This window comes from Sphingopyxis sp. H115 (genome assembly GCF_001468465.1).
Taxonomy (GTDB): Bacteria; Pseudomonadota; Alphaproteobacteria; order Sphingomonadales; family Sphingomonadaceae; genus Sphingopyxis.
Genome location: NZ_LNSA01000007.1, coordinates 57,048 through 114,365 on the forward strand (window position 1 = coordinate 57,048; position 57,318 = coordinate 114,365).

General features: G+C 64.2%; 51 protein-coding genes (2 of these 51 running past the window's edge). 36 read left to right on the forward strand and 15 right to left on the reverse strand.

Annotated elements, in window-relative coordinates:
- Positions 1 to 558: the 5' portion of a 5-aminolevulinate synthase gene (gene hemA / locus ATE71_RS07105; protein WP_058802747.1), read on the reverse strand. Its footprint begins 663 nt before the window's first position; the window shows 558 of its 1,221 coding nt (coding positions 1-558); the start codon lies at positions 556 to 558; its stop codon lies beyond the left edge, outside the window.
- A gap of 233 nt (positions 559 to 791) precedes the next feature.
- On the opposite strand from hemA, the gene ATE71_RS07110 reads away from it, so the two are divergent.
- A complete protein-coding gene (locus ATE71_RS07110; protein WP_058802748.1) occupies positions 792 to 1,313 on the forward strand; it encodes a hypothetical protein in 522 nt (173 codons plus the stop codon).
- 82 nt (positions 1,314 to 1,395) lie between these two features.
- On the opposite strand, the gene murI is transcribed toward ATE71_RS07110, so the two are convergent.
- A complete protein-coding gene (gene murI, locus ATE71_RS07115; protein ID WP_058802749.1) occupies positions 1,396 to 2,202 on the reverse strand; it encodes a glutamate racemase in 807 nt (268 codons plus the stop codon).
- Between the two features lie 137 nt (positions 2,203 to 2,339).
- Between murI and plsY the strand changes: the two genes are divergently transcribed.
- The 6 genes from plsY to topA all read left to right on the forward strand — a co-directional run bounded on the left by plsY (position 2,340) and on the right by topA (position 10,210).
- A complete protein-coding gene (plsY, locus tag ATE71_RS07120) occupies positions 2,340 to 2,942 on the forward strand; it encodes a glycerol-3-phosphate 1-O-acyltransferase PlsY (protein WP_058802750.1) in 603 nt (200 codons plus the stop codon).
- Positions 2,939 to 4,024 carry a DNA-processing protein DprA gene (gene dprA, locus ATE71_RS07125; RefSeq protein ID WP_058802751.1) on the forward strand — a complete coding sequence of 362 codons (1,086 nt, stop codon included), beginning with the start codon at positions 2,939 to 2,941 and terminating at the stop codon, positions 4,022 to 4,024. Before plsY ends, dprA begins: the two co-directional genes overlap by 4 nt.
- 190 nt (positions 4,025 to 4,214) lie before the next feature.
- Positions 4,215 to 5,702 (forward strand): vWA domain-containing protein, encoded by a 1,488-nt coding sequence (locus ATE71_RS07130; protein ID WP_235587942.1) that lies wholly within the window; start codon positions 4,215 to 4,217, stop codon positions 5,700 to 5,702.
- Positions 5,703 to 5,831: 129 nt separating this feature from the next.
- Positions 5,832 to 6,830, forward strand: coding sequence for a hypothetical protein (locus ATE71_RS07135; protein ID WP_058802752.1), 999 nt, complete (start codon positions 5,832 to 5,834; stop codon positions 6,828 to 6,830).
- Positions 6,831 to 6,922: 92 nt separating this feature from the next.
- The gene (locus ATE71_RS07140; RefSeq protein WP_058802753.1) at positions 6,923 to 7,591 is read left to right on the forward strand and encodes a hypothetical protein; all 669 of its coding nucleotides are present in this window, start codon (positions 6,923 to 6,925) and stop codon (positions 7,589 to 7,591) included.
- A 66-nt stretch (positions 7,592 to 7,657) separates the two neighbouring features.
- Positions 7,658 to 10,210, forward strand: a complete 2,553-nt coding sequence (gene topA / locus ATE71_RS07145; protein ID WP_058802754.1) for a type I DNA topoisomerase — start codon at positions 7,658 to 7,660, stop codon at positions 10,208 to 10,210.
- 183 nt (positions 10,211 to 10,393) lie between these two features.
- Here topA and ATE71_RS07150 read toward each other — a convergent pair whose 3' ends face one another.
- A complete protein-coding gene (locus ATE71_RS07150) occupies positions 10,394 to 12,097 on the reverse strand; it encodes an alpha/beta hydrolase family protein (protein ID WP_160328020.1) in 1,704 nt (567 codons plus the stop codon).
- Between the two features lie 553 nt (positions 12,098 to 12,650).
- Between ATE71_RS07150 and ATE71_RS07155 the strand changes: the two genes are divergently transcribed.
- The gene (locus ATE71_RS07155) at positions 12,651 to 13,775 is read left to right on the forward strand and encodes an alpha/beta fold hydrolase (protein WP_058802756.1); all 1,125 of its coding nucleotides are present in this window, start codon (positions 12,651 to 12,653) and stop codon (positions 13,773 to 13,775) included.
- Here the strand turns inward: ATE71_RS07155 and era are convergent.
- Genes era through lepB form a run of 3 tightly spaced genes read right to left on the reverse strand, consistent with a single transcriptional unit; the run spans position 13,772 to position 16,157 of the window.
- Positions 13,772 to 14,665, reverse strand: coding sequence for a GTPase Era (gene era / locus ATE71_RS07160; RefSeq protein ID WP_058802757.1), 894 nt, complete (start codon positions 14,663 to 14,665; stop codon positions 13,772 to 13,774). The genes ATE71_RS07155 and era overlap by 4 nt on opposite strands.
- Positions 14,662 to 15,342, reverse strand: coding sequence for a ribonuclease III (gene rnc, locus ATE71_RS07165; RefSeq protein ID WP_058802758.1), 681 nt, complete (start codon positions 15,340 to 15,342; stop codon positions 14,662 to 14,664). Before rnc ends, era begins: the two co-directional genes overlap by 4 nt.
- Positions 15,339 to 16,157 (reverse strand): signal peptidase I, encoded by an 819-nt coding sequence (gene lepB, locus ATE71_RS07170; RefSeq protein ID WP_058802850.1) that lies wholly within the window; start codon positions 16,155 to 16,157, stop codon positions 15,339 to 15,341. The genes rnc and lepB overlap by 4 nt, the downstream gene beginning before the upstream one ends.
- Before the next feature lie 196 nt (positions 16,158 to 16,353).
- Here lepB and pgi point away from each other — a divergent pair, with 196 nt between their 5' ends.
- From pgi to ATE71_RS07185, 3 genes are all read left to right on the forward strand, one after another.
- Positions 16,354 to 17,859 carry a glucose-6-phosphate isomerase gene (gene pgi, locus ATE71_RS07175; protein WP_058802852.1) on the forward strand — a complete coding sequence of 502 codons (1,506 nt, stop codon included), beginning with the start codon at positions 16,354 to 16,356 and terminating at the stop codon, positions 17,857 to 17,859.
- A 106-nt stretch (positions 17,860 to 17,965) separates the two neighbouring features.
- Positions 17,966 to 19,312, forward strand: coding sequence for a glutathione-disulfide reductase (gene gor, locus ATE71_RS07180; protein WP_058802759.1), 1,347 nt, complete (start codon positions 17,966 to 17,968; stop codon positions 19,310 to 19,312).
- A 107-nt stretch (positions 19,313 to 19,419) separates the two neighbouring features.
- Entirely contained in the window at positions 19,420 to 20,436 is a 1,017-nt protein-coding gene (locus ATE71_RS07185) for an NAD-dependent epimerase/dehydratase family protein (RefSeq protein WP_058802760.1), read from the forward strand.
- 39 nt (positions 20,437 to 20,475) lie between these two features.
- Here the strand turns inward: ATE71_RS07185 and ATE71_RS07190 are convergent, their stop codons facing one another.
- Complete coding sequence (locus ATE71_RS07190) at positions 20,476 to 21,261, reverse strand: SDR family NAD(P)-dependent oxidoreductase (protein WP_058802761.1); 786 nt, start codon at positions 21,259 to 21,261, stop codon at positions 20,476 to 20,478.
- A 114-nt stretch (positions 21,262 to 21,375) separates the two neighbouring features.
- On the opposite strand from ATE71_RS07190, the gene ATE71_RS07195 reads away from it, so the two are divergent.
- Positions 21,376 to 22,269, forward strand: a complete 894-nt coding sequence (locus tag ATE71_RS07195; RefSeq protein ID WP_058802854.1) for a LysR substrate-binding domain-containing protein — start codon at positions 21,376 to 21,378, stop codon at positions 22,267 to 22,269.
- Here ATE71_RS07195 and ATE71_RS07200 read toward each other — a convergent pair.
- Positions 22,266 to 23,675, reverse strand: a complete 1,410-nt coding sequence (locus ATE71_RS07200; RefSeq protein ID WP_058802762.1) for a helix-turn-helix domain-containing protein — start codon at positions 23,673 to 23,675, stop codon at positions 22,266 to 22,268. The genes ATE71_RS07195 and ATE71_RS07200 overlap by 4 nt on opposite strands.
- Positions 23,676 to 23,785: 110 nt before the next feature.
- Between ATE71_RS07200 and ATE71_RS07205 the strand changes: the two genes are divergently transcribed.
- From ATE71_RS07205 to ATE71_RS07250, 10 genes are all read left to right on the forward strand, one after another.
- Positions 23,786 to 25,318, forward strand: coding sequence for an acyl-CoA carboxylase subunit beta (locus ATE71_RS07205; protein WP_058802763.1), 1,533 nt, complete (start codon positions 23,786 to 23,788; stop codon positions 25,316 to 25,318).
- 33 nt (positions 25,319 to 25,351) lie between these two features.
- Positions 25,352 to 25,831 carry a hypothetical protein gene (locus ATE71_RS07210; RefSeq protein ID WP_235587943.1) on the forward strand — a complete coding sequence of 160 codons (480 nt, stop codon included), beginning with the start codon at positions 25,352 to 25,354 and terminating at the stop codon, positions 25,829 to 25,831.
- Positions 25,828 to 26,268 carry a methylmalonyl-CoA epimerase gene (mce, locus tag ATE71_RS07215; RefSeq protein ID WP_058802765.1) on the forward strand — a complete coding sequence of 147 codons (441 nt, stop codon included), beginning with the start codon at positions 25,828 to 25,830 and terminating at the stop codon, positions 26,266 to 26,268. Before ATE71_RS07210 ends, mce begins: the two co-directional genes overlap by 4 nt.
- Before the next feature lie 198 nt (positions 26,269 to 26,466).
- Positions 26,467 to 28,614 (forward strand): methylmalonyl-CoA mutase, encoded by a 2,148-nt coding sequence (gene scpA / locus ATE71_RS07220; protein ID WP_058802766.1) that lies wholly within the window; start codon positions 26,467 to 26,469, stop codon positions 28,612 to 28,614.
- Positions 28,611 to 29,411 (forward strand): energy transducer TonB, encoded by an 801-nt coding sequence (locus ATE71_RS07225; RefSeq protein WP_058802767.1) that lies wholly within the window; start codon positions 28,611 to 28,613, stop codon positions 29,409 to 29,411. Before scpA ends, ATE71_RS07225 begins: the two co-directional genes overlap by 4 nt.
- A complete protein-coding gene (gene bioB / locus ATE71_RS07230; protein WP_058802768.1) occupies positions 29,408 to 30,427 on the forward strand; it encodes a biotin synthase BioB in 1,020 nt (339 codons plus the stop codon). The genes ATE71_RS07225 and bioB overlap by 4 nt, the downstream gene beginning before the upstream one ends.
- Before the next feature lie 11 nt (positions 30,428 to 30,438).
- Positions 30,439 to 30,795, forward strand: a complete 357-nt coding sequence (locus tag ATE71_RS07235; RefSeq protein WP_152998668.1) for a hypothetical protein — start codon at positions 30,439 to 30,441, stop codon at positions 30,793 to 30,795.
- Entirely contained in the window at positions 30,795 to 32,801 is a 2,007-nt protein-coding gene (locus tag ATE71_RS07240) for an acetyl/propionyl/methylcrotonyl-CoA carboxylase subunit alpha (RefSeq protein WP_058802770.1), read from the forward strand. Before ATE71_RS07235 ends, ATE71_RS07240 begins: the two co-directional genes overlap by 1 nt.
- A 4-nt stretch (positions 32,802 to 32,805) precedes the next feature.
- On the forward strand, positions 32,806 to 33,177 hold the full coding sequence (locus ATE71_RS07245) for a tRNA-binding protein (RefSeq protein ID WP_058802771.1): 372 nt from the start codon (positions 32,806 to 32,808) through the stop codon (positions 33,175 to 33,177).
- Between the two features lie 58 nt (positions 33,178 to 33,235).
- Entirely contained in the window at positions 33,236 to 33,643 is a 408-nt protein-coding gene (locus tag ATE71_RS07250; RefSeq protein ID WP_058802772.1) for an MAPEG family protein, read from the forward strand.
- Between the two features lie 23 nt (positions 33,644 to 33,666).
- On the opposite strand, the gene ATE71_RS07255 is transcribed toward ATE71_RS07250, so the two are convergent.
- Entirely contained in the window at positions 33,667 to 34,431 is a 765-nt protein-coding gene (locus ATE71_RS07255) for a cyclase family protein (protein WP_058802856.1), read from the reverse strand.
- 109 nt (positions 34,432 to 34,540) lie between these two features.
- On the opposite strand from ATE71_RS07255, the gene ATE71_RS07260 reads away from it, so the two are divergent.
- Positions 34,541 to 36,163 (forward strand): MFS transporter, encoded by a 1,623-nt coding sequence (locus ATE71_RS07260; RefSeq protein WP_058802773.1) that lies wholly within the window; start codon positions 34,541 to 34,543, stop codon positions 36,161 to 36,163.
- A gap of 46 nt (positions 36,164 to 36,209) precedes the next feature.
- Positions 36,210 to 37,259, forward strand: a complete 1,050-nt coding sequence (alr, locus tag ATE71_RS07265; RefSeq protein ID WP_058802774.1) for an alanine racemase — start codon at positions 36,210 to 36,212, stop codon at positions 37,257 to 37,259.
- A 121-nt stretch (positions 37,260 to 37,380) separates the two neighbouring features.
- Here the strand turns inward: alr and ATE71_RS07270 are convergent, their stop codons facing one another.
- Positions 37,381 to 40,362 carry a TonB-dependent receptor domain-containing protein gene (locus ATE71_RS07270; RefSeq protein ID WP_235587944.1) on the reverse strand — a complete coding sequence of 994 codons (2,982 nt, stop codon included), beginning with the start codon at positions 40,360 to 40,362 and terminating at the stop codon, positions 37,381 to 37,383.
- A 525-nt stretch (positions 40,363 to 40,887) separates the two neighbouring features.
- On the opposite strand from ATE71_RS07270, the gene phaR reads away from it, so the two are divergent.
- The 4 genes from phaR to ATE71_RS07290 are packed head-to-tail and all read left to right on the forward strand — an operon-like array spanning position 40,888 to position 45,935.
- Positions 40,888 to 41,427, forward strand: coding sequence for a polyhydroxyalkanoate synthesis repressor PhaR (gene phaR / locus ATE71_RS07275; protein ID WP_058802859.1), 540 nt, complete (start codon positions 40,888 to 40,890; stop codon positions 41,425 to 41,427).
- Positions 41,428 to 41,464: 37 nt separating this feature from the next.
- Positions 41,465 to 42,991: an aminoacyl--tRNA ligase-related protein gene (locus ATE71_RS07280; protein ID WP_058802775.1), complete on the forward strand. Its 1,527-nt coding sequence runs from the start codon at positions 41,465 to 41,467 to the stop codon at positions 42,989 to 42,991.
- A complete protein-coding gene (locus ATE71_RS07285) occupies positions 42,991 to 43,602 on the forward strand; it encodes a DUF805 domain-containing protein (protein WP_058802776.1) in 612 nt (203 codons plus the stop codon). The genes ATE71_RS07280 and ATE71_RS07285 overlap by 1 nt, the downstream gene beginning before the upstream one ends.
- 2 nt (positions 43,603 to 43,604) lie before the next feature.
- Positions 43,605 to 45,935 carry a ribonuclease R family protein gene (locus tag ATE71_RS07290; protein ID WP_152998669.1) on the forward strand — a complete coding sequence of 777 codons (2,331 nt, stop codon included), beginning with the start codon at positions 43,605 to 43,607 and terminating at the stop codon, positions 45,933 to 45,935.
- A gap of 90 nt (positions 45,936 to 46,025) precedes the next feature.
- On the opposite strand, the gene ATE71_RS07295 is transcribed toward ATE71_RS07290, so the two are convergent.
- Entirely contained in the window at positions 46,026 to 46,808 is a 783-nt protein-coding gene (locus ATE71_RS07295) for a helix-turn-helix domain-containing protein (RefSeq protein WP_058802778.1), read from the reverse strand.
- Between the two features lie 118 nt (positions 46,809 to 46,926).
- On the opposite strand from ATE71_RS07295, the gene ATE71_RS07300 reads away from it, so the two are divergent.
- Positions 46,927 to 47,319, forward strand: a complete 393-nt coding sequence (locus tag ATE71_RS07300; protein ID WP_058802779.1) for a hypothetical protein — start codon at positions 46,927 to 46,929, stop codon at positions 47,317 to 47,319.
- Here the strand turns inward: ATE71_RS07300 and ATE71_RS07305 are convergent.
- The gene (locus ATE71_RS07305; RefSeq protein WP_058802780.1) at positions 47,316 to 47,768 is read right to left on the reverse strand and encodes a universal stress protein; all 453 of its coding nucleotides are present in this window, start codon (positions 47,766 to 47,768) and stop codon (positions 47,316 to 47,318) included. The two genes, ATE71_RS07300 and ATE71_RS07305, sit on opposite strands and share 4 nt — an antisense overlap.
- 159 nt (positions 47,769 to 47,927) lie before the next feature.
- On the opposite strand from ATE71_RS07305, the gene ATE71_RS07310 reads away from it, so the two are divergent.
- The 5 genes from ATE71_RS07310 to ATE71_RS07325 all read left to right on the forward strand — a co-directional run bounded on the left by ATE71_RS07310 (position 47,928) and on the right by ATE71_RS07325 (position 52,994).
- Positions 47,928 to 49,226: a pyruvate dehydrogenase complex dihydrolipoamide acetyltransferase gene (locus tag ATE71_RS07310; protein ID WP_058802781.1), complete on the forward strand. Its 1,299-nt coding sequence runs from the start codon at positions 47,928 to 47,930 to the stop codon at positions 49,224 to 49,226.
- Positions 49,227 to 49,239: 13 nt separating this feature from the next.
- Positions 49,240 to 49,443, forward strand: a complete 204-nt coding sequence (locus ATE71_RS22055) for a hypothetical protein (protein WP_152998670.1) — start codon at positions 49,240 to 49,242, stop codon at positions 49,441 to 49,443.
- A complete protein-coding gene (gene lpdA / locus ATE71_RS07315; protein ID WP_058802782.1) occupies positions 49,436 to 50,833 on the forward strand; it encodes a dihydrolipoyl dehydrogenase in 1,398 nt (465 codons plus the stop codon). Before ATE71_RS22055 ends, lpdA begins: the two co-directional genes overlap by 8 nt.
- A gap of 131 nt (positions 50,834 to 50,964) precedes the next feature.
- Positions 50,965 to 51,585 carry a phosphatase PAP2 family protein gene (locus ATE71_RS07320; protein WP_058802783.1) on the forward strand — a complete coding sequence of 207 codons (621 nt, stop codon included), beginning with the start codon at positions 50,965 to 50,967 and terminating at the stop codon, positions 51,583 to 51,585.
- A gap of 74 nt (positions 51,586 to 51,659) precedes the next feature.
- Complete coding sequence (locus ATE71_RS07325; RefSeq protein WP_058802784.1) at positions 51,660 to 52,994, forward strand: metal-dependent hydrolase family protein; 1,335 nt, start codon at positions 51,660 to 51,662, stop codon at positions 52,992 to 52,994.
- Positions 52,995 to 52,997: 3 nt separating this feature from the next.
- On the opposite strand, the gene ATE71_RS07330 is transcribed toward ATE71_RS07325, so the two are convergent.
- Together ATE71_RS07330 and ATE71_RS07335 are read right to left on the reverse strand one after the other, a co-directional pair.
- Positions 52,998 to 53,777, reverse strand: coding sequence for a tyrosine-protein phosphatase (locus ATE71_RS07330; protein WP_058802785.1), 780 nt, complete (start codon positions 53,775 to 53,777; stop codon positions 52,998 to 53,000).
- A 2-nt stretch (positions 53,778 to 53,779) separates the two neighbouring features.
- On the reverse strand, positions 53,780 to 54,583 hold the full coding sequence (locus ATE71_RS07335) for a crotonase/enoyl-CoA hydratase family protein (RefSeq protein WP_058802786.1): 804 nt from the start codon (positions 54,581 to 54,583) through the stop codon (positions 53,780 to 53,782).
- Between the two features lie 51 nt (positions 54,584 to 54,634).
- Between ATE71_RS07335 and ATE71_RS07340 the strand changes: the two genes are divergently transcribed.
- Positions 54,635 to 55,774 carry an acyl-CoA dehydrogenase family protein gene (locus tag ATE71_RS07340; protein ID WP_058802787.1) on the forward strand — a complete coding sequence of 380 codons (1,140 nt, stop codon included), beginning with the start codon at positions 54,635 to 54,637 and terminating at the stop codon, positions 55,772 to 55,774.
- Positions 55,771 to 56,484: an acyl-CoA dehydrogenase family protein gene (locus ATE71_RS07345; protein ID WP_058802788.1), complete on the forward strand. Its 714-nt coding sequence runs from the start codon at positions 55,771 to 55,773 to the stop codon at positions 56,482 to 56,484. Before ATE71_RS07340 ends, ATE71_RS07345 begins: the two co-directional genes overlap by 4 nt.
- 4 nt (positions 56,485 to 56,488) lie before the next feature.
- On the opposite strand, the gene ATE71_RS07350 is transcribed toward ATE71_RS07345, so the two are convergent.
- Positions 56,489 to 57,318, reverse strand: the 3' portion of a protein-coding gene (locus tag ATE71_RS07350; protein ID WP_058802789.1) for a CaiB/BaiF CoA transferase family protein. It continues 301 nt past the right edge of the window; only the last 830 of its 1,131 coding nucleotides appear in the window; the start codon falls outside the window, past its right edge; the stop codon is at positions 56,489 to 56,491.

The following is a 57,318-nucleotide window of genomic DNA, read 5'->3' on the forward strand; positions in this document are numbered from 1 at the left end:
GCTTTCGAACGCGATCAGCTTCGCGGCCTCGGGATCGTCGGCCGCCAGCAGTTCCTCGAGATGATCGAGATCGTTGTGGCGCCACACGCGCTTTTCGCAGCCCGAATTGCGGATGCCCGCGATCATCGATGCGTGGTTGAGCTCGTCCGAATAGATGATGCAGTTCGGCAGCAGCTTGCCGAGCGTGCCCAGCGTCGCCTCGTTCGAGATGTAGCCCGAGGTGAAGAGCAAAGCGCCGTCCTTGCCGTGCAGATCGGCGAGCTCATGTTCGAGGTCGATGTGATAATGGGTGTTGCCGCCGATGTTGCGCGTGCCGCCCGAACCGGCGCCGACGTCGTGCAGCGCCTCTTCCATCGCGGCGATGACCTTGGGATGCTGGCCCATCGCGAGATAGTCGTTAGAACACCAGACGGTGATCGGCTTTGGCCCGTTATGGCCGGCAAAGCAGCGCGCGTTGGGAAAAGCGCCTTTGTTGCGCAAGATATCGATGAAGACGCGGTAGCGCCCTTCTTCGTGCAGCCGGTCGATCGCGCGTGCGAAGATATCGTTGTAATTCACGTTTCAGCCCCGCAGTCAGGTGCCAGTCAAGCTCTGGGCGCCGCTCCCCAAGCGGCTATTAACATGCGCGCCAATAACGCCGAAAAGCGCCGAAAGCCAGTGCGAACGATTCGCAGCACTGTGGCAAATTGTCCCACCGCCTTGATGCACTGCCATCGCTGTGATCGATCGCACGCCCAATTCGATCCGCAGCGGCTAGTTGCGTTTCCGATGGAAAGAGAAGGAATGTCGTTATGCGTCTTGTCATGATCGCCATTGTGCCGATTGCCGCTAGCCTTTGGGGCGCGAACCCGGCCCCCGCGCGGGCACCGGCGCCTTTCGATGGAAGCTGGATGGGCTGCGAAACCTATCAAGGCACAGAAATCTGCGAATATAAGATGCTTGCGCAGCGGGGCGACCGTTTGTGCGGGGTCCAGCGCTATTTTGCGACCAACGCTTATTATGAACAGCGCTTTGTCGGCAGGGTGAAAGCCAATGTTGCGCATATCGAGAAGATCTGCGGCGACCCGGGTTCGGAGACCGACACCTATTGCAGCGGATCCGCACCTGCGGGGGCGACGAAGGTGGGCTGGCAGGCCACCGACCGGAAGCTCGGCCTGTGCGGCGGACGGCTGGTTGAAGGCGGGCGCGATGCCCGTGCCTGTACGGGCACGAGCGAGCGACTGGGGATGCCCCGCGTGGATGAACTCGGCGAGCAGGGCCCGAGACCCGAAGACCGCGCGTGGCTGGCGGGGTGCGCCGGCGGCATCGAATAGCGGGACATATTCCTTCGCCTTTTCTCCTCGTCCTGAGCAAAATCGCTTCAAACCTCGAGCGCGGAATTAATGGGTCCTGACCCTAGATCGTCTCGATCGCAGCGATGCCATAGGGCGCGAGTGCGGCGAGTGGCGGCGGTGGGTGCTCGGCGGTGCGCGTGAAGACCGCTATGCCGGGCACCGCCTGGGCAGGCCAATGCTGGCCTTCGGTCAAATGGGCGATCCGGCGCGCGATCCCTTCGGCTCCGTCGATCAGCCGGGTGTTGGGGCCGACAGCGGCCTGCAATTCATCGCGCAGCAGGGGGAAATGGGTACATGCGAGTACCACGACATCCATCGCTTCGCCTCCGGGCTGGTCGCGGAGGCCCGACACGGCGCGCGCGATGGCAGCGGGATCGATCCTCTCGCCGCGCAGCTTTGCTTCGGCACCGGTGACGAGCCCGGGGCTGCCGTGGCGCAGAACGGTCTTTCCGTCGGCGAAGCGCGCGCTCAGATCGTCGACATAGGGTTGGCGGACCGTCGCTTCGGTGCCGAGGACACCGATGACTCCGGTCTTCGTCATTTCGGCCGCCGGCTTGATCGCGGGCACGGTGCCGACGATCGGCAGGTCGAGCGCGGCGCGGACGTGGCCGAGAGCGATCGTTGACGCGGTGTTACACGCGATGACGGCGAGCCGCGGCTGATACCGCTCGACGAGGCGGCCGAGCAGCGCTGGGACGCGCGCCGCGAGTTCCTCGTCGCTCTTCTTGCCATAGGGCAGCCCGGCATAGTCGGCGGCGTAGACGATCGGCGCGGTCGGTAGCAGCGCGCGGGTCGGGCCGAGCACGGTGAGCCCGCCAAGGCCGCTGTCGAAGAAAATAATGGGCGCATCGGGAGCGGGGGCGTGCATCGGCGTCGCCTAGCAGGCAGCGGCATCGTCTATCAAATCCATTTTGGCGGGTCCGGCGTGCTAATCGATTGATTGCATCGGCGAACATCGCCACATTGACCTAACCGGCGTGAGGCCGAAACGGAGCGGGGATTTCCATGACGTTGTTTTTGCTGGTCGCGGTCGGCTATCTTCTCGGCTCGATCCCCTTTGGCGTCATCCTGACGCGCCTGTTCGGCGCGGGCGATCTGCGCCGGATCGGGTCGGGCAATATCGGCGCGACCAACGTGCTGCGTACAGGGCGGAAGGGGCTGGCGGCGGCAACGCTGGTCCTGGACGGGGCCAAGGGCGCCGTCGCGGTCCTGCTCGCTCGACACTTCGTCCCCGAACTGGGCGACCACGCCGCGATGATCGCCGGCGCGGCGGCGATGATCGGCCATTGCTACCCCGTCTGGCTGGGCTTTCGCGGCGGCAAGGGGGTTGCAACGCTGCTCGGCCTTGCGTTTGCGCTGGCCTGGCCGATCGGACTGGTCTTCGCGATCGTGTGGATCGGCACAGTATTGCTTGCGCGTATTTCGTCATTGGGCGGGATGCTGGGCGCGGTGTCGGCGCCGGTCGCCGCGCTGGCCTTCGGTTATCCGGTCTATGCGATCGGTCTCGCGGGGCTCGCGGTGATCGTGCTCTGGCGGCACCGCGAAAATATCGCGCGGTTGCGCGCCGGAACCGAGCCGCGGGTCGGCGCCAGCAAGGAGCCTGCGTGACCCACGCCGAGCGGCTCGCACGACTGCGGCTGATCCGCACGCCGCACGTCGGACCCGTAAGCTGGCACCAGCTCATGGCACGCTTCGGATCGGGCGAAGCCGCACTCGATGCCTTGCCCGACCTTGTCCTGCGCGGCGGCGCGGGACGTCCGCGCATCGCGCCGCTCGACATTGCGGAGCGCGAGGTCGAGCGTGTAGCAGCGCTTGGCGCCCGGCATGTCTTCAGCGACGAACTGGATTATTCGCCGCTGCTGCGCGAGATCGAGGGTGCGCCGCCGGTCGTGGCGGTGCGCGGGGACACCGCAATGCTGCGCCAGCCGTGCGTGGCTATCGTCGGTGCACGTAATGCTTCGGCGGTCGCATGCCGCTTCGCCCGGCAACTCGCCGCCGATCTGGCGGCGCGCGACATAACGGTCGTCAGCGGCCTGGCGCGGGGGGTCGACACGGCGGCGCATGTCGGCGCGCTCGGCGGAGCGACGGTCGGCGTGATTGCGAGCGGGATCGACATCGCCTTTCCGCCCGAAAATGCCGCGTTGCAGGAAAAGATCGCAAGCGACCAGCTGCTTATCGCCGAACAACCGCCGGGCGCCGAACCGCTCGCGCGGCATTTCCCGTCGCGCAACCGGATTATCGCGGGGCTGGCGCATGGAACGGTCGTGATCGAGGCCGCGCCGAAATCGGGGTCGCTGATCACCGCACGGCGCGCCGGCGATTATGGCCGCGAGGTGATGGCGGTGCCGGGCTCGCCGCTCGATCCGCGCGCGCAGGGCTGCAACCTGCTAATCCGCGAAGGCGCAACGCTGATCCAGACCGTTGACGATGTGCTGGAAGCGGTCGGCCCGATCGATGCCCGTATGGTTCGTGAGCCGCCGTCGCGATATGCCGGCGTGCCTCCATCGTCCGACGCCGGGGACGGGGAGCGCCGCGCGCTGGTCGATCTGCTCGGCCCGACCCCAGTGGCGATCGACGAGTTGGTTCGGCAGTCGGGACAGGCGGCGTCGACCGTGCAGTTGATCCTGCTCGAACTCGAACTGGCGGGTCGGGTCGAACGCCATGCTGGGGCAAAAATTTCGCTCCTGTGATCGGCTGCATAGCATCGTAACCCGCCGTAAATAAACGTTTCATCGCGGTTCAGCCACGGTTCAGAGGCAGGGGGACAGCTTGATGATATTGTGTCACATCGCGGGGAGATTGATGATGCGTAGCCGTTTCATGACGAGCGTTACCATGGTCGCGGTTCTAGCCGCCGCGCCCTCGCCAATTCCTGCCGCGATGGCATTTAGCTCTGCGACCGGCGACCAAGGCTATTGCCGTAATGCCGGTCCCCTGCCGCAACTCGAGCCCGCGGCGCGGTCGCAACAGCAGTCATCGAGCGGCGGTATCAAGACGAAGGGCAGCAAGCGTACGCGCGCCGAGGCGATGCCGACGATGGCGCCTCCGCCGCCGCCTCCGCCGCCGTCACCGTCGCCGATTTACGAGGAGCCCGCGCGCGACGTCGTGGTGACCGGTTCGCGGGTTGACGGCGAAGCTCGCGAGGCCGCCGCCGAGGCATCCGCACCGCCAGCGGGCTCTTCGTCCGACTTTTCGCGCGTTGCGCCCGGCATCGTGCCGCCGCGTCCCTATCCGCGGCCGCAACCGCAGTCGGGCGTTTTGACCGCGGGCGAGCATGACGACCTACTCAACCCCGAGCTTTATGCCGCCTATGTCGGGCGCTCCGGCGATCTGGGGCAGGAGGTGCGCAGCCTGCCACGCGTCGACACTACGCGCGTCGTGACGGTCAAGGTCAATGATCGCAACGGCCAGCCGGTCCCTTTTGCCGACGTTGTCGTGACATGCAGCGACGGCAACAGCATCACGATGGCGACGCAGGCCGACGGCAGCACCGTCTTTTTCCCTGGCCTCGACCGGCTGAGCGAGCGGATCACCGTTTCGGCGCGCAAGGCCGGGCGGAGCATCGCCGACGCGCGGCCCGTGTTCGTCTCCAACGCCGCGGGAGGGCAACTCGTCGGGCTTACCGCAAACCAGGCGGCGACCAAGGTGACCAAGCTCGACCTGATGCTCGTCGTCGACACGACGGGCAGCATGGGCGACGAGATCAATTACCTTCAGTCCGAACTGCGGTCGATCATCAGCGCGATCACAGCAAAGCACCGCGATCTCGACATTCGCATCGGCTTTGTCTTCTATCGCGACCTGGGCGACGATTATGTTACGCGGACGGTGGCGTTCGATCGCGACATCGGGCGCGTGCAGGGCGCGCTGGCACGGCAGAATGCCAATGGCGGCGGTGATTATCCCGAAGCGATGGACCAGGCGATGATCCGCGCGGTCGGGCAGGACTGGCGCCCCGATGCGGTGAAGTCGCTGCTGCTCGTCGCCGATGCGCCGCCGCACGACGACCGGTTCGGGCGGACATGGGCCGCAGCGGAAGCGGCGCGCGCGAAACGCATCCATATCACCCCCGTCGCGGCCTCGGGCGTCGCCGACAAGGCCGAATATGCGATGCGCGCGATGGCGGCCGCAACCCAGTCGCGCTACCTGTTCCTCACCGACGACAGCGGGGTGGGCAATCCGCACGCGCCGCCGGCGGTCGACTGCTATCTGGTCACTCGCCTTGACGCCCTCGTCCGCCGCTTGATCGACAGCCAGATCAGCGGCCGCCGGATCGAGCCCGAGGATCGGGAGATCATCCGCAGCGTGGGCAAATATGATGCTGGGAAATGCGTTTTGCCTGCCGACTTCAACTGGCAGAACGGCTAACGCGTTGACGTCACGGCCTTGACATGACCCCCGCATCTGGCCGATGCGGGGGCGTGGGTTGCTTCGATAACTCCCTTTTCCGGTCGGATGGGTCGACCGGCGGGGCGGGGAGTCGGAGGGGGAAGACCCATGAGAAAACTGTTAGTGGGCATCGCCGTGGTCGCGATGCTGGCACAGCCCGCCGCCATTGCTGCCAAGGAAAAAGAACCGGTCAAGATTTCCGGGCCGTCGAACGCGAAAGGCGTCACGACGGTTGCGATTGGTGCGTTCAACGTCGGCTTCATCTTCGAATCGACCGACAGCAAGGCCGCCACCGGCGGGTTGATGGGCGCGTTTGGCGGGGCAACCAAGGCGAAGAGCGAACTTGTCGGCGTGACGCCATCGATGATGCAATCGATCGCCGATGCCGCCTATGCCGACTTTGTCGGGCAATTGGCGGCGCAAGGCTTTGCGGTGCAGCCGCCCGACGCCTTGTTCGGCCACACCGCTTTGGCAAAAACAAAATCGCTCGACGTGCCGCTGGAGCTTTCGGTCCAGCTCGAAAAGGGCAGCAAGGGCAAGGCGACCTATTTCAAACCTTCGGCGCTACCTTCGCTATTGATGATCCCAGGTGACCATTCGGGCGGCGGCGGCTTTGGCGGGATCGGCATGAACATGTCGATCGGGCAGGCCAGCATGGCGCTGACCAACTATGCCAGGGATGCGGGCGTTGGCGTGATCGACGTGACCTATCTTATCGACTTTTCGAACCAGAAACGTCCGGGCGCCTTCAGTTTCGGCGGCGGGATCGAGGTCAACAGCGGCCTGTCCGTCACCGCCGACTATTCGCGCGTGACGCTGATTGCCCCGAACGGGAAGCAATCGATCATCACGGTCAAGGCGCCGGTCGCGGTCGAGGGCGAGTTTGTCGAAAAGGCCGACGCCTCAACCGGCACCGAGAAGGCGGTGCAATCGACGGCGAATGTTGTAGGCGGACTTGCGGCCGCCGCCAATATCGGGTTGCCGCGCTTCGGAAAGACGCGCAAATTCCAGTTCACCGCCAAGCCCGAGGCTTATGAAGCCGGCGCGGTGAAGGCCGCGAGTCTGGCAAATACATTGCTGATCGGACAGCTCGGCGCGCTTCGCTGAGGTCTGGTCGGGCGCGGACGCCCTTTGGCCTTGACGGGCCGCAGGGCGTCCGCAAAATCCAACCCGATATCGGGGTATGGGGATCGGGCTACGTGCAGTTCGAGGCGTCATTGCTGGTTCCGACCCTGCGCCGGTCATGGGGCATCGTCTCCGTCATGCCGGTCACCGTGCTGATCGCATGGCTGTTGATGACATTGATCGGCATCCTCTCCGATATCGGGATCGAACGTGCCAACGACAGTGGATCGGTTGTACTCATTTTCTATGGCATCGCCATCACCTTCGTGCAGGTTTGGTTGACGCGCGAAGTATTGGAACGCGCGGGCGTTGTGCCGAGAGTGTCGATCGTCAATTCGCTGACCGTCTATCTTCAGGGCCTTTTCATCGGATTGGGCATTCTCGTCGGCCTGCTTTTGCTTGTTCTACCGGGCCTCTATCTGTTCGCGCGCTGGTATCTCGCCAGCGTTATCCTGATTCGCGATGGGGGCGGGCGCCGGGCGGCGATGGCGCGTAGTTGGGAAATGCTAGAGTCGCATTGGCCCGCTGCGCTCGGCGTCGGCGCGATTCTGTTTGCGATGTCGGCGGCGCCGCTGGCCCTCGACCTCTACCGACCGTCATTCACCAACGGTCATGAGTTCGCTTGGCTGACGATGATCAACCTCCTGTCGAGTGCGGGGCAAGTGGGCAGCTATCTGGCGGCGGTCGCGCTGCTCTTGAATATCGAGCAGCCCGCATCGACCTTGCAGGAAATTTTCAGTTGACGCACAGCACGGCGGCGCCACCCTCGCGCGTACGTACGTAAGAGTTTTCGGGGAACGAATTTTTCAATGCAATTGGTAATTGTGGAATCGCCTGCAAAGGCGAAGACGATCGAGAAATATCTCGGACGCGATTTCAAGGTCCTGGCGAGCTATGGTCATGTCCGCGACCTGCCGCCCAAGGACGGCTCGGTCGATCCCGACGACGGCTTTGCGATGCAGTGGCAGCTTTATCCCGACAAGGCGAAGCGGCTGAAGGAAATTTCGGACGCCGCAAAGGGCGCCGACCGTCTGATCCTCGCGACTGACCCTGACCGCGAGGGCGAGGCGATCAGCTGGCATGTTCAGGAATTGCTGCGAAGCAAGAAGGCGTTGCCGCAGTCGGTCGATCGCGTGACCTTCAACGCGATCACCAAGCAGGCAGTGACCGACGCGATGGCGCATCCGCGCGAGCTCGATACCGACCTGATCGACGCCTATCGCGCGCGCCGCGCGCTGGACTATCTTGTCGGCTTCACCCTGTCGCCGGTGCTGTGGCGCAAGCTGCCCGGCGCCAAATCGGCGGGGCGCGTGCAGTCGGTCGCACTGCGGCTGGTGGTCGAGCGCGAGCGCGAGATCGAAGCCTTTGTCGCGCAGCAATATTGGTCGGTGACCGGCCTGTTCGAGATGGGCGGCACGCCGTTCAAGGCGCGGCTGTCGCGGTGGAAGGGCGACAAGATCGAGCGGTTGTCGATCACGAACGAAGCCGATGCCCGCGCCGCCGAAGCCGATGTGATGGCGGGCCATTTTACCGTCGACACGGTGGAGACCAAGCCGCTGACGCGCAACCCGCCGCCGCCCTTCACCACTTCGACGTTGCAGCAGGAGGCGGCGCGCAAGCTCGGATTCTCGGCGAGCCACACGATGCGGATCGCGCAGGCGCTCTACGAGGATGGCGCGATCACCTATATGCGGACAGACGGGGTCCAGATGGACGGCAGCGCGATCAGTGCGGCGCGCAAGGCGATCGCGACACGCTACGACGGCGGCTATGTTCCCGACCAGCCGCGGCAGTATCAGACCAAGGCAAAGAATGCGCAGGAAGCGCACGAAGCGATCCGCCCGACCGATTTTTCGAAGGATAAGGCGGGAAGCGGCGACCACGCGCGCCTCTACGAACTGATCTGGAAGCGCGCGCTGGCGAGCCAGATGGCGTCGGCGCGGCTCGAACGCACGAGCGTCGATCTTTCGGACGGCACCGGCAAGACGGTGATGCGCGCGACCGGGCAGGTGGTGAAATTCCCCGGCTTCCTTGCGCTCTATGACGAGGGCCGCGACGATAGCGCGGAAGACGACGACGCGCGCCTGCTCCCCGCGATGGCGAAGGGCGATGCGCCGGCGAAGACCGGCGTCGAGGTCGAAAGCCACGAGACGCAGCCGCCGCCGCGCTATTCGGAAGCGAGCCTCGTCAAGAAGATGGAGGAGCTCGGCATCGGGCGCCCGTCGACCTATGCCTCGATCCTGCAGGTACTGAAGGACCGCGCCTATGTGACGGTCGAGAAGAACCGCTTTATTCCCGAAGAAAGCGGACGCTTGCTCACGGCTTTCCTCGAGCGCTTCTTCGAACGCTATGTCGGTTATGATTTCACCGCGGGGCTCGAGGAAGAACTCGACGACGTCTCGGGCGGCCGCGCGCAGTGGCAGGCGGTGCTCGAACGCTTCTGGCGCGATTTCAAGCCGCGTACCGGCGAGGTGATGGAACAAAAGCCGTCGGAGATCACCGCGGCGCTCGACGAATTTCTCGGCCCCTATCTTTTCCCCGACAAGGGCGACGGCAGCGACCCGCGTCTCTGCCCCAATTGCGGCACCGGGCGGCTCGCGCTGCGCGGCGGCAAATTCGGCCCGTTCATCGCGTGCAGCAATTATCCCGACTGCAAATATACGCGCAAATTCGCGCAGCCGGGTGGCGGTGACGGCGCCGATACAGGACCCGAGACACTCGGCAACGATCCCGAAAGCGGTCTGGAAGTCACAAAGCGCAGCGGGCGTTTCGGTCCCTATATCCAGCTCGGCGACGGCAAGGAAGCGAAGCGCTCGTCGATCCCCAAGGATATTCCGGGCGAGGATTTCGATCTCGATTATGCGCTGCGGCTCTTGAGCCTGCCGCGCGAAGTCGGCGTGCATCCCGAAAGTGGCAAGCCGATCATGGCGGGGCTGGGGCGCTACGGTCCTTATCTGCTCCACGACGGCAAATATGCGAAGCTGACGGGCACCGCCGAGATTTTCGACATCGGAATGAATGCCGCGGTCGTCCGCATCGCCGAAGCCGCGGCGGGCGGTGGGCGCGGGCGGACCAAGGCCGAACCGCTCAACACCTTCGGCCCGCACCCGACGAGCGGCGGCGAGATGAAGCTGATGGAAGGGCGCTTCGGTCCCTATGTTACCGACGGCACGACCAACGCGACACTGCCCAAGACCGCCGATCCGGCGACGTTGACGCTGGAAGAGGCGATCGCGCTGATCGACGCGCGCGCCGCCAAAGGCCCGGCAAAGGGCAAGAAGAAGGCCGCGCCGAAAAAGAAGACACCCGCGAAAAAGCCAGCAGCCAAGAAGGCGCCAGCGAAGAAGAAGGCCGCCGAATAGTCAAGTCTGAAGCGGCTCGTCCTCTAAATTCGTCATTCCCGCTTTCCCGAGCGCACCATTGTTATAATTCGCTTGAAATTTCGATTTATGGCGAAAAGATCCCTTGCTTGGCGGGTTCGTTTTATGTGTTGTAAACAAGCCGTAACTCGTCGAACGGTTTTGTGGGTGTTCCCCTGACGCTGGTCAGTCGGGCGGGTTATGCTTGGCGAGGAAGCGTTCGATCGACGTGAGCAATGTCATCCGGTCGGCTTCCCGCGTAAAATAATGGTCGGCAAGCGGGACCGAGACAAATTCGACAGCCTTGCCGGCCTTCGTCATAGCGGAATACATACGTGCCGACTGAGCATGGTCGACCGTCACGTCCTTCTTTCCATGGATCAGCAGCAGCGGAGCTTTGATCCGCGCTATGGCGTTGATCGGGGAAACTGCCGCGAAGTCGGGGGTCATTTTCTGCCACTGCCCGCGATAGAGACGCTTGCGTATCATGCCGCCGAAGTCGTTGACTTCGCGGCGGAGGTTGGCGACGCCGTTGATCGAGACCGCGCAGCGATAGAGGTCTGGGTCCTTCGCGATCCCCCACATCGCAGCGTAGCCGCCATATGAGCCGCCGACGATACAGACGCGTTTGGGATCGGCGATCCCTTCTGCAACAGCCCAGCGCACGCCGTCGGTAATGTCGTCCTGCATCGCGAAGCCCAGCTGTCCCTGGCCGGCCTTTTCGAAGGCAATTCCGTAACCGGTCGATCCCCGGAAATTGGGCTGGAGTACAGCGTAGCCGCGCTCGGCAAGAAATTGGGCCCAATAATCGTAGGTCAGCGTGTCATGCGCCCAAGGCCCGCCATGCGGCATGACGACGAGCGGTAGATTTTTGCTGTTCCGGCCGCGCGGCATCGTCAGCACGCCTTCGATCTCCAGCCCATCGCGTGCCTTGTACTGGATCATCTTTGCCCGCGAGAGACGCTTGCCGTCGAGCGTATCGTTCATCGCTGCCAGCTTGATAAGGTCGCCGGTCACCGCATCGAAATAAAAGAGCAGGCCCGGATTGTCGGGCGTGCTGAACCGGACGAGCAACTTTTTTTGATCGTCGCTGAAGCTTTCAACCCGCACGACCGAATTCGGCGATGCCGCTTCAAGCGTCTTTTGATGAGCGGCCATCGCAGGATCGAGCCAGCGCAGCGGCGTATCCCGATCGCTTGTGCTGACCCCGAGCAGTTTTGATCCGTCGGACGCCATCAAAACGCGTTCGACATCCGCTTCGTCATCGGCATAAACCGTTCGCACATCCTTACCGGTCGGAATGTCGATCTCGACAACTGCTGATCGACCGCTTGCGTTCTCCTTGATTACGAAGCCGCGATTGCTGTCGGGGACGAAGTAAAAGGGAATGGTCAGTTCCTCTTCGTCACCGAGCTTTGCGCTGTCGATGACGCGCAACGCGCGTTCGCCGCTCGATCGGAAGAGCAGGGTCGATTTGGTCGTCGTATCGCGATAGCCGATGCCGAAACGCACGCGGCCGAGATGATCGGCGCCCCAGTCGACGACATCGGCCCGGCCCTTTTCGACTACACGTTTGCGCCCGGTCGCCACGTCAACCCGGTAAACCGCCGGCCAGAAGCCAGGGATGTTGCTGTAGATCGAGCTTTGAGCGGCAACGAGTATCTCCTTGCTGCCATCGGCTGGTATCCACAGAACATCAGAAGCATTCTGCCCGCCAAGGTCCCACAGGAGCTTGGTTATCTTTCCGGTGCTGCGGTCGATGCCGATCAGGCGCGATATATACCAGCGATCGGTCTCGACCGGCAAAAGCGCGGATAGGCCCACGATGACGTTGTCGTTGCCAACCCAGCGAATCCAGGCAACCTGAGTCTGATCCGGAACAGCGATCATGACCCCCTTGGACCTGTCGCCGACGATAGGCATCATCATGATGCGCTGCTCGCCTCCGATCCCAAAGAGCCCCGCCAACTGGGTGCCGTCGGGCGATAGCTCCACATCTTCGACAAAGGGAAGTTCGGCAAAGGCACTCGTCGGCAGGGGAGTAAAGTTACTGGATTCCGTCGGTTTCGTATTGTCTGCGAGCGCTGGCGTGCCGCAGGCGGAAAAGAAAAGCGCGGATAGAATTATCTTGCATCGAGTTCGCGTGGTCGCGTGAAATCGTTGCCCCGTTTTACACCGCATTCATGCCCCCAATTTATTGCTCGCAACAAATTCCCTATCACCAACCACTGGAATGGAAAGACCCGGTGCGTTACTGGCGCACCGAAAATATGATCATTGGATGATCTGGATAGGGGCGGCACTAGCTTGTCGAGCAACCCTCATAGTTATTGTATCGGTGCCCTCAAGTTCGCGGGAATGACGAAGCTTGGGGAGGGATGACTCCCGGCGTTTCAGACTTCCCGAACCCGTGATAAAGGGGTGACATCGGGGAGATACGTCCATGCGCCACCTCTTTGCTGCCGTCCTGCTCGGCATCGTGTCCACGCTAGCCCTGCCCGCCACGGCGCAGCAGACCGGCTATCTGATCTCCGCCCAGCCGATGCCCGACACGCCGCCCGGCACACAGGCGTGGCGCGTGCAATATTGGACGACGAACGGCAACGGCCAGCGCTTTGCGGTCACCGGCATCGTCGCCGCCCCGATGGAGGCGATCCCGGCGCGGCCGCGTCGTGTCATCGCCTGGACGCACGGCGCGTGGGGCGTCATGGAGAAATGCGCGCCGTCGCTCAGCCCCAGTTTCTTCGAATATTCGGCGGGGATGGATGCGGTGCGCAGCGGTTATGTTGTCGTTGCGCCCGACTATATCGGACTCGGCAGCCCGACGATGCACCCGTTTCTCGTCGGCCCGGATACCGCCAATGCGGTGCTCGACGCGGTGCGCGCTGCACGCGAAATTCCCGGTGCGGCTGCGGGCGGCGATTTTGCCGTCTGGGGCGAATCGCAGGGCGGCCATGCGGCGCTGTGGACCGCGATCTCGGCGCGCAGCTACGCGCCGGACCTGACGCTCGTTGGCACCGCGGCGGCGGCGCCGCCGACCGATCTCGGCGCCAATTTGCGCGAAGGCAGCGACAAGAATGCGCGGGCGCTGCTGCTCTCCTTCGCGCTGCACAGCTGGTCGACGCTCTACGGCTTTTCGCTTGATCCGATTGCCAACCGAACGAACCAGGGCGTCATCAACCGGCTGGCGCAAAATAATTGCGTCGAATTTCACAAGAAGCCGAAGCTCCGCACGATCCTCGGCATCCTGACCGTCGCCCGCGCGACAAAGGGCAAGGATATCGAAAAGATCGAGCCGTTTGGCTCGTTCGAACGCGCCAACAGCGTCGATCCGGCGCGGGTGCCGGGGCCGCTGCTGATCGCGCAAAGCAGCAAGGATACGATCGTCGCGCCCGCGGTCACACGCAAGTTCGCGAAGGCCGTGTGCCGGCGCGGAACGCCGACGCGCTGGATCGACATGACCGGCGATCATGGCGCGAGCGCGAAGGACAGCGCGCAGGAAACGATCGGCTGGATCACCGCGCGCTTCGACGGCAATCCGCCGCCGAACGACTGCCGGCGGATTTAGTCGACCCAGTCGAGCCCCATGTCGCGATAGACGCTACGGTCCTCGTCCCAATTTTCCTTGACCTTGACGTGCAGGAACAGGTGAACCTTGCGGCCCATCAACTCGGTCAGCTCGGCCCGCGCGCGCGCGCCGATTTCCTTGATGCGCGCGCCTCCCTTGCCGAGCACGATCGCGCGCTGGTTGTCGCGCGCGACAAAAATCTGCTGGTGGATTTCGGCGCTGCCGTCGGGACGAGTCTTGAACAGCTCGGTCTCGACCGTCGACTGATAGGGCAATTCTTCGTGAAGCTGGCGATAGAGCTGCTCGCGCGTAATTTCGGCCGCCAGCATCCGTTCGGGCGCGTCGCTGACCTCGTCCTCGGGGAAATGCCAAGGCCCCTCGGGCATCAGTTTGGCAAGATGCGCCTTGAGTTCGGGAACGCCGTCGCCGCTGCTGGCCGAAATGAAGAAGGTTTCGTCGAAGGCGACGCGGCCGTTGAGATCGGTCGCGATCGTGAGCAGCTTGTCCTTCTTGGTCAGGTCGACCTTGTTCAGCACCAGATATTTCTTCTCGGGCCGGTTCGCGATACCCTCGATCACGCGCTCGACGCGGCCGGTCAGCTTGGCAGCGGCATCGACCATGACGAGAATCGCCTCGGCTTCTTCGAGACTGCCCCAGGCGGCGGCGACCATCGCACGGTCTAGGCGGCGCGTCGGGGCGAAAATGCCGGGCGTGTCGATCAGGACGATCTGCGCCTCGCCCTCCATCGCGACGCCCATCAGGCGCGTCCGCGTCGTCTGTGCCTTGGGGCTGACGATCGCGACCTTCTGGCCGACGAGCGCGTTGACGATCGTCGACTTGCCCGCATTGGGCGCGCCGACGACGGCGACGAAACCGCAGTGGTGGGTCATGGCTTCATTCCTTCAAGTTCGGCAAGCAGCGCCGCCGCCGCGGCCTTCTCGGCCGCCTGTTTCGACGCGCCCTCGGCTTCGGCGCGGGCGAGCTTGCCGACGCTCACCGCGACGCGAAAACGCGGTGCGTGGTCAGGTCCTTCGCGCGAGACGATCTCATATTCGGGCGGGCGGCGTTTGCGTGCGAGCGCCCATTCCTGCAGCGCCGCCTTGGGATGTTTGGGCGCGGCCAGCTGGCCGTCGATCATCTCGCCCCAGTGCGCGAGGATGAAACGGCGCGCGGCATCGGCGCCCTTGTCGAGCCAGAGCGCGCCGATCAAGGCCTCCATCGCATCGGCGGCGATATTGTCGCTGTAGCGCCCGCCATCGTTGCGGGCCTGCGCGCCGAACCGAATGAGCGCGGTGAGGTCGAGCTTGCGCGCGACCGCGGCGCAGGTCGCGCCCGACGCCAGCACATGCAACCGCGACGACATTTCGCCTTCGCTGGCGGCGGGGAAGCGTGTGTAGAGTTCTGCCGCGATCACGAGCCCGAGCACGCGGTCGCCGAGAAATTCGAGCCGCTGATAATCGGCGCGTCCAGTGCTTCCGTGCGTCAGCGCCAGATCGTAGAGCGCCGGATCGCCCGGAGCGCCGCCGATGATTCCGGCGAGCGCCCCGGTGTCGAGGGGATCGTTCAAAAACCGTCCCCGATGCGGCTCCAGCGGGCGGCGGTGAACCAGCTGATCGGGTTGATCCAGCTGGCCGACCCGTCGGTCGAGAACATGCCGACAAGAGCATGGCCGACCAGATTCTCTTCGGGGACAAGGCCGATGCCCTGATTTTCCATCGCGGGGAAACGGCTGTCGGCGCTGCGGTCGCGGTTGTCGCCCATTAGGAACAAATGGCCAGCGGGAACGGTGACGAGCGGCGTATTGTCCTCGGGAATGTTGGTGATGTCGAGGATCGCATAGCTTTTGCCGCTGGGCAGCGTTTCCCTAAACTGCTTGTAGCGGCACTGGCGCTGGCCGTCGGCGGAGATTTCCTCGAATTCGGGCGAATAACAAGGCAGCGTGCCCGTCGCCCGCGATGCGTCGATCATGTTCTGCGTCACCGGAATGACGAGGTCGGGCATCGCCTCGCGTTTCAGGGGCTTGCCGTTCAGCCAGACGATGCCGTCCTTTACCTGCACGCTGTCGCCGGGCAGGCCGATGACGCGCTTGATATAATCATTGTCGTTGACCGGCGGCGCCTTAAACACGACGACATCGCCGCGTTCGGGCGTGCGCGGGAAAATGCGACCCGGGATCAGCGGAACGCTGAACGGCAGGCTGTATTTCGAATAGCCATAGGCCATCTTGTTCACGAGCAGATAGTCGCCGATCAGCAGGCGCGGCTGCATGGATTCCGACGGGATGTTGAAAGGCGACAGGAAAAAGCTGCGGAAGATCAGGACCGCGATCGCGAGCAGCGCGAGGAAGCGGACGGTGTCGACGGCTTCTTCCTTCGCGGACACCGGCGCCGGGGTCGGGGCGGACGGCGCGGGTTCGGTCGGAGGCGTCACATCGGCGGTAAAGCTGGCGTTGGTCATGCCGCGCATTGGCGATGAATAGGTTGCCACGTCAAGCGAATATCGGCGGACGGCACTGGCGTGCGAGGAAGCGCGGGCTTAGAGAAAGCCGGAAGATTCACTCCTTCGAGGACATATGCGCATGAAGACCGCCGCTCAGGCCTGGCAGGCCCTTTCCGACTGGCAGCCGCAAAGGCTGACCGAGCTGGTCGCCGCCGATCCCCAAAGGCGGTTGCAGGCGCTCGTGCGAAGCGTCGCCGATATCCGCTTCGATTTCGCCAAGACGCATCTCGACGACGCTGCAATCGCGACGCTGTCGGATCTTGCGGCGGCGCAGGATTTCCAGGGGCGCCGCAAGACGCTTTTTGCCGGGGGCATCGCCAATCCGACCGAGGGACGCGCGGCCGAACATAGCGCCGAACGCGGCGACGGGGCGCCGGAATCGGTGCATGTGGCGCAGGCGCTGCACCAGCGAATGCGGATGATGATCGATGCGATCGAAGCGGGGGCGTTCGGTGAGATCCGCCATTTGCTTCATATCGGCATCGGCGGATCGGCGCTCGGCCCCGACCTGCTCGTCGATGCGCTCGGCCGTCATAGCGACCGCTATGACGTCGCGGTGGTGTCGAACGTAGACGGCGCCGCGCTCGACGAAGCCTTTGCAAAGTTCAGCGCCGAACATACGCTGGTTGCCGTCGCCTCCAAGACCTTCACCACCACCGAGACGTTGCTCAACGCCAATTCGGCGCTGCAATGGCTCGACGAGGCGGGGGTCGAGGATCCGCTCGGCCGGTTTGTCGCGCTGACCGCCAAGCCCGAGCGCGCGATGGAGTGGGGGATCGACGAAACGCGCATCCTGCCCTTCAGCGAAACCGTCGGAGGGCGCTATTCGCTCTGGTCGTCGATCGGCTTTCCTGCGGCGCTCGCATTGGGCTGGGACGCCTTCGCCGACTTGCTCGAAGGGGCGGCCGAGATGGACCGCCATTTCCGCCTCGCCGACGGCGCTGACAATATCTGCCTTCTCGCGGCCTTCGCCGATCAGGTTTACACGAACCGGCTTGGTTGCCAGACGCGCGCGGTCTTCGCTTACGATGAACGATTGCGCCTGCTTCCTGACTATCTCCAGCAACTCGAAATGGAATCGAACGGCAAGTCGGTAACTTTCGATGGCCAGCCGCTCGCGCAACAGACCGCGCCGATTACCTGGGGCGGTGTCGGCACCGACGCGCAGCATGCGGTGTTTCAGCTGCTCCATCAGGGGACGCATCTGACCCCGGTCGAATTTGTCATCGCGCGCGAGCCCGACCACCTGCTCGACGATGCGCATCACGAGACGCTCGTTGCCAATTGTATCGCGCAGGGGGCGGCGCTGATGGCGGGGCGTGCAAGCGAGGACGGCGCCCGCAACTACCCGGGCGACCGCCCCTCGACGACGATCCTGCTCAATCAGGTGACACCGCGCAGCCTCGGCGCGCTGATCGCTTTCTACGAGCATCGCGTCTTCGCCAACGCCGTGCTGCTTGGCATCAACCCGTTCGACCAGTTCGGGGTCGAGCTGGGCAAGGAAATGGCGAAAGGACTTGCCGAAGGAACGGTCGAGTTCGACGCCGCGACGCAGGCATTGATGCAGGCGGCGCTCGGCGATTGAGCGCGCATCGCTGACACTGAGCGCAAATTTCGATTGGCAAGCCGCGCCGGTGTAACCACATAGGCGCCGGGCACGAATGCCTGCCTGTCCAATTCAGGGGTTATACATGAGTGATTTCGACTATGATCTCTTCGTTATCGGCGCCGGTTCGGGCGGGGTCCGCGCGTCGCGCATCGCGGCATCGCACGGCGCGCGCGTTGCGGTGGCCGAAGAGTATCGGGTCGGTGGGACCTGCGTGATCCGCGGCTGCGTGCCCAAGAAATTGCTCGTTTACGGCGCTCATTTCGCCGAAGATATCCACGACGCGCGCAAGTTCGGCTGGGATGTCCCCGACTGCAAGTTCGACTGGCCGGTGCTGCGCGACAATGTGCTTGCCGAGGTCGACCGGCTCGAAGGCCTCTACGGCCAGACGCTCGACAATCACAAGGTGACCGTCCTCCGGACGCGCGCGACGGTCGCCGGGCCGCAGAAGGTGCGCCTCGCCGACGGGACCGAGCTTACCGCCGAACGCATCCTGATCGCGACAGGCGGCTGGCCGCACGTCCCCGAATTTCCGGGCAGCCAGCATGCGATCACGTCGAACGAGGTCTTCCATCTCGAAACGCTGCCGAAGCGCATCATCATCGCGGGCGGCGGCTATATCGCCAACGAGTTCGCCGGCATCTTCAACGAATTCGGCAGCAAGGTGACGATCGTCAATCGCGGCGACACGATCCTGCGCGGCTATGACGAACAGATCCGCGACCGGCTGCTCCAGATTTCGATGACCAAGGGGATCGATTTCAAGTTTAACGCACCGTTTCAGTCGATCGAGAAGAATGACGATGGGTCGCTGACGGTGATGCTCGAAGGCTGCGAACCGATGCAGGCCGATGCGGTGCTCGTCGCGGCGGGGCGGGTTCCCAATAGCCGCGGGATCGGGCTGGAAGAGGCCGGCGTCGAGCTCGACGACAAAGGCGCGATCAAGGTCGACGAGCGGAACCAGTCGTCGGTGCCGAGCATCTTCGCGGTCGGCGACGTTACCGACCGGATCCAGCTGACCCCCGTCGCGATCCGCGAAGGACAGGCCTTTGCCGACACCTTTTATGGCGGCAAGCCGACGGTGGTCGATTATCAGAATGTGCCGAGCGCGGTGTTCAGCCACCCCCCGATCGGCGCGGTCGGCATGACCGAGGCGGAGGCGCGCAACAAGCTCGGCTCGGTCCGTGTCTACACCAGCGATTTCCGCGCGATGAAGAATGTCCTCGCCGGCCGCAACGAGCGCGCGCTGTACAAGATGATCGTCAACGCCGCGACCGACCAGGTTGTCGGCCTGCACATGATCGGCCCCGATGCGCCCGAAATATTGCAGGCGGCGGCCGTTGCGGTAAAGGCTGGGCTGACCAAGGCCGATTTCGACAACACCGTCGCGCTGCACCCGAGCATGGCCGAGGAACTGGTGCTGCTGAAATAGCCGCCGTGATCCCCGGCGACAGCCGGGGCCTTGCGCTCGATGGACCCTGGCTTTCGCCGGGGCGCACGCAATGCTAAGCTGACTCCCGAAAATCGCGGGAGGGACGCATGGCGGGAACGGCTTTGGTCACAGGGGGTAGCGGCTATATCGCGGGCTTCCTGATCCGGCAGCTGATCGCGAACGGTTGGACCGTTAAGACGACCGTCCGCAGCCTGAAGCGCGAAGCCGAGGTTCGCGGCTGGCTAACGGTCGACGATGGCAAGCTGGATTTCTTCGCCGCCGATCTGGAAAATGACGCCGGTTGGCAGGAGGCGATGGCGGGGTGCAGCCATGTCGCGCATGTCGCGTCGCCCTTTCCGCTCGACGTTCCGAAACATGCCGACGAACTCGTGATCCCGGCGCGCGAGGGCGCGCTGCGCGCGCTGCGTTTCGCCAAGGGGGCAGGGGTGAGGCGCTTCGTCCTCACCTCGTCGATGGCGGCGATCGCCTATGGGCATGGCACGGGGCGTGATCTTTACAACGAAGCCGACTGGACCAATCTCGATAACCCCGGCGTCATGCCTTACCCGCGATCGAAGACGGTTGCGGAGCAGGCCGCGCGTGACTGGGCGCGCGCCGAGGCGCCCGAAATCGAGTTCGCCTCGGTCAATCCCGCCGCGGTGTTCGGGCCGCTGCTTTCCGACGATCTATCGACATCGATTGAAGTCGTGAAACAGCTGCTCGAAGGCAAGGTACCGATGTGCCCCGATGTCGGCTTCGGCATCATCGACGTGCGCGACGTCGCCGACATGCATTATCGGGCGCTGACCGCCGAGGGGATCAAGGACGAGCGCTTCGTCTGCTCGGGGCCGTTCCTGAAGTTCATCGACGTCGCCAATATCCTGAAGGCCAATCTGGGCGAACAGGCGCGCAAGGTGCCGACGCGGCGGATGCCCGACTGGCTGCTCAAGGCACTGGCAGTCTTCCGCCCCGAACTCAAGCAGGTCGTCGCCGAACTTGGCAATGTCCGCGGCGGCGACAGCCGCCATGCGATGCAGCGGCTCGGCTGGAGGATGCGGCCGCCCGAGGAGGCGATCCTCGCAACGGCGCATGGTCTGATCGAGCGGGGGATTGTGAAGGTCTAGCAATATTTGTGAATCCCGGCTTTCGCCGGGGTTCACAAATTACGCAATCGTCGGCACGATCCCGCCCTCGGCGCGGATCGCGGCGCCGTTGGTGGCGGCGGCAAGCGGGCTGGCGAGATAGGTCACCATTGCGCCGATTTCGTCGGCGTCTATCAGACGGCGGATCAGCGACAGCGGGCGCAGTTCCTTGAAGAACGCCTGTTCGCGTTCGACCTCGGCGGCATCGGGGTTCGAGACGACCGACTTGATGAAGTCGGTGATGCCTTCCGAACGCGTCGGCCCCGGCAGCACGCTGTTGACGGTAACGCCGCTGCCTTTGGTCTGCTCGGCGAGCCCGCGCGCGATGGTGAGCTGCGCGGTCTTGGTCATGCCGTAATGGATCATCTCGGCGGGCGGCAGCAGGCCGCTTTCGCTCGCGATGAAGATCACACGGCCCCAGTTCTTCTCGAGCATTTTCGGGAAATAGTGCCGCGACAGCCGCGCGCCGCTCACGACATTGACCTCGAAGATATGGTGCCAGTCGGCGTCGCTGATCTCGGCAAAGGGTTTGGCCTCGTAAATGCCCAGATTGTTGACGAGGATGTCGGTCGAAGGAACGGCGGCGATCAGCGCTTCGGCGCCTTCGGCGGTCGCCGGATCGGCGAGAACCGCGCGGATCGTGCCCGATTTCGCCAGTTCGGCGGCGGCTTCGTCCAGCTTCGCCTGGTTACGTCCGGTGATGGCGACCTCGACGCCTTCCTCGGCGAGGCGTTTGGCGATCGCGAAGCCGATGCCCGCGGTCGATCCGGTGACGATGGCGGTCTTGCCCTTGAGTTTCAGGTCCATGATGCGTCTCCTTCGGGTGGAAGCAATTTCGATGGGCCGAACATAGCGCCGTAGCCGATTGTTGATTAGAATGCCGCTTATCAATTCAGAAGTGATTCAAATTCAGTAATGGCGATGGACAATCGGTTCGGCGATATCGAGACCTTTCTTGCGGTGGCGAGCGGCGGCAGCTTTGCCGCCGCGGCCAAGGCTCTGCGGCTGACCCCGTCGGCAGTCAGCCGCAGCATCGCGCGGCTGGAGCAGCGGCTGGGCATCATCCTGTTTCGCCGCACGACGCGCTCGCTCGCGCTGACCGCCGAAGGCCTCACCTATCGCGACCGCATGAGCCTGTTGCTCGCCGAGATCGAGACGGTGGAGGCCGGGCTCGGACGGGACAGCCAGGGGCCGCGCGGGCTGCTCCGCGTCAACGCCTCGCCGTCGATCGGGGTGCCTTTGCTGCCGGTGCTGCCGAAATTCACCACGCGCTATCCGGAAATTATCCTCGACCTCGCGCTGTCCGACGCGATCGTCGACCTGGTCGAGGAGCGCGCCGACATCGCGATCCGCATCGGGCCGCTGCGCGACACCAGCCTGCGCGCGAAAAAGCTGGGCCGCAGCCGCATGGCGCTCGTTGCCAGCCCGGCCTATCTTGCGCGGCGCGGCACGCCGCAGACGCCTGACGATCTGGACGCGCACGATTGCCTGCGCTTCAGCTTCCGCCGCTCGATCGACAGCTGGCCGTTCCGTATCGGCGGCCGCGTCGTGCATCGCCCGGTGCACGGCAGCTTCTTCGGCAATTCGGGCGAGCTGGTGCGCCAGATGGCGGTCGCCGGCGGCGGCATTTCGCGCCACGGCCATTTTCATGTCGCGGCAGATCTGGCCGCGGGGCGGCTGGTCGAGGTGCTGACCGATCATCATCCCGGCGATGGTGAGGATATCCATGCGCTCTACGCGCCCGAGGACCGGGCTGCCGCGCGCATTCGGGCGTTCCTCGATTTCCTCGACGAGGAACTGGTGATCGCGCCCTAACCGATCCGGTACGGCACGACGTCGCGCCGGTCGGGATCGACAAGGATCGGGCGGTCGCTCGGCGGGAAGGCGCGTTGGTCGCAGTCGTCGCGCGGACAAATGCGGCACGACAGGCCGATGCGCGTCGCCGCCTGCGGTGCACTCACATCGACCCCGTCGGCATAGACGAAATCGGCGGCATATTGCGCCTCGCACCCGAGCGCGACGGCGTAGCGGCGCGGTGAGCGGGCGTAGCTGCCCGACGGTTTGACCAATCCCTTCGCCATCGACACATAGCGCAGGCCATCGGGCGTCTCGGCGAGCTGGAACAATATCCGGTCGGGGATCGCCGCGGCCTCATGGACGATCCACAGCGGGCAGGCGCCCCCGAAGCGCGCGAATTGCAGCCGCGTCGCGCTGTGCCGCTTGGTGATGTTGCCCGCCATGTCGACGCGGCAGAAGAACATAGGAATCCCGCGCGCGCCGGGGCGCTGGAGGGTCGAGAGGCGGTGGCAGGCTTGTTCGAAACTCACGCCATATTCGAGGCGCAGCCGGTCGATGTCGTGGCGTACCGCGCGCGCACTGGCGCGGAATGGGGCGTAGGGCATGAGGACGGCGCCTGCGGCGTAATTGGCGAGGCCGACGTGGAGCAATTGGCGTGCGGCGGCGGTGCGCAGCGGGCTGGCCTCGACCACCGCCGCAATCTCGCGTGCCAGCGCCAGCGCGGCGAGCTGGTGCGCGAGCTGGAAACGGCGGCTCTCGGCGGGCTGCGATGGGTCGATCACCAGATGGCGCATCGTCGCGTCGAAATCGCGCAGGCTTTGCGTTTGCGTATAAACGATTGAGATGCCGAGCGCGTCGCGCAGCCGCCGCTCGATCGTCTCGATCGCGGGCGAGGGGGCCTTGCCGCGGAGCTGCGCGGCGAGCGCCTCGGCGGCGCGATCGATGCTGTCGACATAATTGCCCGCGTCGTGGAACCAGTCGCGCACCTCTTCCCATGGCAGGCGGCTGCCCTCGGCGGTGCCGCCGGTCAGCGCCTCGTCGATGATCTGCAGCCGCTGTCCCGCACGGCGGTAGGCGGCGTGGAGCGCGACGAACTGGTCGGCGAGTTGCGGCTGCTGGAGCGCGGCGCGTTCGAGCTGCTCGGGGGGCAGGGGGGATGCGGCGAAGAGCGGATCGGCGGCGGCTTCGCGGAGCGCACCCGCGCGGCGGTCGCCCGTTTCCGCGGCGACTTCCTCCCATTCGAGCGGGAACAGCTTTTGCAAGCGGTCGAGCAGCGCGGGGGTCAGCGGGCGATCGTCATGCTCGATCTGGCTGAGATAGGAGGCCGAGATGCAGAGCCGCGCGGCGAAGTCGGCCTGGCGGATCGCGCGGGTTTCCCGAAGTTGGCGAAGTTGCCGCCCAGCGTAGAGTCGGGTTTGCACCATCCGCGCGATGCTACTTTGCAAACTTGCACTTTGCAACTTTGCAAATTCGCATTTGCATCGACTGTGCGAGCAAGGCAGACGGCGCTGTCGCCATTGTTGAAGGGGTTCGCATGTCCGCCAATATCGCCGAAATGGAACGCCGCCGTGCCGCCGCCCGCCTGGGCGGGGGGCAAAAGCGCATCGATGCGCAGCATGCCAAGGGCAAGCTGACCGCGCGCGAGCGGCTCGACGTGCTGCTCGACGAAGGATCGTTCGAGGAACTCGACACCTATGTCGAGCATGACTGCGTCGATTTCGGCATGGAAAAACAGAAGATCCCCGGCGACGGCGTTGTCACCGGATCGGGTACGATCAACGGCCGTCTCGTCTATGTTTTCAGCCAGGATTTCACCGTGTTCGGCGGGTCGCTGTCGAAGCGCCATGCCGAAAAGATCTGCAAGGTGATGGACAAGGCGATGCTCGCGGGCGTGCCGGTCATCGGGCTCAATGACAGCGGCGGCGCGCGCATCCAGGAGGGCGTCGCGAGCCTCGGCGGCTATGCCGACGTGTTCCAGAAGAATGTGCTGGCGTCGGGGGTCGTGCCGCAGATCAGCCTCATCATGGGGCCGTGCGCGGGCGGGGCGGTTTACAGCCCGGCGATGACCGACTTCATCTTCATGGTGAAGGACAGCAGTTATATGTTCGTCACCGGCCCCGATGTTGTCAAAACGGTGACGAACGAGGTGGTGACGCAAGAGGAGCTGGGCGGCGCGATCACGCACACGACCAAGAGCTCGGTCGCCGATATCGCGTTCGAAAATGATATCGAGACGCTGCTCGCGACGCGCGATTTCTTCGATTACCTGCCCGAAAACAACCGCAGTGGCGTGCCCGTCCGCCCGACCAGCGATCCCTATGACCGCGAGGACAAGAGCCTCGACACGCTGATCCCGCCCAATGCGAACCAGCCATACGACATGCACGAGCTGATCCGCAAAACGGTCGACGAGGGCGATTTCTTCGAAGTGCAGCCGGCACATGCGGCGAATATCATCTGCGGCTTCGGGCGCATCGAGGGGCGGACGATCGGCATCGTCGCGAACCAGCCGCTGGTGCTCGCGGGCGTGCTCGACATCAATTCGTCAAAGAAGGCGGCGCGTTTCGTGCGCTTCTGCGACGCGTTCGAAATCCCGATCATCACCTTCGTCGACGTCCCCGGCTTCCTGCCCGGCACGAGCCAAGAATATAACGGCATCATCAAGCATGGCGCGAAGCTGCTGTTCGCTTACGCCGAGGCGACGGTGCCCAAGATCACGGTGATCACGCGCAAGGCCTATGGCGGCGCTTATGACGTGATGGCGTCGAAGCATCTGCGCGGCGATCTGAACTATGCCTGGCCAACCGCCGAGATCGCGGTGATGGGCGCGAAGGGCGCGGTCGAGATCATCTTCCGCAAGGACATCGGCGATCCCGAAAAGATCGCCGAGCGGACGAAGGAATATGAGGAGCGCTTCGCCAACCCCTTCGTGGCGGCGTCGCGCGGCTATATCGACGAGGTGATCTACCCGCACTCGACGCGGCGACGGATCGCGCTGGGACTAAGGAAGCTCAGAAACAAGAGCCTCGAGAATCCTTGGAAAAAGCATGATAATATTCCGTTGTGAGGTAATGCGATGTCCCGGCTGGCAGTGCAAATAGTGATCGGCCTGATCTTCTTTGGGATCGTTTTGTTTCTATTTCAGAACGCAAGATCGAAAGCCTCGTTGGAAAAAATTGAGATCGACAAGCAAGAGGAAAAAAAAGAAGAAATCAGAATGATGTCTCGCTGGTTGGAAGCCTTTGTTGGATATTACGAGCTTGGCAATATGAACGAGTTTTTCGGTGAAATGAGAATTGGCGAGTCTGACACGCCAATTGAGAATGTTTACATTGCCTTGGAAGAAGTTGGTGCAGGCGCCATCGTTCCGCCGCTTAGAACGGCAGCGTATGCCTGCATTCAATTTCATGAGAAGGTTGATGAACTGGACCATGAAAATGATGCAGAAGTGGTCCGCGTAGCGGAAAGCGAATATCGCCGCGTGACCAATCAATCTGACATGGAGATCAAGAAGCTGGGTATCAGCGTGTATGACCTCCTCAACGAATTTCGCGCAAAGAATATCGAGATTTTTCAATGAAGTTAGGCCGCCTCAACCATATCGGCGTCGCGACGCCGTCGATTGCCGACAGCGTCGTCTTTTACCGCGACGTGATGGGCGCGACGAAAATCCACGAGCCCTTCGACCTACCCGAGCAGGGCGTCAAAGTCTGCTTCGTCGATACGCCCGGCACCGACGGCGCGCTGAACGGCACGCAGATCGAACTGGTCGAGCCGTTGCCCGGCAACACCTCGATCGCGGGCTTCCTCGAGAAGAACCCGGCGGGCGGGCAGCATCATATGTGCTACGAAGTGCCCGACATCTACGCCGCCAAGGCCGCATTCGAGAGCATGGGCAAGCGCGTGCTCGGCGAGCCGCGGATCGGGGCGCATGGGACTTTGATCTTCTTCCTGCACCCCAAGGATATGGGCGGGGTGCTGACCGAGATTATGGAGACGCCGAAGGAGGCGCATTGATAAACCTTCTCCCCTTGAGGGAGAAGGATAGGGAGGCTTGTGAGCGCAGCGAACTAGCCGGACTTGGATGAGGGGTTGCGAGCGAAGCTCGCGCGGTCCTGTGGACCGCATACCCCTCACCCAGCTTCAACTAGGCAGCGAGCTGCCTAGTTTTCGCAACCCTCTCCCTCAAGGGGAGAGGGGATTAGGAAATGAATTATGACCGACAAACCCACGCTCGACCAATGGACGGCCGCCGCCGAGAAGGAAGTCAAAGGCAAGGACCTGACCTGGCACACGCCCGAAGGGATCGACGTCAAGCCGCTCTATACGGCGGAGGATGTGACAGTCGACCCCGGCCTGCCCGGTTTCGCGCCCTTCACCCGCGGCGTTCGCGCGTCGATGTATGCGGGGCGGCCGTGGACGATCCGGCAATATGCAGGCTTTTCGACCGCCGAGGAGTCGAACGCTTTCTATCGCCGCAACCTTGCCGCGGGGCAGAAGGGGCTGTCAGTCGCCTTCGACCTTGCCACGCACCGCGGCTATGATAGCGATCATCCGCGCGTCGTCGGCGACGTCGGCAAGGCGGGCGTGGCGATCGACAGCGTCGAGGATATGAAGATCCTGTTCGACGGCATCCCACTCGACCAGATGTCGGTGTCGATGACGATGAACGGCGCGGTGATCCCCATCCTCGCCTTCTTCATCGTCGCGGGCGAGGAGCAGGGGGTCGACCGCAAGCTGCTCGACGGGACGATCCAGAACGACATCCTCAAGGAGTTCATGGTCCGCAACACCTATATCTATCCGCCCGAGCCGAGCATGCGGATCATCTCGGACATTTTCGGCTACACCAGCCGCGAGATGCCGAAGTTCAACAGCATCTCGATCTCCGGCTATCATATGCAGGAAGCCGGCGCGACGCAGGTGCAGGAGCTGGCCTTCACGATTGCCGACGGGGCGGAATATGTCCGCTACGGCGTTGCGTCGGGCCTCGACATCGACAAGTTCGCCGGACGCCTCTCCTTCTTCTTCGCGATCGGCATGAATTTCTTCATGGAGATTGCGAAGCTGCGCGCCGCGCGCGTGCTGTGGCACCGGGTGATGACCAACCTTGGCGCCAAGGACGAGCGCAGCAAGATGCTGCGCACGCATTGCCAGACATCGGGGGTCAGCCTGACCGAGCAGGACCCGTACAACAATGTCATGCGCACGACGATCGAGGCGATGGCGGCGATGCTGGGCGGCACCCAGTCGCTGCACACCAACGCGCTCGACGAGGCGATCGCGCTGCCGACCGATTTCTCGGCCCGCATCGCGCGCAACACGCAGATCGTCATCCAGGAAGAAACCGGGATGACCAAGGTCGTCGATCCGCTGGGTGGTAGCTATTATGTCGAGGCGCTGACGCAGGAGCTGGTCGACAAGGCGTGGGAGATTATCGAGCGCGTCGAGAAGGAAGGCGGCATGGCGAAGGCCGTCGCGGCGGGCTGGCCCAAGGCGATGATCGAGACCGCGGCCGCGGCGCGGCAGGCGCGCGTCGACCGCGGCGACGACGTGATCGTCGGGGTGAACAAATATCGGCTGAAGGACGAGGACCTGCTCGAGACGCTCGAGGTCGATAACACCAGGGTCCGTGAGGCGCAGATCGCGCGCATCAACAAGACCAAGGCGGGCCGCGACGAAGCGGCGTGCCAGGCGGCGCTGAAGGCGCTGCGCGATGCGGCGGCGGGCGAGCAGTCGATCGAGAATAATTTGCTCGCGCATGCGGTCGAGGCCGCGCGCGCGCGCGCGACGCTCGGCGAGATTTCGTCGGCGATGGAGGAAAGTTTCCAGCGCTATGCGACGCAGCCAACCCCGGTGAAGGGCGTTTACGCCGCGCCCTATGAAGGCGACGATCGCTGGCAGCAGGTGCTCGACGGCGTAGAGGCGGTCGAACGCCGCATGGGACGCAAACCCAAACTGCTCGTCGCCAAGATGGGGCAGGACGGACACGACCGCGGCGCCAACGTCATCGCCTCGGCGTTCGGCGACATGGGGTTCGATGTCGTGTCGGGGCCTTTGTTCCAGACGCCCGAGGAGACAGTCGTGCTGGCGCTCGAAAACGAGGTCGACGTCGTCGGCGCGTCGAGCCTGGCGGCGGGGCACAAGACACTTATCCCCGAACTTATCCACAAGTTGAAGGAAGCGGGGCGCGGCGACATCAAGGTGATCGCGGGCGGGGTGATCCCGCCGCAGGATTATCAATATCTGCGCGACGCGGGGGTGCAGGGGATTTACGGCCCCGGCTCGAACGTCGTCGAATGCGCGGCCGATGTGCTGCGCTTGCTGGGGCATAATATGCCGCCATTGGAGGATGCAGCATGAGCCTTGCGCTCGCCCTGTTATTGGCGACTGCCCCGGCGGCCGATGCGCCGCCGGTCAAGAAGGCGCCGCAGCCATCGGTGCGGCTGTCGCTGCGTTCGATCACTCGAGACGATGCGATCATTAGGCCCGCAGCGCCGCGATCGGCGCCGCATGGTTGGGTGAGCGACGCCGACTATCCGGTGGATAAACTGCCCGGCGAGTGGCTGGTCACAGACGTCGATATCGACATCGCGGTGGCGGAGGACGATAGCGTCGCCGGCTGCACCGCCACCGTTTCACGAGTGAAGGATCGTGGCGGGGCGGCTCTGGGTGAAGAAGCGCGCGCGCAGGCCGAGACGTTGCTTGCGGCGCGCGCTTGCCGGATTGTCCGTGAGCGTGGAGGTTTTCGCCATGCCATCGATGCCGAAGGGGTGCCGCACCTTGCGAAGGTGGCGATGCGGATGAGCTTTTCCGCCGTGCCGGTTCTTGTCAGGGCGGCGGCGCGCGACCCGCAACCCCGCCCCTATCGCACGATGGCGCGGCCGCTCGACGCGACTATTCTCAATTTTCGGGGCGATCCGGGGCAGCAGGTCGATTCCAGTCGGCTTCGCGCACCGGCCGCCGAACTTTCGATTGACGCTGAGGGGCGCGTTGCGCGCTGCCGCGTTGCCGTCTCGACGGGCAGCGACAATGGTGACGCCGCGATGTGCCGCCAGCTTCGCGCCGCAGCGTTCGAACCCGCGCGCGACCGGGCGGGCAACGGATTGCCCGACGGATATTATTTTGCAGCCATGACGATCGGAGTCTCTTCCAAATGACCGGTGAATTTTCTGTCGAAACCGCACCACGCACCGACTGGACGCGCGAGGAAATCGCTGAACTGTTCGACCTGCCGTTCGACGAGCTGATGTGGGAGGCGCAGGGCGTCCACCGCCGTTTTCATGCGCGTGGCGAGGTGCAGCTTTGCACCCTGCTTTCGATCAAGACCGGCGGCTGCGTCGAGGATTGCGGCTATTGCTCGCAGTCGAAGAGCGCCGACAGCGGTTTGAAGGCGACCAAGCTGATGGACGTGCGCGCGGTGCTGCAGGCGGCGGCGCAGGCGAAGGATGCGGGGTCGAAGCGCTTCTGCATGGGCGCTGCGTGGCGCAACCCCAAGGACCGCGACATGCCCGCGATCGTCGAGATGGTCGAGGGCGTGCGCGCGATGGGCATGGAAACCTGCATGACGCTGGGGATGCTGAGCAAGGAGCAGGCGCAGACGCTCGCGGTCGCGGGGCTCGATTATTATAACCACAACATTGACACCTCGCCGGAAAATTACGGCAATGTCATCACGACGCGGACTTTCCAGGAGCGGCTGGATACGCTGGAGGAAGTGCGCGCGGCGGGGATCAACGTGTGCAGCGGCGGTATCGTCGGCATGGGCGAGACGCGCGCCGACCGCGTCGGCTTCATCCATGCGCTCGCGACCCTGCCCGAACATCCGGGCAGCGTGCCGATCAACGCGTTGGTGCCGGTGAAGGGGACCGTGCTCGGCGACATGCTGGCGGACACGCCGCTCGCAAAGATCGACGATATCGAATTCGTCCGCACGATTGCGGTCGCGCGCATCACTATGCCGATGAGCATGGTGCGTCTGTCGGCGGGCCGCGAGAGCATGTCGGAGGCGACGCAGGCGCTCTGCTTCATGGCGGGCGCGAACAGCATCTTCACGGGCGACAAGCTGCTGACGACGGCGAACGCGGGCGACAATGCCGACGCGGCGCTGTTCGCGAAGCTGGGGCTGCGGCCGATGGAGAGCGAAGAGCCGATGCGGATGGAGGCGGCGGAGTGAAAAGGACCAGGGTGTTCTGGCTTGTCGTATTGATCGCTGGAAGTTTGCAGGCGACGGAAGCGGCAGCATGTATTCCGAACTCGTTGGAAGAGACCAAGAAGTTCAGCGACGTTATCGTTGAAGGCACTTTCATCGTGGATTCCAAGGTCCGTGGCGAAGGCCATATTGTGGCGGCGCGGACGCTAAAGGGAACTCGTGAGAAGATGTACGCAGTTCGCTGGAACCCTGAGCTTTTGCCCGAAAGCCTTCCCGATTGTGGAGTGGAGATACCGGAATCTGGCTTATTTGAGGGCCTGAGCCTGAGGGAGCGGGAGGATGGAACGTACCAGCTTACCGGTCGATGGCAGCCCGCAAAGAAGGATCGCTAATGTTCAAGAAAATCCTGATTGCCAATCGCGGCGAAATCGCTTGCCGCGTCATCAAGACCGCGCGGCGCATGGGCATCGCGACCGTTGCCGTCTATTCGGATGCCGACGCGCGCGCGCCCTTTGTGCAGATGGCCGACGAGGCGGTGCATATCGGGCCGTCGCCGGCGTCCGAATCCTATCTGATCGCCGACAAGATCATCGCCGCGTGCAAGGCGACCGGGGCCGAGGCGGTGCATCCGGGCTATGGCTTCCTGTCGGAGCGCACCAGCTTTGCCGAGGCGCTCGCGAAGGAAAATATCGCCTTCATCGGCCCGCCGGTGAACGCGATCGCCGCGATGGGCGACAAGATCGAGTCGAAGAAGCTTGCGAAGGAAGCGGGGGTCAATGTCGTCCCCGGCTTCGTCGGCGAGATTCGCGACACAGAACATGCGGTCGAGATTTCGAACGAGATCGGCTATCCGGTGATGATGAAGGCGTCGGCGGGCGGCGGCGGCAAGGGGATGCGCCTCGCCTATGACGAAAAGGACGTCCGCGAAGGCTTCGAGGCGACGAAGCGCGAGGGGCTCAACAGCTTCGGCGACGACCGCGTCTTTATCGAGAAGTTCATTCTCAATCCGCGCCACATCGAGATCCAGATCCTCGGCGACCAGCACGGCAATATCCTTTACCTCAACGAGCGCGAATGCAGCATCCAGCGGCGGCATCAAAAGGTCGTCGAGGAGGCGCCTTCGCCTTTTGTGACCGAGAAGATGCGCAAGGCGATGGGCGAACAGTGCGTCGCGCTGGCGCGCGCGGTCGGCTATTATAGCGCGGGCACGGTCGAGCTGATCGTGTCGGGCGCCGACCCGACGGGCGAGAGCTTCTACTTTCTCGAGATGAACACGCGACTGCAGGTCGAGCATCCGGTGACCGAGGCGATCACGGGCATCGACTTGGTCGAGCAGATGATCCGCGTCGCCGCGGGCCAGAAGCTCGGAATGACGCAGGACGATATCAAGATCGACGGCTGGGCGATCGAGAACCGCGTCTATGCCGAGGATCCCTATCGCGGCTTCCTGCCCTCGACCGGGCGGCTGGTGCGCTATCGCACCCCGGTTCCCGCGTGGGAAGGCGATGAGCGCGGGGTCGATGGCGTGCGCGTCGATGCGGGGGTTGAGGAGGGGGGCGAGGTGTCGATCTTCTACGACCCGATGATCGCCAAGCTGGTGACATGGGGCGAGACGCGCGACGCGGCGGCGGACTTGCAGGTTGCGGCGCTCGACCGCTTCGAGATCGAGGGGCTGGGCCACAACATCGACTTCGTCTCGGCGATCATGCAGCATCCGCGCTTCCGCTCGGGCGAACTGACGACGGGCTTCATCGCGGAGGAATATCCCGAGGGCTTCCACGGCGCGCCGACCGACGCGAAGATCACGCGCGCGCTTGCGGCGATTGCGGGCTTCATGGCGTCGGCCGAGGCGGATCGCGCGCGCCGCACCGACGGCCAGCTCGGCGACAGGCTCGAACCGCCGGCCAAGTGGCAGGTGTCGATCGATGGCGCCCCGCACAAGGTCAAGATCGGCGAAAAGCATATCAAGGTCGAGGGCGACCGGATCGACATCGCGCTCGAATATACGCCGGGCGACCGGCTGGTGGTCGCCGAGATCGACGATAGCGAGCTGGCGGTGAAGGTCACGAAGACGCGCACCGGCTGGAAGATGACGACCCGCGGGGCCATTCACGACGTGCGTGTGCTGCCCTGGCGTATCGCGTCGCTTGCGGGTCACATGATCGAAAAGATTCCGCCCGACCTGTCGAAATTCCTCATCTGCCCGATGCCGGGCCTGCTCGTCGCGCTGCATGTCGGCGAGGGCGACAAGGTCGAGGCGGGCCAGCCGCTCGCGACGGTCGAGGCGATGAAGATGGAGAATATCCTGCGCGCCGAAAAGGCCGGGACGGTGAAGACCGTCAACGCGGCGCAGGGCGATAGCCTCGCGGTCGATGCGGTGATTCTGGAGATGGAATGACGCGATGCACGTCAATCACGACCCGGATGCGGCCGCAGCGGCGGCGATCGGCTTCGACGATTTCCTCCGCGTCGACATCCGCGTCGGCACGATCGTCGAGGCCGCGCCTTTCCCCGAGGCGCGCAAGCCGGCGTTCAAGCTGACGATCGATTTCGGCCCCGCGATCGGGGTTAAGAAGAGCAGTGCGCAGATCGTCGACCGTTATGCGCTGGAAGAGCTGGCGGGGCGACAGGTCGCCGCGGTGGTCAACTTCCCGCCGCGCCAGATCGGCAAGTTCATGTCCGACGTGCTGACGTTGGGGTTCGCCGACGAAGAAGGCGCAGTAATCCTGTTCGCGCCCGACCGACCGGTGCCGAACGGATCGCGCCTTTTCTGATCTATCGCCGACCTCGCTTGGTGACTAAGCTGGTTACGGGAATAGGGGGAGATGGATCATGACATTACCGGTTACCTCGTTCGTCGCCGCCGTTTGCGCGCTGCTGCTGCTCGTCACCGCGATCGATACCGTGCGCCAGCGGCTGCGGCTGAAGGCTGCCTTTGGCGATCATGGCGACCCGAAGCTGATCAGCGCAAGCCGCGCGCACGGCAATCTCGCCGAATATGCGCCGATCACGATCATCCTGCTCGGTCTGCTCGAAACCGCGCGCGCCAGTCATATGGCGTTGATGGTCATCGGCGCGGTGTTCCTGATCGGCCGCGTCGGACATATCATCGGTCTCTATACGCCGTCGGAGCCGGGCAAGGCGCCGCTAGGGCGGCAGGTTGGGGTCGTCGCGACCTTTGGCACGCTGCTGGCGCTGTCCGGATGGACGCTCTGGATTCTCTTCACCAAAAATCTCTGATCCCTTCGCCATGCCGAAAGGGCTTAGTCGATCAACGCCACGGCCCTGATCCACCCCGCGCTCGCGCGCTCGATCTTCACCGGGAAGCAGCTGAACGTGAAACCCGTCGCGGGAATTGCGGACAGGTTGGTCAGCTTCTCGATCTGGTAATAGGGCCGGATGCGTCCGGCCTTATGGCCTTCCCAGATGATCGACGGATCGCGCGTTTCGGCCCAGCGCTTCGCGGTATGACTGAACGGCGCGTCCCAGCTCCACGCGTCGGTGCCGACGACCTGCACGCCGCGCTCTGTGAGGTACAGCGTTGCCTCGGCGCCCATGCCGCAACCCTGATCGGTGAAATTGTCGGTACCGTAGATCGCGCCCGACTGGACGAGGACGATGTCGAGCGGCTGGAGATCGTGGCCGATGCGCGCGAGTTCGGCCTCGACCTCGGCGGCGCTGACGACATGGCCGTGGGGGCGATCCGAAAAATCCAGTTTCACGCCGGGACGGAAGAAGAGATCGAGCGGCGCCTCGTCGATGGAGGGGGCGCGCGTAGCGCCGCTGTCGGTGGTCGAATGATAATGCCAGGGCGCGTCCATATGCGTGCCGTTGTGCGTGCTCAGCGACAGCATCTCGACCGCCCAGCCTTCGCCGTCGGGCAGGTCTTCGCGTGTAAGTCCGGGGAAGAACATCGCGATCTGCTCCCATGTATTTTCATGGGTCATATAGGTGATGTTCGGGCGCATCACCGGTGGGTCGGAGACGACGTCGTTGGTGATCGGGATCGAAAGGTCGACGAACTGCATGGCCGCCATCCTGCCACCGGAAAGACGCTACGCCAAGAAGGCTTGCGCACCGGCGCTTGCCCGGTAGAGAAGGGCGAAAGCCCCATGCAATGGGGCGGGGGAGAGCCTGATGACCGAGAGTGCCGCCGCCGGAAACGGGGCCGTTTACGAACCGACCGCAAAGGACATCCGCATGGTCATCGCCGCGTCGTCGGCGGGCACGGTGTTCGAATGGTATGATTTCTTTATCTACGGCACATTGGCAGCGATCATCGGCAAGGCCTTTTTCCCCAGCGACAATGCCACGCTCGAAATATTGCTCGTGTGGGCGGGGTTCGCGGTCGGCTTCGGTTTCCGGCCGCTCGGCGCGGTGCTGTTCGGCTTTCTCGGTGACCGGCTCGGGCGCAAATATACCTTCCTCGTCACCGTCACGCTGATGGGCATCGCCACCGCAGGTGTCGGCATGATCCCGTCGGCGGCGTCGATCGGCATCGTCGCGCCGATCATCGTCATCCTGCTCCGCGTGCTGCAAGGGCTTGCGCTCGGCGGCGAATATGGCGGCGCGGCGGTCTATGTTGCAGAACATTCGCCGCCCGGAAAGCGCGGTTTCTATACCAGCTTCATCCAGGCGAGCGTCGTCGGCGGCTTCGTATTGAGCCTGATCGTCGTGCTCGGATGCAAGGCGCTGATGTCCGACGCGCTCTGGGAAAGCTGGGGCTGGCGCGTGCCCTTCCTGCTGTCGCTGATCCTGCTGGCGATTTCTCTGTGGATGCGGCTCAAACTGTCCGAAAGCCCGGTGTTTCAGGCGATGAAGGCCGAGGGCGAACTGGCCAAGAACCCGCTCAAGGAAAGCTTCACTTACCCCGGCAATCCGCGCCGCATCTTCATCGCGCTGTTCGGTATCGCCGCGGGCCTGACCGTGATCTGGTATACGGCGATGTTCTCGGGCTTGTCGTTCCTGAAAGGGCCGATGAAGGTCGAGGATACTGCCGCCGAAATCATCGTCGGCGTCGCCGCAGCGGTCGGGATGGGCTTTTTCATCTGGGCGGGACGCCTGTCGGACCGGATCGGGCGCAAGAAACCGATCGTATGGGGCTATGCCGCGACGCTCGTGCTGCTGTTCCCGCTATTCTGGTCGATGGGCAGCGTCGGCAATCCGGCGCTGTCGGCTGCCGCCGAACGCGCGCCGGTGACGGTCACCGGTTCGCGGTGCAGCTTCGACCCGTTCGCGCAGAAACAGGAAACCGCCTGCGGCAAGACGCTGGGCGAGCTGACAAAGCTCGGCGTGCCCTACACCGTCGCCGAAACCGACGGCGGTTTCGACAGCGTGAAGATCCGCATCGGCGAGCGCGAGGTCGCGAGCGAGGATCCCGCGCTGCTCCAGCCGGCGCTCGAAGCGATGGGCTATGATTTCGCGAAGCAGGTTCCCGACACCGGCAGCATTTTCATCATCTTCCTTGCGCTGCTCGGGCTCAGCGCACTGTCGGGCTTTACCTATGGGCCGGTCGCGGCGCTTTTGTCCGAAATGTTCCCGCCGCATGTGCGCTATTCGTCGCTGTCGATCCCCTATCATATCGGCACGGGCTATTTCGGCGGTTTTCTGCCGCTGATCGCCAGTTTCATCATCGCGAAGACCGGCAATGCCTATGCGGGGCTTTGGTATACTTGGGTTGTCGTGCTCGTCGCCTTCCTCGTCACGGCTTTCATGTTGAAGGATCCGGTCGAGGGGCAATGGGACAAGCCCGCCGCTTGATCGCCCCCCATTGGCGGCGCGCGCCAAGCCGTATAGGGGCTGGGGAATGATCGCCGTCCCTTCGCCGCTCCGCCTTCGCCTTTCATCCGAAGCCCTCGTCTCCAACTGGCGCTGGCTCGCCAAGCAGAGCGGTTCGGCGGCATGCGGCGCGGCAATCAAGGCCGATGGCTATGGGCTCGGGGCCCGCGCGGTAATGCGGCATCTCGCTGCCGCAGGATGCCGCGACTTCTTCGTCGCGACCTGGGTCGAGGCGGCGGCGCTGATGCCGCTTCCTGACCATATTTCACTGTCGGTCCTGCACGGGGCGGGGGACGCCGACATGGTCGCCGCACGCACGATCCCCGCCCGCCCGGTCCTTTGCAGCATCGAGCAGGTCCGGCGATGGCGGCAGATGGGGGAGGGGCAGCCGTGCGACGTGATGGTCGATACCGGCATGAGCCGGCTCGGGCTCCGTCCCGAAGAGACGGCGGACGGCGCGCTCGACGGGCTGACGATCGAAACCCTGCTCAGCCATCTTGCCTCGGCCGATGAGGATAGCGAGCAGAATGCTCGTCAGTTGGCGGCTTTTTGCGCGATCGCGCAGGTCGTCCGCGCGGGTCGATACAGCCTTGCGAACAGCGCGGGCGTCTGTCTGGGCGCCGATTATGCTTTCGACCTGACGCGTCCCGGTATCGCACTCTACGGCGGCACGCCGCGCGCCGAGGCGGCGGGGCATTTGCGCCAAGTGGCCTTTCCCGAAGCGCGCATCCTCCAGGTGCGCAGCGTGCGCGAGGGCGAGACCGTCGGCTATGGCGCGACATGGACCGCTCGGCGCGACAGCCGGATCGCCGTCGCCAATCTGGGTTATGCCGACGGCTATCTGCGATGCCATGCCGGGACGAGCGCGGGCGGAAGCTGGCAGGGCCATGCCTTTCCGCTGATCGGCCGCGTGTCGATGGACTTGACTGCATTCGATGCGAGCGACGCGGACGCGGTCGGCGAAGGCGACTGGATCGCGCTCGATTATGATTTGCCGTCGGTGTCGGTGGCGAGCGGATTGTCGCAATATGAATTGCTGACAGGTCTCGGATCGCGCTTCGAGCGATATTGGACCTGACCGGCGCGCGAGGGCGAACGGCCGGAGTTCGGTCGTTCGCTGCGCTATTTCGTTTGATAGCCCAAGAAAAAGGGCCCCGAACTTGCGTTCGGGGCCCGATTTTCCGTCCAATCCCTGCGGATTAGAACTTGAACGACGCGTTCGCGAAGAAGGTGCGACCGCGATAGTCGTAACCCGAGTACAGCGGCGCGTTGCCGATGGTCGTGTAGCCGACTGCCGAGATACGCGGCGGCTTCGTGTCGAACAGGTTCTGCACGCCGACCGTCAGTTCATACTTCTCTTGGATGTTGAACTGGACCGAAGCCGAATGCAGGAAATAGTCCGCCGCTTCGAGATAATAATCATCGCGATAGGACTGAACCAGATCCGGATCCGAAACGCCGGTGAGTTCGTCATAGGCAAAGAACTCGTAGGTCTTGTTGCGGTCGCCATCGATCCAGTCGAGGCCATAACGCAGCGTCACATTGTTGAAGCGATAGGTCGCGTCAAAGCTGCCAACCCAGTCGGGGTTCACAACCGTACCGTTCGAGTCGGTCAGGAACTCTTCGGGGAAGAGGCGGCTCGACTGTTCAGTGTACTTGGTAACGTTCGCGTTCAGCGTGAAACGGCCGCCGAACAGGTCGCGAGCGTAACGACCGTTGAACTCGAACCCCTTGCGGATGTCTTCCGACAGGTTGACGAAGCTGCTGGTCACGGTGAGCGCATTGTTCGCATTGCGCTCGACGAAACGGCAGAAGCCTTCGTTGGGGTTGAAGTTCGCGTCGCCGTAGCAACGATTCAGGATCGTCGTCGCATCGAGATCGGCAACGCCGTTATCGACCTTGATGTCGAAATAATCGAGCGACAGCGACAGCTGACCGACCGATTCGGGCAGGACCGGACGAACGACGACACCCACCGACCAGTTCTTCGAGGTTTCGGCCTCGAGACCCGCATCGGCACCGCCGACGCGGAAGGTGGTGATGCCGCTGGTCTGCTGGAAGTCCGCCGGCAGGCCGATCGAGGCGCAGTTCGCCGCGATGATCTGCTGGTTCGGGCTCTGATCTGCCGGCGGCGGCAGATCGTCGCACGGATCGAGCGTGCTGCCGAGGAAGCCGCTGGTCGCGCCAAGGAACTGCTCCGCAAGCGCCGGGGCGCGATAGGAAGTGCCATAGCTGGCGCGGACGCCGAAGCCGCGGATCGGTTCCCATTCGCCCGCAATCTTGAACGTCGTGTCCGAGCCATAGGATTTATAATCCGTATAGCGGGCCGACGCCGTCAGGTTGAGGCGATAGAAGCCGGGCGTGTCGGCGAGGATCGGGACGAAGATTTCGCCATAGACTTCCTTCACGCTGTCCTTGCCGACCGTCGGCGTGCCGGCGGTCAGGCCGAGCAGGTTGCCGCTGATCGAGTTCGGATCGGGCTGGTCGTTGATGCTCTGCTTGCGATATTCGGCGCCCAGCGCGAGCTGGACATCGCCGCCGGGCATTTCGAACAGCGGACCGTCGACGTTGAACGCGAAGGTCGTCTCGCGGAACTTGGTCTTGCCGATCGTGTTGACGAGGATCCAGTCCTTGAAGTCCTGCGGCAGGCGGCCCGCGATGACGTCGGCCGAAAGCGCCGGTGCGGCAACGCAGTTCGGGTTGGTCGCGGCGCTGGCGCAGCTGAAGGTGCCGTCGCCGTTGTCCACCGCATCGAGCGACTGTGCAAGGCGATCGGTCAGGAAGGATTCGATCTCATAAGTGCCGTCGTTCCACGACTTGCCGACATAGGCGTCATAGCGCCACTGCGGCAGGAAGAAATCGCCGCGAATACCACCCGATACGCGGGCATAGTCGACTTCCTGACGCGAGTCGGTAAGGCCGAAGCCGATGAAGCCGCGTGCGGCGACGAGACGGCCACCCGAGGTCGGGTTAGGATTGAGGAACGCTCCGTTACGAAGGTCGGCGGGAAGCAGCGGGCTGCCCTGGACATAGTCGAGCGAAAGCTGACGATACAGCGGCGAAGCGGACTTGCGGCGCGTGACAAGCACTTCGCCATAGATTTCGGCGTCACCGAGGATGTCGGTGCTGTAGGTGCCCGACAGATAGCCGGTGTAGATTTCGGCTTCGGTGATCAGCGGCTCTTCTTCCTGGATCGGATCGAGCGTGTCGCGGTCATAGAAACCGACACCCAGATAGCCAGGGAACGGGCCCGTCGTCTGGCCCGGGGCCGGAACGAAACGGTTGAAGTTGCCAACCGTGCCGCTGGTGCGGCCGATCGCAGCACGCGTCGGCAGGCCGAGCGTGTTAATCGTCACGCCGCCATTGTCGAGCGTGAAGCAGGAGGTGCCATCGAAGCCGACGCCGTCGCCCGAACCGAATTCGGTGCCTTCGCCGGTCAGGAAGCCGCCGACCGGGCAGTCGAGCCACGACACGTCGTTACGCGCCAGCTTGTCGCGCTTGCGATATTCGAGCGAGCCGATGATGTTCAGGCGGTCGCTTTCGAAACCGAACGAGGCCGCGACGCGCCGATCGACGCCCGCGCCGACTTCCGGCACGTTGACCTGCGCTTCGATGTTCAGACCGCGCAGCTTGTTGTCGGTGATGATGTTCACAACGCCGGCGACGGCGTCCGAACCGTAAATCGACGAAGCGCCCGACTTCAGCACTTCGATGCTGCTGACGATCGCGGTCGGAAGGACGTTAAGGTCGGCTGCGAGGACCGAACCGCGCGTACCGCCCGGCGCCAGGCGGCGACCGTTGAGGAGGATCAGCGTGCGGCTGGGGCCAAGGTTGCGCAGGCCGAGCGTGTTCGCGCCGGTACCGCCGTCGGTAACGAAGCCACCGTAGAAGTTGTTGATCTGGCCCGAACCCTGGGTCACGGCGTTGCTCTGCAACGCGTCGGCCGCGCTGTTGAAGCCCGCCTGGGTGATTTCTTCGGCGGTCACGACGGTGATCGGTTCGGCGACCGAGAATTCGTCGCGGCGAATGCGCGAGCCGGTGACGACGATCGCGTCGGTCGTGGCGGTATTCGTCGTGGTTGCTTCGTCCGCCGGAGCGGCGTCCTGGGCAAGCACAGGCTGGCTCACGGAAATTGCTACTGCAAAGGCAGCAGCACCCACAAGCAGGTGCGTCTTCATCATAGGTAACTCCCCGGTTGGCCCGCTCGTAAATTGAAAAATGAACGGATTGCGTCGTAGAAAGACGGAAAAAATCGCCAGCACAAGCCCCGCGTGGCAATTTTGTGTCAGACGTCTTTCATGACAGTGGCTGTGTGCCATTTTGGCAACAGTGCGGTGCGCAAGTGCGAGCTGGCGTCCGATAATTTGCTTATGTCCCGGCGATATGAATCGCTCTCCAAATCGTTTCTCAACGACGATAGTTTCGTTTGAAACATTCTGGTTGAAATTAAATTGCGTTCGGGGGTTTTCGGGCAACGAGTGAGCGGCGCGAGCGAAGGTCGACGAGCCGAGCCATCTCGCGCGGCGAAGTGAGGGGGCTTTCGGTACGCGAAAGCCTGAACGGCAAGCGAATCGCCCCCGCGCCCGCCCGGCGGGGTGAGCGAATGCGGCGATTGTTGCGACGCATCATAATTTGGTGCTAATGCGCTCCACTGTCCGGCGCGGCGCGGTCGCCAATGTCCCGGGATGCAAGGAGCGCAGGTCAAGATGGCGAAGTCCAAGGCGGCGGCGGATAATGACGTCGTCACGATCAAGAAATATGCCAACCGGCGGCTCTACGATACCGAGCGCAGCTGCTACATCACGCTGGAAGATCTCGGCGCGATGGTACGCGACGGCCGCGAATTTCGCGTCGTCGATGCGAAGAGCGGCGAGGATATTACCCACAATGTGCTGACGCAGATTATCATGGATGAGGAAACTCGCGGCGAAACCCTGCTGCCGGTGAATTTCCTGCGCCACCTGATCGGCATGTATGGCGACAAGATGCAGTCGATGGTCCCGCAATATCTTGAGGCCTCGATGACGGCGTTCCGCAAGAACCAGCAGGATGTCCGCTCGGCGCTCGAAGGCGCGCTCGGATCGAACCCGCTGGCGGAAATGACCCGGCGTAACATGGAAATGTTCCAGCAGGCGGCGGGGGCGTTCATCCCGGGGGCCGGCGGCAGCAAGGCCAAGGATGCCGAGATTGCGGCGCTGAAGGCCGAAATCGCCGAGCTCAAGTCGGAACTCGCCAAAAAGAAATAAGCGGGGCGCCCGCCCCAGTGACGGAAAAATATATATCATGGTCAAACATGCGCTCAGCGTAACCCGTCAGGCCGACTTCGCGGCCTGGTATCAGGATGTCATTGCCGAAGCCGACCTCGCTGAGGAATCGGGCGTGCGCGGCTGTATGGTCATCAAGCCGTGGGGTTATGGCATATGGGAACGCATCCAGACGGTGATGGACGCCGCGATCAAGGAGGCCGGGGTCCAGAACGCCTATTTCCCGCTGTTCATCCCTTTGAGCTTCTTTGAGAAGGAAGCCGACCATGTCGATGGTTTTGCAAAGGAAATGGCGGTCGTCACGCACCACCGGCTGATCGCGGACGGCAAGGGCAAGCTCGTTCCCGATCCCGAGGCGAAGCTCGAAGAACCGCTGATCGTCCGCCCGACGTCCGAAACGGTCATCGGTTCGGCGATGAGCCGCTGGGTGCAGAGCTGGCGCGACCTGCCGCTGAAGGTCAACCAGTGGGCCAATGTGGTGCGCTGGGAAATGCGCACGCGCATGTTCCTGCGTACGAGCGAGTTTCTGTGGCAGGAAGGCCATACCGCGCACGCCGACAAGGACGACGCGATGGCCGAGACGCTGCGCGCGCTCGAAATGTACCGCGCCTTTGCCGAGGATGTGCTCGCGATGCCGGTGATCGCGGGCGAGAAGCCCGAAAATGAGCGTTTCCCGGGCGCCGTCGCGACCTATTCGATCGAGGCGATGATGCAGGACGGCAAGGCGCTGCAGGCCGGCACCTCGCATTACCTCGGCACCGGCTTCGCCGAGGCGGCGAACATCCGTTACCAGGACAAGGATGGCGGCCACAGCCTGTGCCACACGACGAGCTGGGGCACGTCGACGCGCATGATCGGCGGCGTCATCATGACGCACGGCGACGATGACGGGCTCCGCTGCCCGCCGCGCATCGCGCCGCACCAGGTCGTGATTGTGCCGATGCTGCGCGACAATGAAGAGGATGCCGCGATCATCGACTATTGCCGCGATCTCGAAACGCAGTTGAAGGCGCTCGACGCCTTTCGCGAGCCCGTGCGCGTCCTGCTCGACACGAGCGGGGCGAAGGCGCAGACCAAGCGGTGGGGATGGGTCAAGAAGGGCGCGCCGATCATCGTCGAAATCGGCCCGCGCGACGTTGCCGGCGGCAATGTCGCGGTGATCCGCCGCGACCGGCTTTACAAGGCCGATGGCAAGCTCGACACGGCGTTCGTCGCAAAGGGCGATTTCGTTACCGGCGCGGTCGCAATGCTGGAGGATATCCAGTCGGGCCTTCACGCCGAGGCCAGGGAGCGGCTCCATGCCAATATCCGACGCGACGTCACCGACCTCGCGGCGCATTTTGCCGGCGATGACAAGTTCGTCGGCTGGGCCGAAGTGCAATGGTCGCGGCCGACGGGCGAGCCGCTCGAGGGGATCGTTGCGCAATTGAAGGCGTTGAAGCTGACGATGCGCAACACCCCGCTCGATGCGGCGCCCGCCGATGGTGCCTGCTTCTTCACCGGCGAGCCGGCGGTGGAGCGCGTGCTGATCGGTCGGACCTATTGATGCTGCGAGCGGCGCTGAAGGACGGCTATCTTGGTCTGTTCCGTTTCAGTGGCCGCATGGCGCTGGGCCCGTTCTGGATCTACGCCGGCATCAACATGCTGTTCGGGGTGATCGCGCAGGCGATCCTCTTTGACCCCTATATGAAGCGGATGGCGGGCGAGGCGCAGCGCATCGCGCAGGAGCACCCGGACGATGTGACGATCCAGTCTGGTCCGGGCCATTATTCGGTCGAGATAAGAGGAAACCACTCCATCAATATGCCCGACATCGACATATATATGGCCGGTATGGCGCTGATCGGATTGATTTTTTTCCTGCTGATGGCCGCGGCGACCATGCGCCGTCTGCATGACAGCGATCGACGTGGATGGTGGATTTTGTTACCTGTGCCTTTCGTGGTCGCCGCGGTCAGTCTCGCGCCATCTTTGTTGAACGGGTGGGGGATGGAAGCGACGGCGGCCAATTCGGTTCCCGACTTCGGCCCCTTTCTGAAATTCGCGGCGCTGACCGGGGCTTATATGCTTTCGCTTGTCGTCCTGATGTTTCTCCTCGCTTTATCGGGGACCAAGGGACCCAATCGTTTTGGCGATCCGCCGCAAGGATCGGTTTGAGTATGACGAAGCGCCCCAAACGCCCGCAGCCGGCTGGCCTGCCCAGCGCCGATCAGATCCTTCGCTTCATCGAAGAGAGCAAGGACGCCGTCGGCAAGCGCGAGATTGCCAAGCATTTCGCGCTGCACGGGAATGACAAGATCGCGCTGAAGGCGCTGCTCAAGGACATGACCGACGAGGGGCTCATCGACCTGGCGCCGGGCCGCGCCTTCCACAAGCATGGCGGGCTGCCGCGCGTGACGGTGCTGCGCGTCGCTGCGATCGAGGGCAGCAACGTCTGGGCGGTGCCCGAACGCTGGGAAGCCGCAGGTCCCGCGCCGCGGTTGCGGGTGATCGAGCAGGGACGAAAAGGCGCGCTCGGCGTCGGCGACCGCATCCTCGCGCGGACCGAGGAACGCGGCAGCGGCCATGTCGCGCACCCGATGAAGCGCCTCCAGGCGAGCGCCGAGATGGTGATCGGCGTGCTCGTCGAGGAGCAGTCACCCGGCGGCAAGCCGATGGTTTGGCTGCGTCCCGCCGACAAGCGCGCGCGGTACGACTTCACGGTAGCCGACAAGGGCGATGCCGAGATCGGCGATCTGGTGCGCGCCGAACTGACCGGGCGCGGCTCCGCGATCAAGGCGAAGGTGATTAACCGCATCGGCGACCCCTTCGCGCCCAGATCCTTGAGCATGATCGCGATCGCACGGCACGAAATTCCGCACGTATTCGACGGCGAAACGCTCGCCGAGGCCGAGAAAGCGGCGAAGCTGCCGCTCACCCCCGACGGCCGCGAGGATCTGCGCGATGTGCCGATCGTCGCGATCGATCCGATCGATGCGCGCGACCATGACGATGCCGTCTGGGCGATCCCCGACGACGATCCCGGCAACAAGGGCGGTTTCCGCGCCATCGTCGCGATCGCCGATGTCAGCTTTTATGTCCGCCCCGAGGGCGCGCTCGACCGCGAGGCGCGGCGGCGCGGCAACAGCGTCTATTTTCCCGACCAGGTGGTGCCGATGCTGCCCGAAACCTTGTCCGCCGGTGTCTGCTCGCTGAAAGCGGGCGAAGATCGCGCCGCGATGGCGTGCCATCTCGTTATCGACAGGCACGGCAAGGTGACGTCATGGCGGTTTGCGCGCGCGCTCGTCCGGCTGCGCGCGAACATTGCCTATGAGCAGGCGCAGGCAGCCTTTGACACGAACGAGCCGCGTGCGGAATGGGACGCCGATGTGCTGCCTGCGCTGCGCAACCTCTGGGCCAGCTGGGCGCTGCTCGCCAAGTCGCGCGCCGCACGCGACCCGCTCGACCTCGATCTGCCTGAGCGGCAGGTAATTCTCGACGAGCAGGGTGGGATCGCTGAAATCCGCGTGCGCGACCGGCTCGACGCGCACCGGCTGATCGAGGATTATATGATCGCGGCCAACGTCGCGGCGGCGAAGGCGCTGGAGGCGAAGAAGTCGCCGGTGATGTACCGCATCCACGAGCCGCCGAGCCGCGAGAAGCTGGTCAGCCTCAAGGATTATCTCGAAACCTTCGAACAGAGCTTTGCGCTGGGGCAAGTCATCACGCCTGCGGTGTTCAACCGCCTGATCGACGGCTTTTCCGAAGACGACCGTCTGCCCGAAATCATGCAGGCGATTCTGCGCAGCCAGACGCAGGCCTACTACGGTCCAGCCAATGCGGGGCATTTCGGCCTCGCGCTCGGCTCTTATGCGCATTTCACTTCGCCGATCCGCCGCTACGCCGACCTGATCGTCCACCGCGCGCTCGTCGATTCGTACAAGCTCGAGGTGCCCGGCAAGGTCAGGGATCTGCCGGCGCGCACCGGGCTGGGCGAGGCCGACGCCAAGGGCCTGTCGCGCATCGGCGAGACGATCAGCGCGCTCGAACGCCGCGCGATGGAAGCCGAGCGCGAGACGATCGACCGCTATGTCGCGGCTTACCTCGCGACCAAGACGGGCGAAATCCTTGTCGCGCGCATCACCGGCGTCCAGCCCTTCGGCTTTTTCGCGACCGTCGACGGGCTCGGCGGCGACGGGCTGGTGCCGGTATCGACGCTGGGGAGCGAGCGTTTCTTCTATGATGAGGCGGCGCGCAGCCTAGACAGCGAGCATGGCCGGGTGAGCTATACGGTCGGGCAGCGGATCGAGCTGCGGCTGATGGACGCCAATCCGATCAGCGGCGCGCTGCGCTTCGAATTGCCCGATGCGCCCGAGGGCGGCTTCCGCAATCGGCCGCCGCGGCGCGACGGGGTGAAAGCGAAGGGATCCATGAAGGACAAGGCCGGCAAGCACATGGTCGGTAAGCGCGGAAGGCCGGCGAATATCAAGCACAAGGGCAAGCGGCGCTAAATACTTTACCGATGCCCCGTGAAGGCGGGGCCGCCGGACAGGTAACGCAAGGCTGATAGCGTCCCCGCCGTCGCGGGGGGCGACGGGGGTTCAGTTACCCGCCATCGCCCGTAGCAGCGCCGCGCTCTCCGCATCGGCGGGGAAGAAGGCTTCGATCGCCAGTTCGGACAGCGTGATATCGACCGGCGTGCCGAAGATTGTGACGGTCGAGACGAAGCGGATCTGCCCCATCGGCGTGTCGAGGATCAGCGGCACCGCGATCCCGTTTGCCGCGCTTCTGTCATGCGCGCTCGTCGATGCGGGATAGCCGGCCAGTTCCTCGCGGAGCGCGATCAGTCCGGCGTCGGCGCTCGCATCGATCTGATGATCGAGCCGTTCGAGGATGTGCGCACGCCATTCGCCGTGATTGACGATATGCGGTGCGAGCCCTTCTGGATGCAGCGCAATGCGAAGGACATTGACCGGAGGTTCGAACAATTCGGGTGCCGCGAGCTGAGTCAACAGCGCCACCGCATTGTTCGCAGCGATCATGTTCCAGTGCCGGTCGACCGCGAGCGCCGGATAGGGTTCGTGCCCCCGCAGCACATGTTCCACGATGGCCTTCATGCCCGCCATCTCTTCGCTGTCGAGTGGGCGCTCCTGGAAATCGGGGGCGTAGCCTCCCGCGAGCAGCATCGCGTTGCGTGCGCGATGCGGCACCTCCAGACAGTCGGCGAGCCGCTGAAGCATCGCCGCGCTCGGCCTCGATCGACCCGTCTCGATAAAGCTGAGGTGACGCGTCGAAATCTCGCTGTCGAGCGCAAGGTCCATCTGGCTCATCCGGCGCCTGACGCGCCATTCGCGAAGCTGCTCGCCGAGCGAAGCGGGTTTCATTGTCATTCTCCTTCGTAAGCGGAGCTATACCCCGGCCTTCGCTTTTTCCATTACCTCACGCGTAATCGACGCCATTCAATCCGCGGTCCAATCGGGGCGGGTCGAAAGGAGAATCATCATGTCGATCCGCAACCTCAAGAATATCCTCGTTACCGATGCCGTCACCGCTGCGGCGGTCTGCATCGCCGGCCTTTTTGCCGCCGCGCCCGTGGGCGCGCTGTTCGGATTGCCGGCGAACATCGTCGCGGTGGGCGGCTGGATCTGTCTGGCGGCAGGCCTGCTGATGCTGGTCGCGGCCGCGCAGGCGGTGCCAAACGCCGCGCTGGTCAAGCTGATCGCGGTCGGCAATGTCGGCTGGGTCGCCGCCAGTTTCGCGGTGGTCGCCGTCTTTGCAGGACAGATGACGGCGATCGGGATCGCCGTCGTCATCGCGCAGGCGTTCGGCGTTCTAGGCTTCGCGATCCTCGAATGGAAAGGCGCGACCACGGGCGGCCACGCCGCCGCCGCCTAACTCAGCGCGTCGAGCCGGGCGACGTCGATCCCGCCCGGCACCAGCATCACCGGACAGGGGAGGGTTCCCGCATCCTGTCCGGTGAAATGCGCGACCAGCGGCCCCGGCGCCCCCGAGGCCGCCGTCGCGAGTACAAGCGCGGCAATCTCGTCGCTTGCGCCGATCACCTCGCGGACCACTTCGGCGGGCTTGCCCGACTTGATCATATTCTGCGCCGTGACGCCTTCCTGCATCACTGCATCGGCGGCCGTCGCCACAAGCTCCTCGGCATGTTCCCGCGCTTCGGCCTCGATCGTGGCCTGCACTCCGCCGAACGCGACAAAATCCTGCGGCGGGATGATCGCAAGGATGATCACGCCGCCCCCCGTACGCGCCGCGCGCCGCGCCGCAAAGCGAAGCGCCAGCGACGACTCCGGGCTGTCGTCGATCACCACAAGATACGTCCGCATCGCCCCGACCCCTCTCGTTTTTGCTTGGCGCCGAGAGTGCGTCACATTCGTATGAAACGCAAGCTGGCCCGCTGGACCTTGACCGATGCAGGGCTTATGGCGAGGAAGAATCCGTAGCGGCAGGCCCCGCCTGCAAGACTGACAGGGACACGCCTAGACATGCCAATCGAACTGAAAATGCCCGCTCTCTCGCCGACGATGGAGGAGGGCACCCTTGCCAAATGGCTGGTGAAGGAAGGCGATGAGGTCAAGTCGGGCGACCTGCTCGCCGAGATCGAGACCGACAAGGCGACGATGGAGTTCGAAGCGGTCGACGAAGGCGTGATCAGCCAGATTCTCGTCGCCGAAGGCAGTGACAATGTGAAGGTCGGAACCGTGATCGCGGTGATCGCGGGCGAGGGTGAAGATGCGTCGAGCGCGACGGCCGCACCGACCCCGACCCCGGCACCGGCGCCTGCCGCTGAACCGAAGGCCGAAGCCCCGGCGCCTGCACCTGCACCTGCGGCGGCCCCCGCGCCGGCTCCGGCACCCGTTCCCGCTGCATCGGGTGAGCGCATCAAGGCAAGCCCGCTCGCAAAACGCCTTGCCGCCGAGCAGGGCATCGACCTCAAGGGCGTCACGGGCACGGGCCCCGGCGGCCGCATCGTCAAGGCCGATCTCGAAGGCGCGTCGACTGGCGCCGCGGCCCCTGTGGCCGCAACCGCCGCTCCGGTTCCTGCCGCGGCCGCTCCCGCCCCGGCAGCCGCCGGCGCAATCCCCGATTTCGGCATCCCGCACGAGGACGAGAAGCTCAGCGGCATGCGCAAGACGATCGCGCGCCGCCTGAGCCAGTCGATGCAGGAAGCACCACATATCTACCTGACCGTCGACATCCGCCTCGACGCGCTGCTCAAGCTGCGCGGCGAACTCAACGCCAGCCTCGAAAGCCGCGGGGTCAAGCTCAGCGTCAACGACATGCTGATCAAGGCGCTCGCGGTCGCGCTCGAGCGCGTGCCGTCGTGCAACGTCAGCTTCGGCGGCGACGTGATGCGCAAATATAGCCGCGCCGACATTTCGGTCGCGGTCAGCATCCCGGGCGGCCTGATCACCCCGATCATCACCGACGCCGGCGGCAAGTCGATGTCGAAAATCTCGACCGAAATGGCCGAACTCGCGGGCCGCGCCAAGGAAGGCAAGCTGAAGCCCGAGGAATATCAGGGCGGCACCGCGTCGATCTCGAACATGGGCATGATGGGGATCAAGCAGTTCACCGCGGTGATCAATCCGCCGCAGGCGATGATCATGGCAATCGGTGCGGGCGAGAAGCGGCCTTATGTCGTCGACGATGCGCTGGCGATCGCGACGGTCATGTCGGCCACCGGCAGCTTCGACCACCGCGCGATCGACGGCGCCGACGGCGCGCTGTTGATGAAGACCTTCAAGGAACTGGTGGAGAACCCGCTGGCGCTGGTGGCCTGATCAGGGAAGGGCGATGCGCTTCCTTCGACAGCTTCTGCATTGGCTGGTCGGACTGCTCGGGCTCGCCATTCTGGCCGCCACGGCCAGTTGGATTTGGCCTGAAGATTCAAGACAAATATGGTTTCTCGCCTATGCGGCTATAGCCGCTTCCGTATTTTGGGAGTTGATCGACAAACTCCGCAACCGGAACGGCGAACAAGGAGATAATTGTGGCTGACACCAACTACGACCTCATCGTTCTCGGCTCAGGCCCCGGCGGCTATGTCGCGGCGATCCGCGCGGCGCAGCTCGGGCTGAAGACCGCGATCGTCGAGCGCGAGAATCTCGGCGGCATCTGTCTTAACTGGGGCTGCATCCCGACCAAGGCGCTGCTGCGCTCGGCCGAAATCTATCATTATATGCAGCACGCGGGCGATTACGGCCTGATCGCGCAGCAGATCAGCGCCGACATCGACGCGGTGGTGAAGCGCAGCCGCGGCGTCGCGAAACAGCTCAGCCAGGGCGTCGCCTTCCTGATGAAGAAGCACAAGATCACCGTCCATATGGGCGAGGGCAAGCTGACCGCGCCCGGCAAGCTCGAAGTCAAAGGCGAGAAGGGCAGCGAAACGCTCACGGCCAAGAACATCATCGTCGCGACCGGCGCCCGCGCGCGTGATTTGCCGTTCGCGCCCGCCGACGGCAAGCGCATCTGGACCTATCGCCACGCGCTCGTCCCGCCCGAAATGCCGAAGAAGCTGCTCGTCATCGGATCGGGCGCGATCGGGATCGAATTCGCGAGCTTCTACAGCGACATGGGCTGCGACGTGACCGTTGTCGAAATGCTCGACCGCCTCGTCCCCGTCGAGGATGCCGATGTATCGGCCTTCCTCGAAAAGCAGCTCAAGAAACAGGGCATGACGATCTTCACCGGTGCCGGGGTCGAGGAACTTAAGGCGACCGCGACCGGCGTCACCGCAAAGATCAAGACCAAGGACGGCAAGACCGAAAGCGCCGAATTCAGCCACGCAATCGTCGCGATCGGGATCGTCCCGAACACCGAGAATATCGGGCTCGAAGCGCTGGGCGTGAAGACGACCAAGGGCCATATCGACACCGACGCAATGTGCCGCACCAACGTCCCAGGTATCTGGGCGATCGGCGACGTCACCGCGCCGCCGTGGCTCGCGCACAAGGCGATGCACGAATCAGTGATTTCGGTCGAGGCGATCGCGGGCAATCACCCGCACGCGATGGACCCGCGCAACATCCCCGGCTGCACCTATTGCCGCCCGCAGATCGCCAGCGTCGGGCTGACGGAAGCGAAGGCGAAGGAGCTGGGTTACGAGGTCAAGGCCGGGACCTTCCCCTTCATCGGCAACGGCAAGGCGATTGCGCTGGGCGAGGCCGAGGGTTTCACCAAGACCGTGTTCGACGCCAAGACCGGCGAACTGCTCGGCGCGCACATGATTGGTGCCGAGGTCACCGAGCTCATTCAGGGCTATACGATCGGCAAGACCGCCGAGCTGGTCGAGGATGACTTCATCGGCACGGTCTTCCCGCATCCCACCTTGAGCGAAACGATGCACGAGGGCGTGCTCGCGGCGTTCGGGCGGCCGCTGCATATTTGACGATCTGATCCTCCCTGTCGCGAAGCGATGGGGAGGGGGACCGCTCGCCGCAGGCGAGTGGTGGAGGGGCCCCTCCGTCGGCCCCTGCGGGACCGCCACCTCCCCATGGCGGCGCCACAGGGAGGATTTTCTTGCTTCGACGTTCCGGCTTTCCCGCGATAGCGGCGGCTCTCCTCCTCGCCGTAATCCTGATCGGCCTCGCCGTCGGCGCAGGCTGGACCGAGAGCATCGACTGGCAAGTCTCGCACAGCTTCACGATCCGCATCGATGAAAGCGATCCCGCCTTCATATCCTTCATGCAAGGGGTAAGCTGGATCGGCGGCGGCATCCCGCGCTGGATCATCGTCATCCTGCTTTGCGGGCTGGTGTGGCACTGGTGCGGCCCGCGCTGCGCGGTCGCGCTCGGCGGCGCGTCGCTGCTGGCTAACCTGGCGTCGAGCCTGCTCAAGCTCGGCTTTGGCCGCGCGCGCCCCGACCTGATCGATCATCTCGATCATCAGACGAGCTTTTCCTACCCCAGCGGCCATGCGACGAGCGCCGCCGTCGTCTATCTGCTGCTCGCCCGGCTCGCGCCCCCGCGCTGGCGCCCCTTCGCCTGGACGCTGGCGGCGGCGATGATCGTCCTCAACGGCTTTTCGCGCATCATGCTAGGCGTTCATTGGGCAAGCGATATCGTCGGCGGCACGATGCTCGGCACCGCCTTTGCGCTGCTTGGCGCATGGTGGGTCGCGAAACACCGGACACCCGCCTGACGCATTTTCCGCTGTCCTATTTTGCGGCGGTTTGCCATCACCATATCCGGGCATCAACAACAGGCGGATCAAACATGCAATCGCGAGTGAAGTTCGGCAGTTTTCTGCGGGGAATCCTTTTCGGTTCGACGGCGTTTCTGGCTGGCTCGATTGCCCCTGCGATGGCGCAGGAAGCGACCGGCCAGACGGTGATCACCGCCGCGCGCTACATCGATGTGCTCACCGGCAAGACGGTTGAGTTTCCCGCTATCTTTGTCGGCGCCGACGGCCGCATCGCGAATATAGCCGATGCGCGCACGGTGCGCTGGGGATCGAACGTCAAGCATATCGATCTGGGCGACAAGACGCTGCTGCCGGGCTTGATCGACATGCACGTCCATCTCGACGGCCCCGCCGACATCGGCGGCTATCGCGGGCTGGAGTTCACCGACAGCTTCTGGGGCATGACCGCGGTCAAGAATGCCAACGACATGCTCGGCGCGGGTTTCACCACCGTGCGCAACGTCGGGTCGAGCGACCGCAACGACATCGGGCTCAAGCAGGCGATCGACGCGGGCTATGCGACCGGGCCGCGCATCGTGCCCGCGGGCTATGCGCTCGGCGCGACCGGCGGGCATTGCGACAGCACTTTCCTGCCGCCCAGCCTTGAAAAGAAGGACGGCAAGGAAGAGGGGATCGGCGACACCCCCGACGAGCTGCGTTACCAGGTCCGCCGCCAGCGCAAATATGGCGCCGAGGTGATCAAGGTGTGCGCGACCGGCGGCGTCTTCTCGCGAAACACCGAGCCGGGGCAGCTTCAGGTGTCCGAAAAGGAACTCGCCGCGATCGCCGACGAGGCGCATCAATGGGGCCTGCGCGTCGCAGCGCACGCGCATGGCGCCGAGGGGATTCGCGCCGCGATCGCCGCCGGGATCGACACGATCGAACATGTCAGCCTGGTCGATGATGAAGGCATCCGGATGGCCGTCGCGCGCAGGCAACCGGTGTGGTTCTCGATGGATATCTACAACACCGAATATACGCAGGCCGAGGGAGCGAAGAACGGCGTGCTCGAGGATAATCTGCGCAAGGACCGCGAGATCGCACAGATCCAGCGCGACAATTTCCGCAAGGCGGTGAAGGCCGGCGTGCGAATGGTGTTCGGATCGGACGCCGGCGTGATGCCGCACGGCGAGGTCGGCAAGCAATTTCGCGTCATGGTCGAATATGGAATGACCCCGATGCAGGCGATCCAGGCGGCGACGAAGAATGGCGCCGAAGCGCTGGGACGCGAAAAGGATGTCGGGGCGATCGCGGTCGGCCGCTATGCCGATATCGTCGCGGTCGACGGGGACCCGCTGGCCGACGTACGCCAGTTGGAAAGCGTCGATGCGGTGGTGAAGGGCGGGGTGCTGGTGCGCGGCCAATAGGCCCTAGACCACCAGCCGGTCAACCAGCGCCTCGCGCATCTCGGGTGTGAAGTTCAGCACCGCATCGGCATAGCCCGGTATGTCGCCATGGTCGCGCCGTACCGTGGCGAGCGCGGCGTCGAGATAGGCGGGATTGACCGACATCAGCGCGCGGATCGCATCGTCGTGAATCTCGGCGCCATAGCGCGAGCGGATATGCGCAGCGCCCTGCGCGATCCGTTCCTCGATCTTGCCCGCGGTGTTGGTCAGCAGATAATCGTGCATCAGATCATCCTCATGCACGCCGAGCAGCCGGTGGACGATCGCCACGGCAAAACCCGTGCGATCCTTGCCCGCGACGCAATGGACAAGGCTCGGCGCGTCATATTCGGCCAGCGCGGCGAGATAGAGCCGCAGCGTCGCGACCAGCGCAGGGCGATAGGGCATGCCAGCATAGGTATCGATCATCCGGTCGCGCGCCGTCGCGACGTCGATCGTCCCGCCCGCCGCCTGAAGGTGCGGTGCGAGGCCCGCGGTCACCCCGCCGGCGAACAGCACGCGCGCCGAGAAATTCTCGGACCGGCGGCACGGGTGCAACTCGCGCTCGTCGTCGCCCCGGAGATCAATGACCGTTTCGAGGCCCAGCGCGTCGAGCGCGGCGAGGTCCTCGTCGGTTGCCGCTTCATGATGCGCCGAGCGCCACAGCGTCCCTTCGCGCAGACGTCCGCCGCCCTCGACGGCATAACCGCCATAGTCGCGGAAATTGTGGATACCGGACAGCGGCAGGACACGCTCGGCGAGCATGGTCATTCTCCTGTAAAAATAGGGGTGCGCTTTTCGACGAACGCATTGATCGCCTCGCGGTTATCCGCGGTTTCGTGGACGATCGCCTGATAGGCTGCGCTCAGTTCCAAAATATCGCTCATCCGGCTGTGCTGCGCCTCGCGCAGCAAACGCTTCGTCAGGCGCAGCGCCCGGGGCGGGTTGCAGACGATCCGCTCGGCAATGGCGATCGCACGGTCGAGCAGCTCCGCATCGGGCACGACGTCCGTAACAAGACCATATTCCTTTGCCTGAGCCGCGTCAAAGCGGTCGCCGGTGAGGAACAGTTCGGCGGCGCGGGGGTAGCCGAGTATCTTCTGCAGCAGCCAGGCGCCGCCGTCGCCGGGGACGATCCCGACCTTGATAAAGCTGCACGCGAATTTCGCGCTCTCGGCGGCGATACGGATGTCGCAGGTGCAGGCAAGGTCGGCGCCCAGCCCGATCGCATGGCCGTTGACCGCGGCGATCATCGGCACTTCGCAGTCCATCAGCGCGCGGATCACCGCCTGTACGCCCTTGCGGTAATTGGCGCGGGTGGAATCGGGCTGGTCGAGCACGCCGATGCCGGTGCGGTCCTGCATGCCTTTGAGGTTGCCGCCGGCGCTGAACGCCTTGCCGCTGCCGGTCAGGATGATCGCGCTGACGCTGCGGTCGTCGCCAAGGGTGCGCAGCGTGTCGATGACATCCTGGCAATCCTCGTGGGTGCCGATGGCATTCATGCTCTCGGGCTTGATCATCGTCATGATCGCGATTTTGCCCCGCCGCTCGACACTCAAAAACTCGCCCATCTTCAATTATCCTTTGCTGCCTAACCAAAGCTATTGCATGGCTGATGCGACATGCAAAGCTTCGCGCTCTATCCCTTTGATCCGCCCGGCGACGTTGCCGCACTGCGCGCCGATTTGCGGGGCTGGCTCGCGGTGAACCAACCTGTCGACGATATCGTCGCCCGCGCGAATTGCTGGGCGAGTTTCGACCCCGATTTCAGTCGCGCCCTCGGTGCTGCGGGCTATGTCGGCATGACGCTCCCGGCAATTTATGGCGGCGGCGATCGTCACCCGCTCGAACGCTATGTCGTGATCGAGGAACTGCTCGCGGCGGGCGCACCCGTCGGTGCACACTGGATCGCCGACCGGCAGACCGGGCCGCTGATCCTGCGCTATGGCAGCGATGAACAGCGCGAGCGCTATCTGCCCGGGATTGCCAAGGGCGAGCTTTACGCCTGCATCGGGCTGTCCGAGCCTGGGGCAGGGTCCGACCTCGCCGCTGTGCGGACGTCGGCGCGCGAGACCGCCGAAGGATGGCGCATCAACGGCCAGAAAATCTGGACCACCGGCGCACATTTTTCGCACATCATGCTCGCGCTCGTCAGGACGGAGGAAGGCAGCGAGCGGAATGCGGGGCTCAGCCAGCTGCTGATCGACCTTGACACGCCGGGCATCACGATCCGCCCGATCATCGACATGGCGGGCAACCATGATTTCAACGAGGTTTTTTTCGACGACGTGCTCGTCCCGCACGGTGCGCTCGTCGGGACACGCGGGCAGGGGTGGAAGCAGGTCACCGCTGAACTCGGTCTCGAACGCTCGGGCCCCGAACGCTATCTGTCGAGCCACGCGCTGCTCGTCGCATTGATCGATGCGGCGGGGGCCGATCCCGAGCCCGCCATTGCCGGTGTGATCGGCAAGCTCACCGCGGAAATGTGGACGCTGCGCCAGCTCTCCATGTCGACCGCCGCGAAGCTCGCGGCAGGCGAAGACCCGATGGTCGAGGCGTCGGTTGTCAAGGAACTGGGCAATGCGTTCGAACAGGATATGCCGCGCCGCGTGCAGGCGATCGTCGACTGCGCATGGGATGACAAAGCGGACCTCGCAAGGCTGCTCCGCGCTCTCCTCATCGCCTCGCCGAGTTTCTCGCTGCGTGGCGGGACGCGCGAAGTGATCCGCGGTATCATCGCGCGCGGACTGGGCCTCAGATGAGCGCGGCGCGCGAGATGCTCTGCGATACCGCGCGGGCGGTTCTGGCCGGTGCCAGCGATATCGCGCCCGTCGAAGAGGCGGGTTTCGCGCTGCTGCTTGTCGCGGAGGAAGGTGGCGGTTTTGGCGGCGACTGGGGCGATGCGCATGCGGTCCTTCATATCGCGGGCATGTCGGCGCCTAACATTCCGGTCGCCGCCGTCATCCTTTCCGGTCTCGGCGACGTTTCCATGCCGCACCGTGCCGCTGCAACGGTCAGCCTGATGGCGGGCGCGATGGGGCAGGCGCTGGCGCTGTCGATCGACCATGTGAACACGCGCCAGCAATTCGGGCGCCCGCTCGGGAAATTTCAGGCCGTGCAGCAATCGCTCGCGGTGATGGCGTGCGAGGTTGCGGCGGTCGATGCGGCGGCGGCCGCGATGGCGGCGCGGCTCGATGCGTCGGGGTTCGACGCTGATGCGGCGGTTTTCGAGATCGCCGCCGCGAAACTGCGTGCCAATCGCGCGGTCGGTGTCGTGACGTCGATTGCACATCAGGTACATGGCGCGATCGGCTTCACCGAGGAATATGACCTGCACCGCGTGACGATCCCGCTGATGCGCTGGCGCGGCGAGCATGGCAACGATGCGCATTGGGCGCAGGCCCTCGGACGTCAGGTTGCCGTCCTCGGCGGGCGCGGCCTGTGGGAAAGCCTGACCGCGCGCGCCGGGTAACGGGTCAGCGCAGCGCGCCGCTTTCGCGCAGCGCGGCAATGCCCGCGGCGTCATAGCCGAGCCCCGCCAGCACGGCATCGCCATCAGCGCCGACCGCAGGCGCCGCACGCGGCGTGTCGTTGACCGTCGCCGAATAGCGCGGCGCCGGGGCGGGCTGGATCGCGCCGCCGACTGTCAGGAAGGTTACGCGCTCGACATTGTGCGGGTGCTGCGGCGCCTCGGTCAGCGACAGGATCGGGGCGAAGCAAACATCGCTCATTTCCATGATCGTGCACCATTCGTCGCGCGTCTTCGTCTTGAACAGGACGGTGAGCTTGTCCTTGAGCGCACTCCATTTCGACGGGTCCATCTGCGCATCGAAATCGGGGTCGTCGGTCAGCCCGGTCTTTTCGCGCAACAGCGCATAGAATTGCGGTTCGATCGACCCGATCGAGATGAACTTGCCGTCGGCGCATTCGTAACTGTCATAGAAATGCGCGGCGCCGTCGAGCATGTTGACGCCGGCCTCGTCCTTGATCCGGCCTGCCGCGAGAAAGCCCCAGGTCATGCCGGCGAGCAACGCCGACCCGTCGGTCATCGCACAGTCGATCACCTGACCCTCGCCGGTGCGCGCGGCGTGGACGAGCGCGCTCGACATGCCGAAGGCGAGCATCATCCCGCCGCCGCCGAAGTCGCCGACATAATTGACCGGCGGAACGGGCTTTTCGCCCGCGCGGCCGATGCCGTGGAGAACGCCCGACAGCGAGATATAGTTGATATCGTGGCCTGCGGCCTGCGCATAGGGACCGAACTGTCCCCAGCCGGTCATGCGCCCGTAAACAAGCTTCGGGTTGT

Bases quoted from the DNA above. Each gene is read 5' to 3' on its own strand.
- ATE71_RS07110 (WP_058802748.1), top strand. From the start codon at position 792: ATGCGTCTTGTCATGATCGCCATTGTGCCGATTGCCGCTAGCCTTTGG.
- murI (WP_058802749.1), bottom strand. From the start codon at position 2,202: ATGCACGCCCCCGCTCCCGATGCGCCCATTATTTTCTTCGACAGCGGC.
- plsY (WP_058802750.1), top strand. From the start codon at position 2,340: ATGACGTTGTTTTTGCTGGTCGCGGTCGGCTATCTTCTCGGCTCGATC.
- ATE71_RS07130 (WP_235587942.1), top strand. From the start codon at position 4,215: ATGGCATTTAGCTCTGCGACCGGCGACCAAGGCTATTGCCGTAATGCC.
- ATE71_RS07135 (WP_058802752.1), top strand. From the start codon at position 5,832: ATGAGAAAACTGTTAGTGGGCATCGCCGTGGTCGCGATGCTGGCACAG.
- topA (WP_058802754.1), top strand. From the start codon at position 7,658: ATGCAATTGGTAATTGTGGAATCGCCTGCAAAGGCGAAGACGATCGAG.
- ATE71_RS07150 (WP_160328020.1), bottom strand. From the start codon at position 12,097: ATGATCGCTGTTCCGGATCAGACTCAGGTTGCCTGGATTCGCTGGGTT.
- ATE71_RS07155 (WP_058802756.1), top strand. From the start codon at position 12,651: ATGCGCCACCTCTTTGCTGCCGTCCTGCTCGGCATCGTGTCCACGCTA.
- era (WP_058802757.1), bottom strand. From the start codon at position 14,665: ATGACCCACCACTGCGGTTTCGTCGCCGTCGTCGGCGCGCCCAATGCG.
- pgi (WP_058802852.1), top strand. From the start codon at position 16,354: ATGAAGACCGCCGCTCAGGCCTGGCAGGCCCTTTCCGACTGGCAGCCG.
- gor (WP_058802759.1), top strand. From the start codon at position 17,966: ATGAGTGATTTCGACTATGATCTCTTCGTTATCGGCGCCGGTTCGGGC.
- ATE71_RS07185 (WP_058802760.1), top strand. From the start codon at position 19,420: ATGGCGGGAACGGCTTTGGTCACAGGGGGTAGCGGCTATATCGCGGGC.
- ATE71_RS07190 (WP_058802761.1), bottom strand. From the start codon at position 21,261: ATGGACCTGAAACTCAAGGGCAAGACCGCCATCGTCACCGGATCGACC.
- ATE71_RS07195 (WP_058802854.1), top strand. From the start codon at position 21,376: ATGGACAATCGGTTCGGCGATATCGAGACCTTTCTTGCGGTGGCGAGC.
- ATE71_RS07200 (WP_058802762.1), bottom strand. From the start codon at position 23,675: ATGGTGCAAACCCGACTCTACGCTGGGCGGCAACTTCGCCAACTTCGG.
- ATE71_RS07205 (WP_058802763.1), top strand. From the start codon at position 23,786: ATGTCCGCCAATATCGCCGAAATGGAACGCCGCCGTGCCGCCGCCCGC.
- mce (WP_058802765.1), top strand. From the start codon at position 25,828: ATGAAGTTAGGCCGCCTCAACCATATCGGCGTCGCGACGCCGTCGATT.
- scpA (WP_058802766.1), top strand. From the start codon at position 26,467: ATGACCGACAAACCCACGCTCGACCAATGGACGGCCGCCGCCGAGAAG.
- ATE71_RS07225 (WP_058802767.1), top strand. From the start codon at position 28,611: ATGAGCCTTGCGCTCGCCCTGTTATTGGCGACTGCCCCGGCGGCCGAT.
- bioB (WP_058802768.1), top strand. From the start codon at position 29,408: ATGACCGGTGAATTTTCTGTCGAAACCGCACCACGCACCGACTGGACG.
- ATE71_RS07240 (WP_058802770.1), top strand. From the start codon at position 30,795: ATGTTCAAGAAAATCCTGATTGCCAATCGCGGCGAAATCGCTTGCCGC.
- ATE71_RS07245 (WP_058802771.1), top strand. From the start codon at position 32,806: ATGCACGTCAATCACGACCCGGATGCGGCCGCAGCGGCGGCGATCGGC.
- ATE71_RS07250 (WP_058802772.1), top strand. From the start codon at position 33,236: ATGACATTACCGGTTACCTCGTTCGTCGCCGCCGTTTGCGCGCTGCTG.
- ATE71_RS07255 (WP_058802856.1), bottom strand. From the start codon at position 34,431: ATGCAGTTCGTCGACCTTTCGATCCCGATCACCAACGACGTCGTCTCC.
- ATE71_RS07260 (WP_058802773.1), top strand. From the start codon at position 34,541: ATGACCGAGAGTGCCGCCGCCGGAAACGGGGCCGTTTACGAACCGACC.
- alr (WP_058802774.1), top strand. From the start codon at position 36,210: ATGATCGCCGTCCCTTCGCCGCTCCGCCTTCGCCTTTCATCCGAAGCC.
- ATE71_RS07270 (WP_235587944.1), bottom strand. From the start codon at position 40,362: ATGATGAAGACGCACCTGCTTGTGGGTGCTGCTGCCTTTGCAGTAGCA.
- phaR (WP_058802859.1), top strand. From the start codon at position 40,888: ATGGCGAAGTCCAAGGCGGCGGCGGATAATGACGTCGTCACGATCAAG.
- ATE71_RS07280 (WP_058802775.1), top strand. From the start codon at position 41,465: ATGGTCAAACATGCGCTCAGCGTAACCCGTCAGGCCGACTTCGCGGCC.
- ATE71_RS07285 (WP_058802776.1), top strand. From the start codon at position 42,991: ATGCTGCGAGCGGCGCTGAAGGACGGCTATCTTGGTCTGTTCCGTTTC.
- ATE71_RS07290 (WP_152998669.1), top strand. From the start codon at position 43,605: ATGACGAAGCGCCCCAAACGCCCGCAGCCGGCTGGCCTGCCCAGCGCC.
- ATE71_RS07295 (WP_058802778.1), bottom strand. From the start codon at position 46,808: ATGAAACCCGCTTCGCTCGGCGAGCAGCTTCGCGAATGGCGCGTCAGG.
- ATE71_RS07300 (WP_058802779.1), top strand. From the start codon at position 46,927: ATGTCGATCCGCAACCTCAAGAATATCCTCGTTACCGATGCCGTCACC.
- ATE71_RS07305 (WP_058802780.1), bottom strand. From the start codon at position 47,768: ATGCGGACGTATCTTGTGGTGATCGACGACAGCCCGGAGTCGTCGCTG.
- ATE71_RS07310 (WP_058802781.1), top strand. From the start codon at position 47,928: ATGCCAATCGAACTGAAAATGCCCGCTCTCTCGCCGACGATGGAGGAG.
- ATE71_RS22055 (WP_152998670.1), top strand. From the start codon at position 49,240: ATGCGCTTCCTTCGACAGCTTCTGCATTGGCTGGTCGGACTGCTCGGG.
- ATE71_RS07325 (WP_058802784.1), top strand. From the start codon at position 51,660: ATGCAATCGCGAGTGAAGTTCGGCAGTTTTCTGCGGGGAATCCTTTTC.
- ATE71_RS07330 (WP_058802785.1), bottom strand. From the start codon at position 53,777: ATGCTCGCCGAGCGTGTCCTGCCGCTGTCCGGTATCCACAATTTCCGC.
- ATE71_RS07335 (WP_058802786.1), bottom strand. From the start codon at position 54,583: ATGGGCGAGTTTTTGAGTGTCGAGCGGCGGGGCAAAATCGCGATCATG.
- ATE71_RS07340 (WP_058802787.1), top strand. From the start codon at position 54,635: ATGCAAAGCTTCGCGCTCTATCCCTTTGATCCGCCCGGCGACGTTGCC.
- ATE71_RS07345 (WP_058802788.1), top strand. From the start codon at position 55,771: ATGAGCGCGGCGCGCGAGATGCTCTGCGATACCGCGCGGGCGGTTCTG.